The 57,671-nt window shown below is 64.5% G+C and carries 47 protein-coding genes (2 of these 47 only partly in view); 26 read left to right on the top strand and 21 right to left on the bottom strand.

Translation table 11 applies throughout. From position 1 onward, the window contains the following. On the top strand, window positions 1-410 hold the 3' end of the coding sequence (locus AABE10_RS23040) for a dienelactone hydrolase family protein (protein WP_342935542.1). Its footprint begins 874 nt before the window's first position; only the last 410 of its 1,284 coding nucleotides appear in the window; its start codon lies beyond the left edge, outside the window; it ends in the stop codon at window positions 408-410. Between the two features lie 56 nt (window positions 411-466). On the opposite strand, the gene AABE10_RS23035 is transcribed toward AABE10_RS23040, so the two are convergent. Together AABE10_RS23035 and AABE10_RS23030 are read right to left on the bottom strand one after the other, a co-directional pair. After that, a complete protein-coding gene (locus AABE10_RS23035; protein WP_342935541.1) occupies window positions 467-2,329 on the bottom strand; it encodes an alpha/beta hydrolase family protein in 1,863 nt (620 codons plus the stop codon). Between the two features lie 45 nt (window positions 2,330-2,374). After that, window positions 2,375-2,647, bottom strand: a complete 273-nt coding sequence (locus tag AABE10_RS23030; protein ID WP_342935540.1) for an acyl carrier protein — start codon at window positions 2,645-2,647, stop codon at window positions 2,375-2,377. Window positions 2,648-3,010: 363 nt separating this feature from the next. On the opposite strand from AABE10_RS23030, the gene AABE10_RS23025 reads away from it, so the two are divergent. The 6 genes from AABE10_RS23025 (at window position 3,011) to AABE10_RS23000 (ending at window position 8,586) form a co-directional block, all read left to right on the top strand. Continuing rightward, complete coding sequence (locus AABE10_RS23025; protein ID WP_342935539.1) at window positions 3,011-3,235, top strand: hypothetical protein; 225 nt, start codon at window positions 3,011-3,013, stop codon at window positions 3,233-3,235. A 355-nt stretch (window positions 3,236-3,590) separates the two neighbouring features. After that, entirely contained in the window at window positions 3,591-4,937 is a 1,347-nt protein-coding gene (bioA, locus tag AABE10_RS23020) for an adenosylmethionine--8-amino-7-oxononanoate transaminase (RefSeq protein ID WP_342935538.1), read from the top strand. Continuing rightward, on the top strand, window positions 4,937-6,121 hold the full coding sequence (gene bioF / locus AABE10_RS23015; protein ID WP_342935537.1) for an 8-amino-7-oxononanoate synthase: 1,185 nt from the start codon (window positions 4,937-4,939) through the stop codon (window positions 6,119-6,121). Before bioA ends, bioF begins: the two co-directional genes overlap by 1 nt. After that, complete coding sequence (gene bioD / locus AABE10_RS23010; RefSeq protein ID WP_342935536.1) at window positions 6,118-6,837, top strand: dethiobiotin synthase; 720 nt, start codon at window positions 6,118-6,120, stop codon at window positions 6,835-6,837. The genes bioF and bioD overlap by 4 nt, the downstream gene beginning before the upstream one ends. 35 nt (window positions 6,838-6,872) lie before the next feature. Next, window positions 6,873-7,931: a biotin synthase BioB gene (gene bioB, locus AABE10_RS23005; RefSeq protein ID WP_342935535.1), complete on the top strand. Its 1,059-nt coding sequence runs from the start codon at window positions 6,873-6,875 to the stop codon at window positions 7,929-7,931. Window positions 7,932-8,355: 424 nt separating this feature from the next. Continuing rightward, entirely contained in the window at window positions 8,356-8,586 is a 231-nt protein-coding gene (locus tag AABE10_RS23000; protein ID WP_342935534.1) for a hypothetical protein, read from the top strand. A gap of 45 nt (window positions 8,587-8,631) precedes the next feature. On the opposite strand, the gene AABE10_RS22995 is transcribed toward AABE10_RS23000, so the two are convergent. Further along, window positions 8,632-9,234, bottom strand: coding sequence for an alpha/beta hydrolase (locus AABE10_RS22995; protein WP_342935533.1), 603 nt, complete (start codon window positions 9,232-9,234; stop codon window positions 8,632-8,634). A 202-nt stretch (window positions 9,235-9,436) separates the two neighbouring features. Here AABE10_RS22995 and AABE10_RS22990 point away from each other — a divergent pair, with 202 nt between their 5' ends. The 7 genes from AABE10_RS22990 to AABE10_RS22960 all read left to right on the top strand — a co-directional run bounded on the left by AABE10_RS22990 (window position 9,437) and on the right by AABE10_RS22960 (window position 14,292). Further along, complete coding sequence (locus AABE10_RS22990; protein ID WP_342935532.1) at window positions 9,437-9,883, top strand: VOC family protein; 447 nt, start codon at window positions 9,437-9,439, stop codon at window positions 9,881-9,883. 23 nt (window positions 9,884-9,906) lie between these two features. Next, window positions 9,907-10,848, top strand: coding sequence for a glyoxylate/hydroxypyruvate reductase A (locus AABE10_RS22985; protein WP_342935531.1), 942 nt, complete (start codon window positions 9,907-9,909; stop codon window positions 10,846-10,848). A 319-nt stretch (window positions 10,849-11,167) separates the two neighbouring features. Continuing rightward, the gene (locus tag AABE10_RS22980; protein WP_342935530.1) at window positions 11,168-12,094 is read left to right on the top strand and encodes a hydroxymethylglutaryl-CoA lyase; all 927 of its coding nucleotides are present in this window, start codon (window positions 11,168-11,170) and stop codon (window positions 12,092-12,094) included. 20 nt (window positions 12,095-12,114) lie between these two features. Beyond that, complete coding sequence (locus AABE10_RS22975) at window positions 12,115-12,645, top strand: YbaK/EbsC family protein (protein WP_342935529.1); 531 nt, start codon at window positions 12,115-12,117, stop codon at window positions 12,643-12,645. Beyond that, a complete protein-coding gene (locus AABE10_RS22970; RefSeq protein WP_342935528.1) occupies window positions 12,642-12,890 on the top strand; it encodes a DUF1289 domain-containing protein in 249 nt (82 codons plus the stop codon). The genes AABE10_RS22975 and AABE10_RS22970 overlap by 4 nt, the downstream gene beginning before the upstream one ends. Continuing rightward, window positions 12,887-13,375 carry a MaoC family dehydratase gene (locus AABE10_RS22965; RefSeq protein WP_342935527.1) on the top strand — a complete coding sequence of 163 codons (489 nt, stop codon included), beginning with the start codon at window positions 12,887-12,889 and terminating at the stop codon, window positions 13,373-13,375. Before AABE10_RS22970 ends, AABE10_RS22965 begins: the two co-directional genes overlap by 4 nt. After that, the gene (locus AABE10_RS22960) at window positions 13,372-14,292 is read left to right on the top strand and encodes an MBL fold metallo-hydrolase (RefSeq protein ID WP_342935526.1); all 921 of its coding nucleotides are present in this window, start codon (window positions 13,372-13,374) and stop codon (window positions 14,290-14,292) included. Before AABE10_RS22965 ends, AABE10_RS22960 begins: the two co-directional genes overlap by 4 nt. 241 nt (window positions 14,293-14,533) lie before the next feature. Here AABE10_RS22960 and AABE10_RS22955 read toward each other — a convergent pair whose 3' ends face one another. After that, window positions 14,534-15,433 (bottom strand): DMT family transporter, encoded by a 900-nt coding sequence (locus AABE10_RS22955; RefSeq protein WP_342935525.1) that lies wholly within the window; start codon window positions 15,431-15,433, stop codon window positions 14,534-14,536. Between the two features lie 113 nt (window positions 15,434-15,546). On the opposite strand from AABE10_RS22955, the gene AABE10_RS22950 reads away from it, so the two are divergent. Beyond that, a complete protein-coding gene (locus AABE10_RS22950) occupies window positions 15,547-16,032 on the top strand; it encodes an Lrp/AsnC family transcriptional regulator (RefSeq protein ID WP_342935524.1) in 486 nt (161 codons plus the stop codon). Window positions 16,033-16,069: 37 nt separating this feature from the next. Here the strand turns inward: AABE10_RS22950 and AABE10_RS22945 are convergent, their stop codons facing one another. Next, the gene (locus AABE10_RS22945; protein WP_342935523.1) at window positions 16,070-16,960 is read right to left on the bottom strand and encodes an alpha/beta hydrolase; all 891 of its coding nucleotides are present in this window, start codon (window positions 16,958-16,960) and stop codon (window positions 16,070-16,072) included. Window positions 16,961-17,248: 288 nt separating this feature from the next. Between AABE10_RS22945 and AABE10_RS22940 the strand changes: the two genes are divergently transcribed. After that, window positions 17,249-18,217: a nitronate monooxygenase family protein gene (locus AABE10_RS22940; protein ID WP_342935522.1), complete on the top strand. Its 969-nt coding sequence runs from the start codon at window positions 17,249-17,251 to the stop codon at window positions 18,215-18,217. Window positions 18,218-18,270: 53 nt separating this feature from the next. Here the strand turns inward: AABE10_RS22940 and icmF are convergent, their stop codons facing one another. The 4 genes from icmF to AABE10_RS22920 all read right to left on the bottom strand — a co-directional run bounded on the left by icmF (window position 18,271) and on the right by AABE10_RS22920 (window position 24,761). After that, window positions 18,271-21,645 (bottom strand): fused isobutyryl-CoA mutase/GTPase IcmF, encoded by a 3,375-nt coding sequence (gene icmF, locus AABE10_RS22935; protein ID WP_342935521.1) that lies wholly within the window; start codon window positions 21,643-21,645, stop codon window positions 18,271-18,273. Between the two features lie 141 nt (window positions 21,646-21,786). Then, window positions 21,787-22,725 carry a LysR family transcriptional regulator gene (locus AABE10_RS22930; RefSeq protein WP_342935520.1) on the bottom strand — a complete coding sequence of 313 codons (939 nt, stop codon included), beginning with the start codon at window positions 22,723-22,725 and terminating at the stop codon, window positions 21,787-21,789. 181 nt (window positions 22,726-22,906) lie between these two features. Next, window positions 22,907-23,986, bottom strand: coding sequence for a porin (locus tag AABE10_RS22925; protein ID WP_342935519.1), 1,080 nt, complete (start codon window positions 23,984-23,986; stop codon window positions 22,907-22,909). A gap of 511 nt (window positions 23,987-24,497) precedes the next feature. After that, entirely contained in the window at window positions 24,498-24,761 is a 264-nt protein-coding gene (locus AABE10_RS22920) for a hypothetical protein (RefSeq protein ID WP_342935518.1), read from the bottom strand. A gap of 867 nt (window positions 24,762-25,628) precedes the next feature. On the opposite strand from AABE10_RS22920, the gene AABE10_RS22915 reads away from it, so the two are divergent. The 8 genes from AABE10_RS22915 to AABE10_RS22880 all read left to right on the top strand — a co-directional run bounded on the left by AABE10_RS22915 (window position 25,629) and on the right by AABE10_RS22880 (window position 34,410). Further along, window positions 25,629-26,651, top strand: coding sequence for a bile acid:sodium symporter family protein (locus AABE10_RS22915; protein ID WP_342935517.1), 1,023 nt, complete (start codon window positions 25,629-25,631; stop codon window positions 26,649-26,651). Window positions 26,652-26,967: 316 nt separating this feature from the next. Further along, the gene (locus tag AABE10_RS22910; protein ID WP_342935516.1) at window positions 26,968-28,806 is read left to right on the top strand and encodes a phosphodiesterase; all 1,839 of its coding nucleotides are present in this window, start codon (window positions 26,968-26,970) and stop codon (window positions 28,804-28,806) included. Between the two features lie 422 nt (window positions 28,807-29,228). Next, entirely contained in the window at window positions 29,229-30,215 is a 987-nt protein-coding gene (locus AABE10_RS22905) for a LacI family DNA-binding transcriptional regulator (RefSeq protein WP_342935515.1), read from the top strand. Beyond that, on the top strand, window positions 30,212-31,486 hold the full coding sequence (locus tag AABE10_RS22900; RefSeq protein WP_342935514.1) for an AGE family epimerase/isomerase: 1,275 nt from the start codon (window positions 30,212-30,214) through the stop codon (window positions 31,484-31,486). Before AABE10_RS22905 ends, AABE10_RS22900 begins: the two co-directional genes overlap by 4 nt. Window positions 31,487-31,504: 18 nt before the next feature. Next, entirely contained in the window at window positions 31,505-32,431 is a 927-nt protein-coding gene (locus tag AABE10_RS22895; protein ID WP_342935513.1) for a carbohydrate kinase, read from the top strand. A gap of 175 nt (window positions 32,432-32,606) precedes the next feature. Next, window positions 32,607-32,828, top strand: a complete 222-nt coding sequence (locus AABE10_RS22890; RefSeq protein WP_342935512.1) for a hypothetical protein — start codon at window positions 32,607-32,609, stop codon at window positions 32,826-32,828. Between the two features lie 116 nt (window positions 32,829-32,944). Then, window positions 32,945-33,190 (top strand): hypothetical protein, encoded by a 246-nt coding sequence (locus AABE10_RS22885; RefSeq protein WP_342935511.1) that lies wholly within the window; start codon window positions 32,945-32,947, stop codon window positions 33,188-33,190. A 281-nt stretch (window positions 33,191-33,471) separates the two neighbouring features. Further along, on the top strand, window positions 33,472-34,410 hold the full coding sequence (locus AABE10_RS22880; protein ID WP_342935510.1) for an ion channel: 939 nt from the start codon (window positions 33,472-33,474) through the stop codon (window positions 34,408-34,410). 50 nt (window positions 34,411-34,460) lie between these two features. Here the strand turns inward: AABE10_RS22880 and AABE10_RS22875 are convergent, their stop codons facing one another. Continuing rightward, window positions 34,461-35,078, bottom strand: a complete 618-nt coding sequence (locus AABE10_RS22875; protein ID WP_342935509.1) for a glutathione S-transferase — start codon at window positions 35,076-35,078, stop codon at window positions 34,461-34,463. A gap of 338 nt (window positions 35,079-35,416) precedes the next feature. Here AABE10_RS22875 and AABE10_RS22870 point away from each other — a divergent pair, with 338 nt between their 5' ends. After that, complete coding sequence (locus AABE10_RS22870) at window positions 35,417-39,007, top strand: indolepyruvate ferredoxin oxidoreductase family protein (RefSeq protein ID WP_342935508.1); 3,591 nt, start codon at window positions 35,417-35,419, stop codon at window positions 39,005-39,007. Between the two features lie 64 nt (window positions 39,008-39,071). On the opposite strand, the gene AABE10_RS22865 is transcribed toward AABE10_RS22870, so the two are convergent. Together AABE10_RS22865 and AABE10_RS22860 are read right to left on the bottom strand one after the other, a co-directional pair. After that, the gene (locus tag AABE10_RS22865) at window positions 39,072-39,776 is read right to left on the bottom strand and encodes a copper homeostasis protein CutC (RefSeq protein ID WP_342935507.1); all 705 of its coding nucleotides are present in this window, start codon (window positions 39,774-39,776) and stop codon (window positions 39,072-39,074) included. A 36-nt stretch (window positions 39,777-39,812) separates the two neighbouring features. Then, window positions 39,813-41,087 (bottom strand): EAL domain-containing protein, encoded by a 1,275-nt coding sequence (locus AABE10_RS22860; protein WP_342935506.1) that lies wholly within the window; start codon window positions 41,085-41,087, stop codon window positions 39,813-39,815. Between the two features lie 431 nt (window positions 41,088-41,518). Here AABE10_RS22860 and AABE10_RS22855 point away from each other — a divergent pair, with 431 nt between their 5' ends. Beyond that, entirely contained in the window at window positions 41,519-43,183 is a 1,665-nt protein-coding gene (locus tag AABE10_RS22855) for a Na+/H+ antiporter (protein WP_342935505.1), read from the top strand. A gap of 74 nt (window positions 43,184-43,257) precedes the next feature. On the opposite strand, the gene AABE10_RS22850 is transcribed toward AABE10_RS22855, so the two are convergent. The 9 genes from AABE10_RS22850 to AABE10_RS22810 all read right to left on the bottom strand — a co-directional run. Then, entirely contained in the window at window positions 43,258-44,565 is a 1,308-nt protein-coding gene (locus tag AABE10_RS22850) for a solute carrier family 23 protein (RefSeq protein ID WP_342935504.1), read from the bottom strand. 522 nt (window positions 44,566-45,087) lie between these two features. Continuing rightward, window positions 45,088-49,995: a response regulator gene (locus tag AABE10_RS22845; RefSeq protein WP_342935503.1), complete on the bottom strand. Its 4,908-nt coding sequence runs from the start codon at window positions 49,993-49,995 to the stop codon at window positions 45,088-45,090. Between the two features lie 209 nt (window positions 49,996-50,204). Beyond that, window positions 50,205-51,824 carry a response regulator gene (locus AABE10_RS22840; protein WP_342935502.1) on the bottom strand — a complete coding sequence of 540 codons (1,620 nt, stop codon included), beginning with the start codon at window positions 51,822-51,824 and terminating at the stop codon, window positions 50,205-50,207. Next, entirely contained in the window at window positions 51,821-53,266 is a 1,446-nt protein-coding gene (locus tag AABE10_RS22835; RefSeq protein WP_342935501.1) for an ATP-binding protein, read from the bottom strand. Before AABE10_RS22835 ends, AABE10_RS22840 begins: the two co-directional genes overlap by 4 nt. A gap of 207 nt (window positions 53,267-53,473) precedes the next feature. Next, window positions 53,474-54,631, bottom strand: a complete 1,158-nt coding sequence (locus AABE10_RS22830; protein ID WP_342935500.1) for an ATP-binding protein — start codon at window positions 54,629-54,631, stop codon at window positions 53,474-53,476. Further along, entirely contained in the window at window positions 54,616-55,041 is a 426-nt protein-coding gene (locus AABE10_RS22825; protein ID WP_342935499.1) for an anti-sigma regulatory factor, read from the bottom strand. The genes AABE10_RS22830 and AABE10_RS22825 overlap by 16 nt, the downstream gene beginning before the upstream one ends. 19 nt (window positions 55,042-55,060) lie before the next feature. After that, window positions 55,061-55,417 (bottom strand): STAS domain-containing protein, encoded by a 357-nt coding sequence (locus AABE10_RS22820; RefSeq protein ID WP_342935498.1) that lies wholly within the window; start codon window positions 55,415-55,417, stop codon window positions 55,061-55,063. Between the two features lie 9 nt (window positions 55,418-55,426). Continuing rightward, window positions 55,427-56,290, bottom strand: coding sequence for an STAS domain-containing protein (locus AABE10_RS22815; RefSeq protein ID WP_342935497.1), 864 nt, complete (start codon window positions 56,288-56,290; stop codon window positions 55,427-55,429). Between the two features lie 252 nt (window positions 56,291-56,542). Further along, window positions 56,543-57,671, bottom strand: the 3' portion of a protein-coding gene (locus AABE10_RS22810) for a tannase/feruloyl esterase family alpha/beta hydrolase (protein ID WP_342935496.1). Its footprint extends 587 nt past the window's final position; the window shows 1,129 of its 1,716 coding nt (coding positions 588-1,716); its start codon lies beyond the right edge, outside the window; it ends in the stop codon at window positions 56,543-56,545.

Here is a 57,671-nt window from a genome sequence, read left to right as displayed (position 1 = left end):
GGTGGCCGTCCGTCGAGGCGTTCCTCGCACGCGTCGGCATGCCGACGGGCGTCCAGTATCGCGTCGCCGAGCCGACGCAGCCGAAAGCCACGCACTTCGCGTCGATCGATTCCGTCGACGCCGTACCTTACGTCGACGACGCCGGCCGCGCCGGATATCGCAACTTCCTGCACCAGTATCCGAGCCGCGCGTTCGCAGTGTCGAATTCGGGCGCGTGGTCGTGGGCGGAAGGCGGCGACGATCCGATGTCGGTCGCGGTCTCGAACTGCCAGAAGCAGAGTTCGGACCCGTGCCATCTCTACGCGGTGAACGACAACGTCGTCTGGAAAGATCCGTCGACTCAAACGGCCGACGCCGACAACGAGTCCGCACCGAAGGACGGCGGCAAGCCGGCTCTCGCCAGCCGTTGATTCCGTTCCGCTGCGCGCGTCAATGCCTGTCCCTGCGCATCGCGCGCCAGCGTCAATCATCCGACCTGCTCCGTTTTCCCGATGCGCGCCGTCACGGCGTCCGATGTGCGCGTCTCCCCATGCAGCGACATAGGCATCGGCGCCAGAATCCGCTCGCGCAGGAATTGCTCGAAGAGGTTCATCGCCGCATCGCGCGCCGCAGTGGAAAAGAGCGCGTGATCGAGCCTGTCGATGATCGACACGCTGGTTCGGGCGCGCTTCGTCAGCTCGCTGCCGCGTGGGCCGAAATGCAGCGCAAGCTCGTCGAGCCCCGCATCCATCGCGCCGTATGCGAGCGCCGTCTGCACGTCCTTGCGCGCGAGCCCGTCGGCCAGCCGTCGCACTTGGGCCGCCTGCGTCCGTAGCCCGAACACGCGCTCGAACGGCGCAGCGAGCGCCACGGCAAGCCGCTGACCGATGCGGCCCGCGACGTGGCTCGCGATGTGGTTCGCTATGGTCCCCGCGTCGCTTTTGCCCGTCAGCAGCCGCCGCCATTTCGCGAGGCTGCGCATCGAGCGCGAGTACGCGCGCATCGGCGTATGGCGCACGCGCGAATCCGAGCGCGTCTTCGGCCACAGAAAATACGGCAGATTCACGCCCATGCAGCCAACGACGTTCCGATGCCCGAGCGCCGTCTGGAGCGAAACATAGGCTCCCGTGCATACGCCGAACACCACGACGCGCGAATGACCTTGCTCGACGAGCCAGTCGACGGCCGCGAGCGTGTCATCGACGGCGTGATGCGTGTAGATTTCGTCGAACGTCAGCGAAGGATCGCGCACGCGGCTGTCGCCCAGCCCGCCGATATCGATGCGCAACGTAGACACACCCATGCTCGCGAGACGCAGCGCAAGCAGCACCGAAAGCCGTCCATCGCCGACGTGATGCACGCCGCCCGTGTTGAGCAGCAGCACGGCGGGCGCATCGTCGAGCACGCGGCGCGGACGGCACGACATGCCGAACAATCCGTCGCCGAAAACGACGGGCGTGCCGTGACCGTCGGCGAACGGAAGCTGCAAAGGCGCGCGCGCCGGCAATACGTCGCCCGGAGCAGCAGGCAGCGGCGTGGCAAGAGACTGCGCGCCGAGCCACGTCAGCACGCTGTCGAACGCGTCGCGCGGCGTCGTGCTGAAGCGCGGATCGACGAGCAGCCGGTCGTACGACGCGAACGTCTGCACGTCGACGTGCGCGCCCAACTGACGATAGTGCGCAGCGAGCCGCTCGACGCGCGGATTGTCGTACACGTCCTGCAACAGGATGCGCGGCGCGGGCGCGCGTTCGCCGCCCAGTGCGAGGTCCAGCGCGCGCAGCCGTTCGAGCGTATCGCCGTAAAGGCGAAAGCCATAGGCGCCGATCGAGCCGTCGTCGGACTCGCGCACGCTGTCCATGCCGTCAGGCGTGGTCAGCCAGGTCTGATGCTGCAGTTCGAGTTCGCGGATATACGCGCGTCCCGATATGACGGGCGCGATCATCACGATCTGCTCGACGCCTCCGATGCGCTGCGCCGCCAGCGCGGCCAGCGCCGCGCCCAGCCGCAGTCCGCACAGCACGAGCCGCTGGACGCCCGTCGCCTCGCGCAGACGCGCCGCCGCTGCTTCGATGCTTCCGAGCCACGCGCCGATGCGGTCAGGGTCCTGCTCGACGCCGATTGAATCGCCGGTGCCGGGGTAATCGAAGCGCACGACGGGCATTCCGCACAGCGCGAGCGCTTCGGCGAGCTCACGCCAGCCGCGATGCACGCACAGTGCGTCGTAACCGAACGGACTGCACAGCACGACGCCGACCCGCGCCGTCTGACGCGCGCGCGCATCGGCGGATTCGTGCAGCCAGCCGAAGCACCCGTCGAACACCACGGGCTGCATGCTGTGCGGGCGCGTCATCGCGGGCATGCCGTCCGGCGCGAGCGAAGAAGGGGAACGTCTGCGTCAGCGCCCATGAACGTCCGCCTGCTCGCGCGAAGTTTTCGGCAACAGGCGGCCGAGTTCGTCGGCCAGCGAGCCGATGCTCTGGAACAGTTCGCGCGAGATCGCTTGCGCGGGTATCTGAACGCCGAACGCCTCTTCGACTTCCAGCATCAACCGCACGGCTCCCATCGACGACAGCCCCGCATCGTAGAGGTCGTCATCATCGCCGAGCGTTTCGACGGACACATCGAGGCATCCCGTTCGCGCAAGGATGCGGCGCAAAGTTGTCTTCATCGGTGCTCCCAATATTGCGACATCATCTGCACGCACGGTGCGTCGAGGCATCGGCGAGTATTTCGAGCGGAACCGCTCCCCCGTGGTCGTCGGCGGCCAGATCACCCCTGCGTATTGGTCGCGCAACGGCTCGCGTTGCGCGCACGAGGCTCCGATCGCAGCACCGCGAACCGTTAGCCTGCTTACGACGACGTAAGCAAAATGATAGGTATCGCTTCCAGCCGCTTATGTGCGTTATCCCTCGCAAGAATTCAGGTGCTGATTAATTTCATACGATATTCATCGACGCGCGAAAGAGCGCCCTGGCGCTGTAGTCCATAAAAGCGCCGATAGGACAAAAGCAGCCGATGATCAGGATTCCAAATGCTGTTCTGCGCCCCGGGGCAATCGCCGCTGCACGGCCCGACGCGAAAGCCGTACATTAACCCGCTCGCGGAGCTTTATCTCGCCCGGCACAAGGCGGTTAACGTGCCCGGCCTCGCCCGTATTCCGCAGCCCGGCAAAAAATGCGTGGACGCAGCCTGGATTTTTTCGCAGGAGCCCCATGACTTTGCCGTCGCGATCTACGGTCATCTGCGCGCTTCATGACGGAACGGCCTCAAGCTGCCGCCAACCACGGAAAAACCCGCGCAGGCCCTTGAAAACGCGGTGTTTTCCGATAGTGCATCGCAGCGGATATCGCGCTAATCTCACTCCCGCTGTCGCAAGACGCGCACCCCCGAGGCAACCGGGAACAGGTCGCCACGCGTCGCGGCGACGGCATATCCGGCGTACCAAGGACGCCCGCGACCGTCGAGCGCCGACGATGCCGCGGCACGTTCCCGTCGCCGGATTCAAGGTGGACGTTCACCGTCCCGATTCGCCAGCAGCATTTGCATGACCGACACGCGAGACGCGCCGCGCCCGACGCCCGCGCCTTGCCCGGTTCATGGTCGGAGTTGTTTTGAATACACAAGTAACGGAAGACTGGGTCGCCCGCAGCCTGCGCGCCGTGTGGCATCCCTGCACGCAGATGAAACATCACGAGCGCTATCCGCTCGTGCCCGTTTCGCGTGGCGCGGGCGCGTGGCTTTACGATCGCGCCGGACGTCGCTATCTCGACGCGATCAGTTCGTGGTGGGTCAACCTGTTCGGCCACGCGAACCCGCGCATCAACGCCGCGCTGAAAGACCAGCTCGACACGCTCGAGCACGCGATGCTCGCCGGCTGCACGCACGAGCCTGCGATCGCGCTCGCCGAACATCTAGGCGCGCTGACGCAGAACACGCTCGGTCATGCGTTCTTCGCATCCGACGGCGCGTCGGCCGTCGAGATCGCGCTGAAAATGAGCTTCCACGCGTGGCGCAATCGCGGCTACGACTACAAGCGCGAGTTCGTCTGCGTCGCGAACAGCTATCACGGCGAGACGATCGGCGCGCTCGGCGTCACCGATGTCGCGCTCTTCAAGGATGCGTATGATCCGCTGATCCGCAACGCGCATGTCGTCGCGTCGCCGGATGCGCGTTTTGTACGCGAAGGTGAAACGGCCGCGGACGTCGCGCAGCGAGCGCTAGACGACGTGCGCTCGCTGTTCGAGGCGCGCGCGAACAACATCGCCGCTTTGATCGTCGAACCGCTCGTGCAGTGCGCGGCAGGCATGGCGATGCACGACCCGTCGTACATCGCGGGCTTGCGCGCGCTGTGCGACCACTATGGCGTGCACCTGATCGCCGATGAAATCGCCGTCGGCTGCGGGCGCACGGGCACCTTCTTCGCGTGCGAACAGGCGGACGTGTGGCCTGATTTCCTGTGCCTGTCGAAGGGAATCAGCGGCGGCTATCTGCCGTTGTCGATCGTGCTGTCGCGCGACGAAATCTTCGCGGCCTTCTACGACGACGACACGACGCGCGGCTTCCTGCATTCGCATTCGTACACGGGCAATCCGCTCGCGTGTCGCGCGGCGCTCGCAACGCTCGATCTGTTCGTCGCCGACAACGTGCTCGCCGCGAACGCATCGAAATCGGCCGCGCTGCGTGCCGCGCTCGAACCGCTCGCGCAGCATGCACAGGTGCGCAATCTGCGTCAGCGCGGCACGATCATCGCGTTCGATGCCGAAATCGAAGACGCGCACGCCGCGAAGACCTTCTCGCGCCGCTTCTTCGAAAATGCGCTCAAGCGGGAACTGCTGCTCCGCCCGATCGGCACGACGGTGTATCTGATGCCGCCGTACATCCTCGACGAAGAAGAAATCGCGCTGTTGGGCGAACGCACGCGCGCGGCCTTCGAAGCGACCCTGACGGAGGCCCGCTGATGCAGTTGCTCGAAACGCTCGAACAAGGGCTGAAGGATATCGACGCGCTCGGCCTGCGCCGTCGCCGCCGCACCATCGACTCGCCGTGCTCGGCGCACATGACCGTAGACGGCCGCGCGATGATCGGCTTCGCGAGCAACGACTATCTCGGGCTCGCCGCGCATCCGCTGCTCGTCGCCGCGATGACGGAAGGCGCGCGCCGCTATGGCGCGGGCAGTGGCGGGTCGCATCTGCTCGGCGGCCACTCGCGTGCGCACGCGCAAGTCGAAGACGATCTCGCGGCCTTCGCGGGCGGCTTCGTCGACAATCCGCGCGCGCTGTACTTCAGCACCGGCTATATGGCGAATCTCGCGACGCTCACCGCGCTCGCGGGACGCGGCACGGCACTGTTCTCCGATGCGCTCAACCACGCGTCGCTGATCGACGGCGCCCGGCTCTCGCGCGCTGAAATCCAGATCTATCCTCACGCCGACGCCGAAGCATTGAGCGCGATGCTCGACGCGTCGGATGCCGCCGTGAAGCTGATCGTCACCGATACCGTGTTCAGCATGGACGGCGACGTTGCACCGCTCGCCCGTCTGCTAGCACTCGCGGAAAAGCATGGCGCGTGGCTCGTCGTCGACGACGCGCACGGCTTCGGCGTGCTGGGTCCGCAAGGACGTGGCGCCGTCGCCGAGGCCGCGCTGCGCTCGCCGCATCTGATCTCGATCGGCACGCTCGGCAAGGCGGCGGGCGTGTCGGGCGCGTTCGTCGTCGCGCACGAAACGGTGATCGAATGGCTCGTGCAGCGCGCGCGGCCGTACATCTTCACGACGGCGTCGGTGCCCGCTGCCGCGCATGCCGTGTCCGCGAGCCTGCGCATCATCGAAGGCATCGAGGGCGATCATCGCCGCGCGCATCTGCACTCGCTGATCGAACGCACGCGCGAGATGCTCAAGCGCACGCCGTGGCTTCCCGTCGATTCACAGACGGCCGTGCAGCCGCTCGTCATCGGCGCGAACGAGGCGACGCTCGATGTGGCCGCGTCGCTCGATCGCGCGAATCTCTGGGTGCCCGCGATCCGTCCGCCGACGGTGCCCGAAGGCACGTCGCGACTGCGCATTTCGCTGTCGGCGGCGCATTCGCACAGCGATCTCGATCAGCTTGAACACGCGTTGATGAAGACGGCGGAGACGCTCGCATGAGCCGCGCGCTGTCTCTCTTCGTGACGGGCACCGATACGGAAATCGGCAAGACGCTGGTGTCGGCGGCGCTGCTGCGCGGCTTCGCGCGCGACGGCTTGCGCGCCGCCGCGATGAAGCCGGTTGCGGCGGGCGCGTCGATGCTAGACGGCGTGCTTCACAACGAAGACGCCGATCAGCTCGACGCCGCCGCGAACGTGCTGCTGCCGCCCGACATCCGCACGCCGTTCATGCTGAAGGAACCGGCCGCGCCGCACATCGCCGCCGCGCACGAAAGCGTCACGCTCGACATGACGCGCATCGTCGACGCGCACCGCACAGCGGCACAGATGGCCGATGTTGTCGTCGTGGAAGGCGTCGGCGGCTTTCGCGTGCCGCTCACCGATGCGCACGATACCGCCGATCTCGCCGTCGCGTTGAATCTGCCCGTGGTGCTCGTCGTCGGCATGCGGCTCGGCTGCATCAGTCATGCGCTGCTGACGGCGGAAGCGATCGTCGCGCGCGGACTCCCGATCGCGGGCTGGGTCGCGAACCGCGTCGATCCCGCAATGCGATTCGCCGACGAGAACATCGCCGCGATCCGCGAGCGGCTCGACCGCCAATATCGCGCGCCGCTGCTCGGCAACGTGCCGCATCTGAGCCCTGCGTTGCCGGACATTGCCGCGACGCATCTCGACACCGCCCGACTGTTGCAAACGCTGCGTGCTGCGCAGCGTTGAATCTTCGAATAAACGAATCATCAAGGATGGACCCCATGAGCCATATCAACACTGCCCCTCTGCCCGTCACGCCGTCCCAGGCAGCGGCCGCCGCCGACGCAGCCGCGGCGCGCTGGCGCGTCGCGGATGTCGTCGCGCTGTACGAACTGCCGTTCAACGATCTGCTGTTCCGCGCGCAGCAGGTGCATCGCGAGCACTTCGATGCAAACACCGTGCAGTTGTCCACGCTGCTGTCGATCAAGACGGGCGGCTGCGAAGAAGATTGCGCGTACTGTCCGCAATCCGTGCATCACGATACGGGGCTGCAGGCCGAAAAGCTGATGGACGTCGAAGACGTGCTGGCGGCTGCGCGCGTCGCGAAGGAAAACGGCGCGACGCGCTTCTGCATGGGCGCCGCATGGCGCAATCCGAAGGACCGCCACCTCGAACCGATCAAGGACATGATTCGCGGCGTAAAGTCGATGGGCCTCGAAACCTGCGTGACCCTCGGCATGCTCGAAACGCATCAGGCGCAAAGTCTGCGCGAGGCGGGGCTCGACTACTACAACCATAATCTCGACACGTCGCCGGAGTTCTACGGCCAGATCATCTCGACGCGCACGTATCAGGATCGTCTGGAGACGCTGGAGCGCGTGCGTGACGCGGGCATCAACGTGTGCTGCGGCGGAATCGTCGGCATGGGCGAATCGCGCCGCGAACGCGCGGGCCTGATCGCGCAGCTCGCGAACATGGAGCCCTATCCGGAATCGGTGCCGATCAACAATCTCGTGCAGGTCGAGGGCACGCCGCTCACGGGCACGGAAGCGCTCGATCCGTTTGAGTTCGTGCGCACGATCGCCATCGCGCGCATCACGATGCCGCGCGCGATGGTACGCCTGTCCGCAGGCCGCGAGCAGATGGACGAAGCACTGCAGGCCATGTGCTTTCTCGCCGGTGCAAACTCGATCTTCTACGGCGATCAGTTGCTGACGACCAGCAACCCGCAGGCAGAAGCCGACCGCAAGCTGCTGGAACGGCTCGGCATTCGCGCAGAAGCCGCGCAGCAGATGCCGCTCGAACGCAGCGGATGCGAGCATGGTTGCGACGGGCATTGAACGTCGCGTCTGCGTCCTCGCATCTGTGTCCGTTAACTGTCGCGATTGAACTGCATCGCTCTTGAAAGGCCGCTTCGATTGTCCGAAGCGGCCTTTTTTCGTTGTGTTCTCGCGTTCGAGAAAAGCAGCGACCTTGCACACGATTCCAAGACATACCGAGAGCGATTCCTACGCCTTCTGGCCAGGTTTTCCGACATGTCGATTGCACGTACGATCGGTTCACAGAGCGGCTCGTGAATCGTGGATCGCCACGCTGCGGCGCAATTTTCACTCGTTGGTCTGTCGAGTGTCTGATCAAACAAAACCCTGCGTAGGAAGGAATTTGCTTACGATGATGCGAATGGAAACGACGGATAAACCTGTCGCGAAGCGCCACTTCCACGCGCTTCGCCTGGTTCACGGCGGTATCAACATGGAGACACGAATGACTCGGGCCGAAACGACGATCGAACACATTCTTCAGGACCTCGAAGACCTCAAGCGTGAAGTGCGCGAGTTGAAAGTCTATGTGGATGAACGCTTCCGCCTCTTCGAAGCGAAGATGGATGCGCGCTTCAGCGCGCTGGAATCCTCCATGCGCACCGAGTTCCGCCTGTTGTGGGCCGCGAACTTCGCGCTTGTCGGCATCCTCGCGAAGGGCTTCCACTGGATCTGAGCGCGGCGGCGCCGCGTCGCCGCGCTCACGCGTGTTCCCTTGCGCTCAGTTCAATGCCTGCAAGTCCGGCTCCGGCGCTTCGTCGCGAAACCGCAGCGGCGCGGCGCAATGGCCGAGCGTATCCACGAAGTACTTCGCGCGCGGCCATGGTCCAAAACCCGCCGCTGTGTTGATGTGGCCCGCGTCGCCCAGATTGACGAACGCACTGCCCAGATGCCGCGCCATCTCACGCGCATCGGCAACGGGCATCCACGGGTCCGTCTCGCTGCCGATCAGAATCGACGGCACGCCAAGGCGCCGAGCGTCGAACGCACCCGCGAACTCGAACTTCTTTGGGCTGGCCGGCGCAACGAACAGCACACCCGCGATATCGGCCGCGTGCACGCCTTGCAACAACGCATGCGCAGTCGCAAGACACCCGAAGCTATGCGCGGCGAGCACGAACGGTCCGCGCTCGCTCGCGAGCAGGTCGCGCACGGCCTTGGCCCATTGGGCGAAGTTCGGCGCGTCCCAATCCGCCTGCTCGACGCGCAATGAGCGGGGAAACTGGCGCTCCAGCCAGCTCTGCCAATGCGCGCCTTCGCTGCCATGCAGGCCCGGCACGGTCACGAGCCGTGGCGGCCAGATCGATCGGGTGCACGAAAACATGATTCTTTCCTCGTTGCCGGAATCCTGGAAATCATTGTCGCGTGAGCAACGAACCGCTTGAACCAATTTTTCGTGCTTTGCATATCCACACGCCGCTGCACCGGCCCGCGCCCGGATGCTGGCCTCGCTTCACGCCCGCCGGAACGCGCGCGAATGGCGGCGAAAAAGTAGAATGAAGCCTATCCATAAGAGGAGTGGCCCCATGTCGCAGAGTTCGTCCGCAACGCCACGTGCGCTGCAGCCCTTTCATCTGGCATTTCCCGTCACCAGCCTCGAGAACGCACGCGCGTTCTATGGCGAGCTGCTCGGCTGCCCGGAAGGCCGCAGTTCGCCGGAATGGGTCGACTTCGATTTCTTCGGCCATCAACTGGTCGCGCATCTTTCGCCGGAAGAAGCGGGCCATAAGAGCGTCAATCAAGTGGACGGCGACAATGTTCCCGTGCGTCACTTCGGCGTCGTGCTGACCATGGACGACTGGCACGCGCTCGCGGAAAAGCTTCGCGCGGCGGGCACGAAGTTCATCATCGAGCCGCATATCCGCTTCAAGGGCGAAGTCGGCGAGCAGGCAACGATGTTCTTTCTCGACCCGTGCGGCAATGCGCTCGAGTTCAAGGCTTTCGCCGACATCAGCCGGCTGTTCGCCAAGTGACGGCAACGCTCACCCGCTCACGCATGAAAGTCCTGTTCTACACGCCGCAATCCGATACCGCCGCCTGGCTGCACGACCTGTCGCGCGCGCTGCCCGATGTCGATCTGCGCGAGTGGCAACCCGGCGACGATGCGCCTGCCGATGTCGCCGTCGTCTGGCGGCCGCCGCGTGAAATGCTCGCGGGCCGCAACGATCTGCGCGCGATCTTCAACATGGGCGCCGGCGTCGATGCGATTCTGGCGCTCGAACGCGCGTATCCCGGCACGTTGCCGAAAGGCGCGCAACTCGTGCGTCTCGAAGATACGGGCATGGCGCAGCAGATGGCGGAATACGTGACGCACGCGGTGCTGCGCTACATGCGCCGTTTCGACGAGTACGATCTGCTTCAGAAACAGCAGCGCTGGCATGTGCTCGACCCGCATCCCCGCGAGACGTTCACGATCGGCGTGCTCGGTCTGGGCGTGCTCGGCTCGCATGTCGCGCAAGCGCTGGTGTCGCTCGGATTTCCGGTGCGCGGCTTCAGCCGCGGCGCGCGGCAGATCGACGGCGTGGAGACGTTCGCGGGCGATGCGGAGTTCGATGCGTTCCTCGACGGGGTCAAGGTGCTCGTCAACCTGCTGCCGCACACGCCCGAAACGCACGGCGTGCTGAACAAGACCAGCCTGTCGAAGCTTGCGCGCGGCGCCTATCTCGTCAACATCGCGCGCGGCGCGCATCTCGTCGAACGTGATCTGCTCGACGCGCTCGATGAAGGCCAGATCGCGGCCGCGACGCTCGATGTGTTCGCGGAGGAACCTCTGCCGGCGCATCATCCGTTCTGGACACATCCGCGCATCGCGATCACGCCGCATATCTCGGCGTTGACGCTGCGCGAAGAAAGCGTCATGCAGATTGCGCAGAAAATCGGCGCGTTGATGCGCGGCGAGGCGATCGGTGGAATCGTCGACATCGCGCGCGGGTATTGAATTCGCCGAAATCAAAGGCAGAACAGCCGCTTCATGCGGGAACAATCGGCTTGCATGAAGCGGAGTGAGCGTGAGACGGAAGTAAGGTGCTTTGCATGGCGCTGGAGTGCGTGCTAAAGCACTAACTCCGGCCGATAGCTAAAGCGTTAACTCTCGTCGACCGCTTTGCATGGGGCCGGAGTAAGCGCTGAAGCGCTAACCAGGCCGATCGCTTTGCATGGGGCTGGCGTAAGCGCTGAAGCGCTAACCAGGCCGACCGCTTTGCATGGGGCTGGAGTAAGCGCTAAAGCGCTAACTCCGGCCGACAAAGGAGACAGACATGGCAGTGCGACAAGCAGTAAAGATCGTCGAAGTCGGTCCGCGCGATGGACTGCAAAACGAGAAGGAATTCGTGCCGACCGCGGTCAAGATCGAGCTGATCAACCGGCTGTCGGCGGCCGGGTTCAGGAATGTCGAGTCGGCTTCGTTCGTCTCGCCGAAATGGGTGCCGCAAATGGCCGACGCCGCCGACGTGATGACGGGCATCGAGCGCCGCCCAGGCACGATCTACTCGGTGCTGACGCCGAACATGCGCGGCCTCGAAGGCGCCATCGCCGCGCATGCCGACGAGATCGTGATCTTCGGCGCCGCGAGTGAAGCGTTCTCGCAGAAGAATATCAATTGCAGCATCGCGGAAAGCATCGAACGCTTCGTGCCCGTCGCGCAAGCCGCGAAAGAAAAAGGCTTGCGCGTGCGCGGCAGCTTGTCGTGCGCGCTCGGCTGTCCGTATCAGGGCGAAGTGCCCGTGGCGTCCGTGGTCGACGTGGTCGAGCGCTTCGCGGCGCTCGGCTGCGACGAGATCGATATCGCCGATACGATCGGCGTCGGCACGCCAAAGCGCACGCGAGAAGTGCTCGCGGCCGTCACGCGGGTGTTTCCGCGTGAACGTCTGTCGGGCCATTTCCACGATACCTACGGCCAGGCGCTCGCGAACATCTACGCCGCGCTGCAGGAAGGCATCGAGATCTTTCACGCGTCGGTGGCGGGCCTCGGCGGCTGTCCATATGCGAAGGGCGCGACGGGCAACGTCGCCACGGAAGACGTGCTGTATCTGATGAACGGCCTCGGCATCGACACGGGCATCGATCTCGCGCAAGTCGTCGAGATCGGCGATTTCATTTCGACTTCGATCGGCAAGCCGAATGCGTCGCGCGCGGGCAAGGCGCTGCTGGCGAAAGCGCGCAGCGAAAAAGCCACCTGCGTGTGACGCATCAAAGGAACAAAAACATGACGGACGATGCAACAGTTCAAACGCCCCAAGCGACGCCTTTCGATTCGCTGCCTGATTCGGCGCGCCGCGTCTCGCTGCTCTTGCGCGAGCGCGGACATGCCGGGCAAATCGTAATGCTGCCGGAAACGGGCAAGACGTCGGCGGAAGCGGCGGCGGGGCTCGGCTGCTCGATCGCGCAAATCGCCAAGTCGATTCTGTTTCGTCGCCGCGAAGACGACGCGCCCGTGCTGATCGTCGCGAGCGGCGCGAATCGCGTCGATGAGAAGAAGGTCGCTGCGCAGGTCGGCGACATCGCGCGCGCCGACGCGAAGTTCGTCCGCGAAAAGACGGGCTATGCGATCGGCGGCGTGTGCCCGATCGGCCATGCGACGACGCCAGTCACGCTGATCGACGCCGATCTGTTCATGCTCGACAGCCTGTGGGCCGCCGCCGGTCATCCGCATGCGGTGTTCAATCTCACGCCGCAGGAGCTCGCTGCGCTGACGGGCGCGCCCGTCGTCGATGTGGCGCTGCGTGAGACGGCATGACGGCCGATACGGTTCGCACTCGCGACACGGCGCAAAGCATCGCGCCTGTCCCTTCGCCCTGCATCAACGTGTGCCGGATGGACCCGGCCAATGGCCTGTGCGAAGGCTGTCTGCGCACGATCGACGAAATCGCGAACTGGTCTTCGTTCGAGGATGCCGCCAAACGCGCTGTCTGGGACGAGATCGAACGGCGTCATGCCGATCTGATGGCAAAGCAACGACAGCGGCGCGAGGCAGGCGAATGAACATACCGCCGCGCGTCGTCACGATCGGCGATACGTTCAGCGCGACGCTGAACGTATCGGCTGATTCGATCAAGTCGTTCGCGACGATCGTCAATGATTTGAACCCGCTGCATCACGATGATGCGTACGCCGCGCAGAGTCGCTTCGGCGGCCTGATTGCGTCGGGCACGCAGCCTACCGCGCACTTCATGGCGCTGCTCGCCACGCATTTCTCGACGTACGCGCAGCCGCTCGGACTCGAATTTGACATGAAGCTAAAAAAAGCCGTCCATAGCGACGACACACTGACGATGACATGGCGCATCGTCGGCGCGTTCTGGAAGGCGAGCGTCAATGGCGACTTGACGCAACTCGAAGGCAACGTCGTCAATCAGCGCGGCGAGACGGTCCTGATCGGCAAGTCGACCATACTCGTGATGCCGAAGCCGAAGCCGCAGCCGAAGCCACAGACGCCGTCCAACGTCGACGGGAACAACGAGAGATGATCGCGCTGCCACGCACGGTACGCGTATTCGAACGCGGCTGGCTGTCGTCGAACAACGTGCTGTTGATCGACGATGTGTGCGCGGCGCTCGTCGACACCGGCTACGCGTCGCATGCCGATCAGACTGTGGCGCTGGTTCGGCATGCGCTCGGAGCGAGACCGCTCGATCTGATCGTCAACACGCATCTGCATTCGGATCACTGCGGCGGCAACGCGCGGCTGCAAGCAACGTGGCCGTGCCGCACGCTGATTCCATCGACGGAAGCCGACGCCGTGCGCGCATGGGACGAGACACGCCTGACATTTCGCGCGACGGGCCAATTTTGTGAGCGTTTCGCATTTTCCGGCACGATGACGCCGGGCGCACGGTTCACGCTGGGCGCGCTCGATTGGGAAGTGCTCGGCGCGCCGGGACACGATCCGCATTCGCTGATGCTCTACTGCGCCGAGCGGCGGTTGCTGATCAGCGCAGACGCGCTGTGGGAAAACGGCTTCGGCGTGATCTTTCCGGAACTCGAAGGCGAAAGCGGCTTCGCGGAACAGCAAGCGGTGCTCGAACTGATCGGCACGCTCGACGTGAAGACAGTAATACCTGGCCACGGCGCGCCCTTTTCCGATGTGCGGGCTGCGCTCGATCGCGCGTTGTCGCGAGTCGCGTGGCTGCGTGCCGATCCCGCGCGCAACGCGAAAAACGCGCTGAAGGTCTTGATCGTGTTCAAGCTGCTCGACGCGCGCACGCTGTCGTTCGACGCGTTGTTGCGCATGCTCGACGACGCGAGCGCGATGCGCGCCGCCGCGTCGATGCTGAAGCCGCGCAGCGCATGGCCGGCGCTGCTGCGCGAACTGATCGAGGGTATGGCAGATGACAACGGACCGCTGCGCTTCGACGGCGCGCAAATCAGTGCGCGCGCGGCATGATTGGCTGAAGCATGGGACCGCCGTCGAAAGACAACGGCGATTGGCGCGAACGAGCGTACAAAAAGAAAGCCGCTCGGCTTTCAGTTCGAGCGGCGCAATTATTGTCGACGTGATCAGCGTCGACAAGATGATACCTGCGCGAAGCTTTCGGACGCATCGGTGATTTCCCTACAGAATCATGACGTCCGACGAATCCGACCGCACGCTTATTCGGAATCCGTACTATCGGCATGAACTGTCGTCATATCGAATAGCGGCGCGTCGGCACGATGCGCCAGCCAAGATTCACGCCGGCTGCCGCGAGCAGAATCAGCACTGCGCCAAGCACCTGAATCCACGCAAGCTTCTGCCCGAACGCCACGCGGTCGACGATGATCGCCACGACGGGATAGATGAACGACAGCGCGCCTGTCATCGCCGTCGGCAGCTTTTGGATCGCGCCGTATAGAAGCACGTACATGATCCCCGTGTTGACGACGCCGAGCGTGACCAGTTGCAGCCAATGCGTGCCAGTCGAAGGCAGCGCGTCGTACTGCACGAATGGCGCGAGCACGATCACGCCCGTCATCACGGTGATCAGCGCGATAAGGTGCGGCGGCGTCTTCTTCAAGTGCTTTGTGATGATCGACGAGACCGCGTACAGAAACGCCGCGCCCACGGCGTACGCGACGCCTTGCAGATACTGTCCCGGCATCGCGAGCACGGCCGGCTCGACTTTCACGACGAATACGAGCCCGACGAACGCGATCAGCATCCACATGATCGTCGACGCCGTGATGCGTTCGCGGAACACCAGTGCGCCGAGCGCGACAAGCATGAACGGCTGCGTGCTGTAGACGGTCGTCGCCATCGAGATCGACGCGCGCGAGTAGGCGGCGAATAGCAGCACCCAGTTCACGACGATGGCGGCACTGCTGAGCGTCGCAAGCAGGATCATCCTCCATGAGAACAGCGTGCGTTTGAGCAACCCGAGCGCCGCGCAGATCAGAAGCAGCGTCGCGCCGCCGAACAGACATCGGAAGAACGCGACGTTCAGCGCCGATTGCTGCGACGAGACGACCAGCCAGCCGATCGTTCCCGACGTCAGCATCGCAAGCGTCATCTCGACCGCGCCGCGCCGTACTTCGTGAGTGGAAGTCATTTGAAACGCTCCGGAAGAATCACATCTTGCGAGCAGTGTAATTAATCAGAAGCGCGGGCTACATCTCTAAAATGAGGCAATCAACGAAATCGACTTAAGAAGCGAAGGCCAAAATGACGAGGCGCCTTACTCCTGTTTCGAAGCAGATGCCAGCGCCCGCAACGCTCGACGATACCGATCGCCTGCTGCTCGCCGCGCTCGCCGACGATGCGCGTCAGCCCGCCAGCGAACTCGCGCGCAACGTCGGCCTGTCGGCGCCCGCGACGGCGGATCGCTTGCGCCGTCTCGATGCGCTGGGCGTGATCGAGCGATTCACGGTGCAGATCGATCCGCGCGCGCTGGGCTACACGCTGCAGGCGATCGTGCGCGTGAAGCCGTTACCCGGCCAGTTGCATCTGGTGGAAGACGTAATACGCCGCATTCCCGAGTTCGTCGAATGCGACAAGGTGACGGGCGACGATTGCTTTATCTGTCGGCTGTATTTGCGCACGATCGATCAGCTTGACGAGATTCTGTCGAAAGTGACCGAGCGTGCCGAAACGAGCACGGCCATTGTCAAGTCGACGCCCGTGCCGCGTCGCTTGCCGCCGCTCGCCTGAACCTGCGAGCGGCGCGTGCCCTTTAATCGGTCAGGATTCAAAGCTCGACGGCTTCGAAAAACGCCAGCATTTCCGCGACGAGTTCGGCGGGCGCTTCTTCGGGAATGTAGTGGCCGCACGGCAGCGAGCGTCCGCTGACATCGCGCGCGACCTTGCGCCATTCGGCAATCGGCTCGAAGCACGTCTCGATCACGCCCTCCGCGCCCCACAGCACGCGCAACGGACAGCCGATCTTGTGACCGCGCTCGATATCGGCGCGGTCGTGATCGAGATCGATCGTCGCCGATGCACGGTAGTCTTCGCACATCGCGTGCACGGCGCCCGGCTGACGCAGCGCGTCGCGATATTCGGCGAGCACTTCCGGCGCAAACGGCGCAAGGCCCGCGTGGCGGCTGCCCATCACGCGGTCGACGTAGACGTCCGGATTGCCTTCGATCAGCGTTTCGGGCAGCGGCTGGGGTTGAATCAGAAAGAACCAGTGGAAATAGCGGGTTGCGAAGGTGCGGTCGGTGGCTTCGTACATCGCGAGCGTCGGCGCGATATCGAGCAGCATCAGACGTTCGACGGCGCCGGGAAAATCGAGCGCCATCCGGTGCGCGACGCGCGCGCCGCGATCATGCGCACAGACGAGAAACCGCTCGTAGCCGAAGTGACGCATCACGGCGACCTGGTCGGCGGCCATCGCGCGTTTCGAATACGGCGCGTGCGTCGCATCGCTCGGCGGTTTCGCCGATGCGCCATAGCCGCGCAGATCAGTGGCGATCACGGTGAAATGCGCGGCAAGCTCGGACGCGCAGCGATGCCAGATCAGATGGCTCTGCGGATGACCGTGCAGCAGCAGCAAGGGCGGCCCGGCTCCGCCCTTGACTCCATGAATATCGACGTCACCGGCCTTGACGCGAAAAGGTGTGAAGTCCTTGAAGGGCATGTCGGTCTCTCGCTGTCGTTGTGGGTCTGGGCATTGTAGAAGGCTGGTGCGAGCGCGCGAGTGGGATAGCCCACGCTTTCGTAGAACCTGAACACTCCTTCGAACGTCGCGGCGCGAGCAGTGCGCGCGAGACTCGCCTATAATCGAACGACCGTTCTTAAATCAGCTCAACGGTTGTCGCGAACGGCGCGGCACTACGGACATCCCGCGCAAAGCGCAGGCCGCAGCCGCTACACTCATATCGCCGGACGCCGATGGCGCCGGCAAGTCGATCAGGAGACTCGCACCATGGCATTGCCCGCCGTCCTGCAGCACCTCGCGCTGCCCGTCGTCGCTTCGCCGATGTTCATCGTCAGCTATCCGGAGCTCGTGCTTGCGCAGTGCAAGGCGGGGATCGTCGGATCGTTTCCCGCGCTCAATGCGCGCCCGGCCGAACTGCTCGACGAATGGCTGACGCAGATCCAGGCGTCGCTCGCCGAGCACAGGGCGGCCAATCCGGATGCCATCGTCGGGCCGATTGCCGTCAATCAGATCGTTCATCATTCGAACCCGCGGCTCGAGCACGACATTCGCGTGTGCGTCGAGCACAAGGTGCCGATTTTCATTACGAGCCTGCGCGCGCCCGCGAAGGAGATCGTCGATGCCGTGCACAGTTACGGCGGCATCGTGCTGCACGACGTGATCAATCTGCGTCACGCGGAAAAGGCGCTCGACGCGGGCGTCGACGGGCTGATTCTCGTTGCCGCAGGCGCGGGCGGCCATGCGGGCACGACGTCGCCATTTGCGCTCGTCGGAGAAGTGCGGCGCATTTTTGACGGACCGATCGTGCTGTCGGGCTCGATCGCCAACGGCGGCTCGATTCTCGCCGCGCAGGCCATGGGCGCCGATCTCGCGTACATGGGCACGCGCTTCATCGCGACGAAAGAAGCGCATGCCGTCGAAGGCTACAAGCAGGCGATCATCAACGCTAATTCCGCCGATATCGTCTACACCAATCTGTTCACCGGCGTGCACGGCAACTACATTCGCGAGAGCATCGTAAGCGCGGGTCTCGATCCCGATGCATTGCCCGAGTCCGACAAGTCGAAGATGAATTTCGGCAGCGACAAGGCGAAGGCATGGAAGGACATCTGGGGCGCGGGCCAGGGCGTCGGGCTGATGCACGATGTGCCGAGCGTCGCTGAACTTGTCGCGCGTTTGAAGCAGGAGTACGACGTGGCCAAGGCGCGTCTCGCCATCGGCCGCCAAGGCTGTTGATGCCGCGCGTCGGGCGGCCGCGCGCGCTGACGTGCGGCCTTCGCATCAACGCATCACATATTCCGCCGATACTGTCCGCCTACTTCGAACAGCGCGTGCGTGATCTGTGCGAGCGAACAGACGCGCACCGCATCCACCAGCACGGCAAACACGTTTTCATCGTCGATGACGGCCCGCTTCAGGCGTTCGAGCATCGCAGGCGCTTCTTCTCGATGCCGTGACTGGAACGCGCGCAGTCGCTTCAGTTGTCCCTGCTTTTCTTCTTCCGTCGAGCGCGCGAGCGCAATCGGCGGCGGCGCATCGTGCGCATGCGCGCCGAGGAACGTATTCACGCCGACAATCGGATACGAACCATCATGCTTGCGATGCTCGTACAGCATCGACTCGTCCTGAATGCGTCCACGCTGATACCCCGTTTCCATTGCGCCGAGCACGCCGCCGCGCTCCGTCAAGCGGTCGAACTCCGCGAGCACGGCCGCTTCGACGAGATCAGTCAGTTCGTCGATGACGAAGCTGCCCTGGTTCGGATTCTGGTTCTTCGCGAGTCCCCACTCGCGATTGATGATCAACTGGATCGCGACCGCTCGGCGCACCGAGTCTTCCGTCGGCGTCGTGATCGCTTCGTCGAACGCGTTCGTGTGCAGCGAGTTGCAATTGTCGTAGATCGCGATCAGCGCCTGCAACGTCGTGCGGATATCGTTGAAGTCGATTTCCTGCGCGTGCAGGCTGCGCCCCGACGTCTGCACGTGGTACTTCAACTTCTGGCTGCGCTCGTTCGCGCCATAGCGGTCGCGCATCGCGACTGCCCAGATGCGCCGCGCGACGCGGCCGAGCACCGTGTATTCCGGGTCCATGCCGTTCGAGAAGAAGAACGACAGGTTTGGCGCAAAGTCGTCGATGGCCATGCCGCGCGCGAGATATGCCTCGACATATGTGAAGCCGTTCGCGAGCGTGTACGCAAGTTGCGAGATCGGATTCGCGCCCGCCTCGGCGATGTGATAGCCGGAGATCGACACCGAATAGAAATTGCGCACGGCGTGCTCGACGAAGTACGCCTGAATGTCGCCCATCACCTTCAGGCTGAATTCCGTGGAGAAGATGCAGGTGTTCTGGCCTTGATCCTCCTTCAGGATGTCGGCCTGGACCGTGCCGCGCACGTTCTCCAGCGCAAAGCGGCGCGCGTCGTCGAGTTCCTGTTGCGACGGCTCGCGTCCTTCCTGTTGCGCCTTCGCGCGCGCGAGCGCGATCTGCTGATCGATCGCGACGTTGAAGAACATCGCGAGTATCGTCGGCGCGGGACCGTTGATCGTCATCGACACCGACGTTTCGGGCGCGCACAGATCGAAGCCGTCGTAGAGCGCGTGCATGTCGTCGAGCGTCGCGACGGACACGCCCGAATTGCCGACCTTGCCGTAGATGTCGGGCCGTTCGTCCGGCTCTTCGCCGTATAGCGTGACGGAGTCGAACGCCGTCGACAGGCGCTTCGCGGGCATGCCTTCCGACAGCAGTTTGAAGCGCCGATTGGTGCGGAACGGATCGCCTTCGCCGGCGAACATGCGTGTCGGGTCTTCGTTTTCGCGGCGGAAAGGAAACACGCCGGCCGTGAATGGGAAATAGCCGGGCAGATTGTCGAGCATCAGCCAGCGCAAGATTTCGCCGGGGTCCTTGAACGCGGGCAGCGCGACCTTGCGGATCTTTGAGCCCGACAAGGTTTCGACGGTGAGCGCCGTGCGGATTTCCTTGTCGCGAATCTTCACGATATGTTCGTCGCCGGAATAGGCGGCGACCGTCCGAGGCCACGAATCGAGCAGCGCCTTTTCGCGCTCGCCCATTTGCAACGTGCGCGCATCGATCAGCGCATCGAATGCGCCGGCGCTTCGCGCGCCGCCATCGGGTTCATCGAGCATGCGCCGCGCTTCTTCGAGATGCCAACGCTCGCGCGCAAGCTGCGACTGCGCTTCGACGCGCTCGCGATAACCGCGCACCGTCAGCGCCACATCCGACAAGTACCGCACGCGCGCCGGCGGCACGATCGCGTTGCGGCCCGTCGAGTGGCGCACATCTTCCATGCGGGGCAGCCGCCCGTCGCTCTCGCGCAACCCGTATTCGCGCAGCGCGCTTGCGATATGTTGGTACACCGCTGTCACGCCATCGTCGTTGAAGCGCGACGCTATCGTACCGAATACGGGCATCTCGTCGACTTTCGATGCGAATTTTTGATGGTTACGCTGCACCTGTTTCGCGACGTCGCGCAGCGCATCGGCGGCGCCCTTGCGGTCGAACTTGTTGATCGCGACGAAATCCGCGAAATCGAGCATGTCGATCTTTTCGAGCTGGCTCGCCGCGCCGAACTCGGGCGTCATCACGTACAGCGACTTGTCGGCGTGCGGCACGATCGCGGCATCGCCCTGGCCGATTCCCGATGTTTCGATCACGATCAGATCGAAGCCCGCCAGCTTGCACGCTGCAATCGCGTCGGGCAGCGCATCGGAAATCTCGCTCGACGCCTCGCGCGTCGCCAGCGATCGCATAAAGACCCGCGCCCCGCTGCCCCACTCGCCCGTCGCATTCATGCGAATCCGGTCGCCCAGCAGCGCGCCGCCGGACTTGCGGCGCGAAGGATCGATCGCGATCACCGCGATGGTCAGCGAGTCGCCATAGTCGAGGCGAAAGCGCCGGATTAGCTCGTCCGTCAGCGACGACTTGCCCGCGCCGCCCGTCCCCGTGATGCCGAGCACGGGGACGTTCGCCTGTTCGGCTTGCTGATTGAGCTGCGCGCGGGTCGAGTCGTCGAGTTCGCCCGTTTCGAGCGCCGTGATCAGTTGCGCGAGCGTGCGGAATGCGGCGACGTGGCTTGCGTCTTGATGAAGCGCGCCCGCGAGGTCGCGGGCCAGTTGCGCCGGGGATGCATCGGATCGCGCGGCGCTGCGGCAGCGCGCGATCATGTCGTCGATCATGCCCTGCAGCCCGAGCCGCTGCCCATCATGCGGCGAGTAGATGCGTTGGACGCCATAGCGCTCCAGTTCCGCGATCTCATCGGGGACGATCACGCCGCCGCCGCCGCCGAACACCTTGATCCGCTCGCCGCCCCGCTCGCGAAGCAGGTCGACCAGATAGCGGAAGTATTCGACATGGCCGCCCTGGTAGCTCGATACCGCGACGCCATCCGCGTCTTCCTGCAACGCGGCCGTCGCGACTTCTTCGACTGAGCGGTTGTGGCCGAGATGGATCACTTCGACGCCGCTCGCCTGGAGGATGCGCCGCATGATGTTGATCGACGCATCGTGGCCGTCGAACAGCGCGGCAGCCGTGACGAAGCGCAAGCGTCTTGACGACTGCGCGTCCGATGGGCGTTGCACGGAAGGCTGTGATGCCTGCTCCGAAGGCGCGTCGTCGCCGATGCGCCGCGGCGTGGAAAGATCGGTCATGTCTCCCCCGGATCGAATCGTCAGGTTCGTTCGTCCCTACTTCGCGGGTACTGCCTGCAACCAGTATAACGATACGACCCGATCGCCCGGGTGGCGTTCAGCAAAGCCTGATGCGTCGCCGCTCCGCCCGCACTCGAGGACTCACCGCACCGCCAGCGCACGAATCTGATCGAGCGTCGGCCAGAGCGTCTCGCTGGCGAAGCGCTCGGCGATGAAATCGACGAACGAACGCACCTTCGCCGACAGATGCCGGCGGCTCGCGTACACGACATGAATGGGCAGCTCGCGCGGCGGCAGTTCGTCGACGAGTAGCGGCACGAGACGGCCCTCGGCCAGATCGTCGCCGATCACTTCCGTGCCGAGCAGCGCGAGCGCCGCGCCCTGCAACACGACGACGCGCTGCGCTTCCAGATGATTGACGATCAGATTGCCCGACGCCTTCACGCGCGCATTGCCCACGTTCGCGCCCGCCACCAGTTCCAGCGCGGACACGCCCGCGTACTCGATGAAATTGTGCGCTGCGAGATCGGCGACACGCTTCGGCGCGCCGTGCCGCTCGATGTATTCCGGCGATGCGCACAGCACGAGGTGCGCAGTCGCCACCTGCCGCGCGATCAGCGACGAGGACTTGAGCCCCGACGGCGACGCACGGATCGCCACGTCGAAGCCTTCGTCGATCAGTTCCACCACGCGATCCGACAGCGTGATATCGACGGTGACTTGCGGATGTTGGGTCGCGTAGTCGGCGACGGCGCTCATCACGTGACGCAAGCCGAACGCCGATAGCGACGACACGCGCAGCCGCCCTTGCGGCACGACGCTCGCCGCGCCCACCGCCTGCTCAGCTTCGTCCAGTTCGGTCAGCACCTGGCTCAGCCGCTCGTAGTATTCGCGCCCGGCTTCCGTCGGCGCGACGCGGCGCGTGGTCCGGTTCAGGAGCCGCGCGCCGAGCTGCTGTTCGAGATGCATTACGTGCTTGCTCGCCATCGCCGCGGACATGTCCATTTTCTCCGCCGCGCCGACAAAGCTGCCGACCTCGACGACGTGGCGAAACACTTTCATGCTGACGAGGGTATCCATGGCGATCGCTCGGGACAGGAATGAATCGGGCTGATTCCCGGGACTTTATCAAGGAGCCGTCGACAATGCGCGGCCACGCGGCCTCGCTCACAAAAAAGCCCCGCCTTCCGTGAAGTAGACAGGGCCTTGCGGACAGACGGCTCAAAGGCGTCGTCGTGGATCTAGACGAGTAATCGGCCGATCAGAACTTCGCGCGGATGCCGACGCCGGCCGTATAACCCGACGACTGGCTGGTGTACTTGTCGTAGAGGTAGGCTGCGTACACGTCGGTGCGCTTGGACAGCGGGTAGTCGTAGCCGAGCGCCGCCGACTGATGCATCTGGTCCAGGCCGCCCGCATCGCGCGAGTATGCGTACGACGCCATCACGGTACCCGTGCCCAGCGGCACCGACACGCCGCCTTGCGCCGTGTTCACGTGCCAGCTGCCGACTTCCTGGTCGTTCTTCGTGTACATGTACTGGCCATAGAACTTCACGAACTTCAGGTCGTACGACAGGCCGAGTTGCGCAACCGACTGGCTCTTCAGGCCCGCGACCAGCGAGCCCAGGTCGGCTGGCGCGCTGTTGAAGTTGACGTACTGATAGACGCCCGTCGCTGCGAACGGACCATGGAAGTACAAGAACTGCGCACTGTACTTCTTCGAGCTGTTCTGGCCGGCCGTATTGCCGAACGCGTACATCGCGCTACCTGACAGGCCGTTGAAGTTCGGCGTCGAGTACTGGACCGCGTTGTTCCAGCCGGAATCGCCGACCACGCCCATGTCCGTCGTGTAGGTCGGGAACGTGCCTAGGCCGAGGAACACGTGGTAGACCATCGGCGAGAAGACGTACGAGTCGATGAACGGGTTGAACAAAATCGTCGACACGAACAGTTGCGTGGTCAGACGGCCCGCCGTCACCGTGCCGAACGGCGACTCGACGCCGACATACGCGTTACGGCCGAAGAAAGTATCGCCGTCGAAGCGGCCGAACTTGCCGTTCTGCGCGCGGAAGAAGTCTTCCAGCGTGAAGATCGCCTTGTAGCCGTTGCCCAGATCTTCCGAACCCTTGAGGCCCCAGTACGACGTCGACATGCCGCCGCCCGACACGTTCCTCGCCGTCTGGCTGCCCGGGAACTTCGTTGCGCCGACCCACTCGTCGACCTGGCCATAAAGCTGCACGCTCGACTGCGCGAACGACGAAGCCGACGCGGCGGCCAGCAATGCGCCGACGGCGCCCGCCTTCAAGGTTGTTCTCAGCGCACGGCTGACGGATGTTTTCATGGGTTCTCCTGTCTTTGTCAAAAGGGTGTGGCTGTGCGGCGGGGCGCTCGCGGTCCGTTTCTGTTATCCGTCTGAATCGTCGAGCCAATCTGGGCTGGATAAATCTTTGCGGACCATTTTTGCGGACAAAAATAGCTGTACTTATTGCCGGTATATCGGACTGGATAGTTTGGTCGACTTTCGGCCTGATACTCGTTGCCCACGCATCTTGTTTCCGCGATGCGGCAAACCGGCGCCGCCCGCCTTGAGGCGCGCGGATTCCGCAGTACCGGGGGTGATGCGACGCGCATCGATCGCCCGATGACGCACTGCCGCAACGAAGACGAGATTTGATGACGAAACGGTGGACGCTGACGAGCGATTTCAAAAATGTGTGGCGTGCTTACGTCACATCAGCGCGAATGATTCGCTCGGGATGAGGGAGCTCGAGGCGGCAATGAGCGAGAACAAAGGTTTGATCCAGCCTTACGAACAAGGCCGACGCGCGACAAAACTGGCGGGGAAGAAAAGCTCAGTTGCGATACGGCGACGGCGCCGGGATGCGGGAGTCGGCGGGAGGACGCGGAATCTGGCGCGAGACGCCGCGCTCTTCGTTGTAGCGCGCAACGTCGTCGCGAATGGACCCGACGTGCGTCGATTGCGCATTGGCCGGTGGCCGCGGCGCGGGACGCGAATCGGTGCTGATCGGTGTGATCGCGCCGGCGTATTGCGTCCCGACGTATTGCGCCGATGGACGACCGCGGTAGACGTCGTACGGAAGCGTCATGCGTTGCATAGTGTCACGGCTCGCGCTGCCGCCGATGTGGCCGGCATACGCGTCGCTCGCGTCCGATCGGCTGGTCGCGTTGACGCGCATGCGCTGCGCGTCGTTTCTCGCATAGTGGCTACTGTGAGCCCCGTCAGGCGAAACGTTTGCGCGCGGCAACTGGTTTCCGTGTACAGGGCCGTCAAACGATGAGACACGATGAGCCGCGCCGCCGAAGAAGCCATGCCCTCCGTGCGACGGGAACGGTGGCTTTGCGTAAGCGAGCGAAGTCAGCGCAACGACCAGCGCGCTCGTCCCCCACCATTTGATCCTCGACAGCCCTACATGCACCATGTTTCACCTGCCCGACGATCCACCTGAAAGCCCGCCGTTCGAGCTGCGGCCGGGCTTGTTCCGGGACTGGCGCGGCGGCGCGGCAATACTTGCCACGCGCGATGTCCCAACGGCCTTCGAACAGTAATTTATTGGCCCCCCCAAGGGGTGTCGAGCCAAAAAATGTTAGGTCTGCGGCACTCTTGTAACGCATTGTTACTGCGACGCTTTTTCACCACAAATCGCTTGCGGAACCCTCCGAAAAGGCGCTGAAAAAGAAGTTGTTCGAACACCTGAATTCGTCTGAACAGTGACGCGCCAAAGGCATCCGAAACGGCTAGGCGAGACGATCTCGCCGATACCGAAATCGACGTTCTTGCCGGGCATCGCGATGTGCGCGAACTGATTCCTGCACGGCGCCCGTTTAATGCGCTCAGGTAATTAATCGATTCGGCAAATGAATTTGCTTTTTTAATCGCTTTGCGTTGACAATAGCCCTTTGGCGTTCGCCTGCCTGCCAAACGGCAAGGCAACCGCCTGATCAGTATCGAGATTTTGAAAGAGATGGCCCGTCCGAAATTCCTCCCCGACAATTTCACGCTCTGCCTCATCGGCACCGTGATTCTCGCCAGTCTGTTGCCCGTTCACGGTCAGGCGGCGAAGGCGTTCAACTGGGTCACGGACATCGCGGTCGGGCTGCTGTTCTTCCTGCACGGCGCAAAGCTGTCGCGCGAGGCAATCGTTGCCGGCGCGACGCACTGGCGGCTACACATCGTCGTGCTGCTAAGCACGTTCGCGCTGTTTCCGATACTCGGGCTCGTACTCAAACCGCTTCTTTCGCCGCTCGTCACGCCCGCGCTCTACGCCGGCATCCTCTTCCTCTGCACGCTGCCGTCGACGGTTCAGTCTTCGATCGCGTTCACGTCGATTGCGAAGGGCAACGTGCCCGCGGCCGTATGCAGCGCGTCGGCCTCCAGCCTGCTCGGCATCTTCATCACACCCGCCCTCGTCAGCATGATCGTGACGAGCCAGGCGGCGAGCGGCGGTTCGCCGTGGCATACGGTGTGGAATATCGTGCTGCAACTGCTGGTGCCGTTCGTCGCCGGGCAGTTGCTGCGACCGATGATCGGCGGATGGATCGAGCGCAACCGCGCCGTGCTGAAGTTCGTCGACCAGGGCTCGATCCTGCTGGTCGTGTATGCCGCGTTCAGCGAGGCGGTCAACGAAGGGCTGTGGCATCAGATTCCGCTCGCCGCGCTGGGCGGGCTGCTGGTCGTGTGCGCAGTGCTGCTGGCGCTCGCGCTCCTCGCGACGATGATCGTCAGCAAGCGTCTGGGCTTCAGCCGCGCCGACCAGATCACAATCATTTTCTGCGGCTCGAAGAAAAGTCTCGCGTCCGGCGTGCCGATGGCCAAGGTCATTTTCGCGACGCACGCGGTCGGCGCCGTCGTTTTGCCGCTGATGCTGTTCCATCAGATCCAGCTGATGGTGTGCGCCGCGCTCGCGCAGCGTTGGGGCGCGCGCGACACCAGCGCCGAAAAGCGCGCTGCGAAAAAAGGCGCGACAGCCTCTGTTGCGCGCCGCTAGGCCCGCGTGCGATCCATACAAGATGTGATTCATAAGCGCTCTCCCTGAGTGCATGTCGTGAAGGCCGCCTACGGGCGGCTTTTTCGTCGGCGTTTCGCTATTTCAGCGCGCCGCCCACATCCTGTCGCGTCGGCCAAATGTCGTAGGACAAAAGCACGGAATCGCTAGCCTTTTGCTCCCGTTTCGCTCCCTCTTTTCGGATCGTGGAAGCGCTTCCGCCGCTCGCGGCACGGTGCATCGACTGTCACTAAAAATTCACTTAATTCCGTATGAATAATGCCGATATGCCGACGGTCGAATGCTCCGGTCGTTTGTCATGTCCCAACGCTCGTCTTCCCCAACCGTAGCGCAGCGCATCGAAGACCTGATCGCGCAGCGCGATCTGTCTGCCGTCTTCCAGCCCATCGTCGATTTCGACGACGGCGCCATTCTCGGCTATGAGGGCCTGATTCGCGGACCGGTCGGCACGCCGCTCGAAACGCCGTACGCACTGTTCGCTCAAGCCGAAGCCGAAGGCAGCGTGATCGCGCTGGAACGCGCGGCCGCGCGCACCTGCATCGAGGCGTTCGCGCAGCTCGCGTACGAAGGCAAGCTGTTCCTGAATTTCAGCGCGGGCGCGATCCGCCAACTGGCCGACGACCGCGACGGCACGTTCGTGATGTTGCGAAAGATGGGCGTCGAAGCCCAGCGCATCGTGATCGAGCTGACCGAGCAGAGCGCAATCCCCGACGTCGCGAGTTTTCTGCCCGCAATCTCCATGTTGCGCATGGCGGGCGCGCAGTTCGCGCTGGACGACTACGGCACGGCGAACGCGAGCATGAACCTGTGGGTGCGCCTGCAGCCGGACGTCGTGAAAATCGACCGCTTCTTCATCCACGACATCGCAAGCGACCCGCTCAAGTTCGAGGCCGTCAAGGCGATGCAGCATTTCGCCGCGGCGAGCGGCGCGCGGCTCGTGGCCGAGGGCATCGAAAAAGAAGCGGATCTGATCGTCGTGCGCGACATGGGCATCGGCTGCGGGCAGGGCTATTTCTTCGGCAAGCCACATGCGCGCCCGCCGCGCGCCGTCGCCGACGACGCCCGCGAAGCGCTACGCGCCGGCCACATTGCCGTCTTTCCCGAAGCGACGCGCGCGGTCAGCGCATCGCCTTCGGGCGGCATGGCGTCCGCGAAAATGATCGTGCACGCGCCCGCGCTGCCGCGCCACGCGACGAACAACGATGTCCTCGAACTCTTCAACCGGCTGCCGAACCTGCACGCCGTCGCCGTCGTCGAGCAGAACGAGCCTGTCGCGCTGATCAATCGCCGCGCGTTCATGGACCGCTACGCGCTGCCGTATCACCGCGAGCTGTTCGGCAAGCGGCCGTGCATGCTGTTCGCGAACGCGTCGCCCGTCGTGATCGAAAAGTCGATGACGGTCGAGGACATGGCGAAGCTGCTCGCCAGCGACGACCAGCGCTACCTCGCGGACGGCTTCGTGATCACCGATCAGGGCCGCTATGTCGGGCTCGGCACGGGCGAAAGCCTCGTGCGCGCAGTGACGGAAGTGCGCATCGAGGCGGCCCGCTACGCGAATCCGCTCACCTTCCTGCCGGGCAACATCCCCATCAGCTCGCACATCAGGCGCCTGCTCGGCAACGACTCGGGCTTTTACGCGTGCTATGTGGACCTGAATCACTTCAAGCCCTTCAACGACCAGTACGGCTACTGGCAAGGCGACGAAGTGCTGAAGTTCGCCGCGCACGTGCTGGCGGAGGTGTGCGATCCGACGCGCGACTTTCTCGGGCATGTAGGCGGCGACGACTTCCTGATCCTGTTCCAGAGCGACGACTGGCGCGAGCGCGCGCAACGCGCGATCCACGTGTTCAACGAAGGCGCGCAGCGCTTCTACGCGCCTGCGGACCGGCTCGCGGGCGGCATCCACGGCGAGGACCGCCGCGGCAATCCGACGTTTTTCGGCTTCGTCACGATGGCGATCGGCTGCGTGCACGTCGAGCCGCAAACCGGCCAACAGCTTCATAGCAGCGAGGACATCGCGTCGGTCGCGGCGCTCGCCAAACGCCGCGCGAAGAGCGAGGCTTCCGGTCTGGTGCTGATTGGATTCGAGGAAAGCCAGGCGCTGCTGCGAGGACGGACGGCGGCCGCCGTCGACTGACCTTCGAGCCGGCTGACTTTTCGCGTCAAAGCGTCACCGCGGCAGCAGCCCGCACCTGACGCGATGGCCTATTGGGTCGACACCCAACGGGCCGACATCCCCCTGTCATCACGAGCAGTCACCTTCGAGCCAAGGGCCGACTGCCCGTGCCCCCAGTCCCATCTCGCATCGAGCCACCTGCAAGCTCGATCCATCGCGCGCGCCCGCTGGCGTCGAAATATTCGGCAGACCACGTCAATCGGCGATTCAGCGATTCGTTTATCGAATTTTACTAAACAAACAATTAGCCTCCGGCAAGCCTGTCTACGGGTATCTACGCGTATCTAAAGCCAGCTGACAGGGGTTTCTGCGCAGCGTTTTACTATACAATCGGCCGAATCTGAACTTCGCTGCGGCGCGTCTGCGCGCGGCCGCTTCTCTCGATGGCTACAACGATCCGCGACGTCGCCCGCGCCGCCAGCGTGTCGATCGGCACCGTCTCGCGAGCGCTGAAGAATCAGCCGGGCCTGTCGGAATCGACGCGCGAGCGCATCGTCGAAACGGCGCGCCGGCTCGGCTACGACTCCGCGCAATTGCGCCCGCGCATTCGCCGGCTCACGTTCCTGCTGCATCGGCATCACAACAACTTCGCGGTCAGCCCGTTCTTCTCGCATGTGCTGCACGGCGTCGAAGACGCTTGCCGCGAACGCGGCATCGTCCCGTCCGTGCTGACCGCGGGTCCGACCGAAGACGTCGTCCAGCAGATGCGCCTGCACGCGCCGGATGCGATCGCTGTCGCGGGCTTCGTCGAGCCGGAAACGCTCGCGACGCTCGCCGCGATGCAGCGCCCGCTCGTGCTGATCGATCTGTGGGCGCCGAATCTGCGCTCGGTGAATCTCGACAACCAGGCGGGCGCCGCGCTCGCGATGCAGCATCTGTTCGCGCAGAAGCGCACGCGTGTCGCGTTCATCGGCGGCTCGCTCGCGCACTACAGCATCGCGCAGCGCGCGCTCGGCTACCGGCGCGCGTTCTTCGAAGCGGGGCTGCTGTTCGATCCGTCGCTCGAAGTGACGATCGACGCGGGACTCGATCCCGACGCAGGCGCCGCGCTCGCGATGGAGCGACTGCTCGACCGGCCCGGCCCGCGCCCCGACGCCGTCTTCGCGTACAACGACCTCGCCGCGCTCGCGGCACTGCGCGTGTGTCTCGCGCGCGGCCTGCGCGTGCCCGAAGACATCGCGATCGTCGGCTTCGACGACATTCCCGCCGCCGCGCATGCGCGTCCGCCGCTCACGACGATCGCCGTCGACAAGGAAGCGCTCGGACGTCGCGGCGTCGAACTCCTGCTCGAAGATGCACCGTCCGCACCCGATATCCGCGTACCCGTCCAACTCGTTGTCCGTGCCAGCACTTCGGTGAATACGCCATGAAACAACCCGACACGACTCTTTCGAACGACAACGCCGACCACAAGGCGCCGCCCGTCGCGAGCTTCCGCGACAGCGCTTTTCTGCTGTCGCACATCAACGACACGCTGCGCTTCTACGCGCCGAACGTGCTCGACCCGAGCGGCGGCTTTTTCCACTTCTTCCGCGACGACGGCTCGATCTACAACCGCGCGACGCGCCATCTGGTCAGCAGTTGCCGCTACGTCTTCAACTATGCGATGGCGTACCGGCAGTTCGGCGATCCGCAACATCTGGAATACGCGCAGCACGGCCTGAAGTTCCTGCGCGACGGCCACTGGGACCCGCATCATCAGGGCTACGACTGGGAGATAGACTGGCGCGACGGGCACAGGCGCACGCTCGACGCGACGCGCCACTGCTACGGCCTCGCGTTCGTGCTGCTCGCGTATTCGCACGCGGCGATGACGGGCATCGAAGAAGCCAAGCCGATGATCGCCGCGACGTTCGAGCTGATGGAGCACCGCTTCTGGGACGCGGCGACGGGTCTCTACGCCGACGAAGCCACAGCCGACTGGCGCGTGAGTTCCTATCGCGGACAGAACGCGAACATGCACACGACGGAGGCGCTGCTCGCCGCCTACGAAGCGACTGGCCATCTCGTGTACCTCGACCGCGCGGAGCGCGTCGCGACCAATATCACGTTGCGCCAGGCGAAGCTCTCGCAAGGGCTCGTGTGGGAGCACTTTCATGCGGACTGGTCGGTGGACTGGCACTACAACGAGGAAGACAGCTCGAACATCTTCCGTCCGTGGGGCTTCCAGCCCGGCCACCAGACGGAGTGGGCAAAGCTGCTGCTGATTCTCGAACGTCATCGTCCGTTGCCGTGGCTGCTGCCGCGCGCAATCGAACTGTTCGACGCCGCGATGACGCACGCGTGGGACCACGATCACGGCGGCCTCTACTACGGCTTCGGCCCGGACCGCACGGTCTGCGATCACGACAAGTATTTCTGGGTGCAGGCCGAAACGTTCGCGACGGCGGCGCTGCTCGGCAAGCGCACGGGCAACGAGCGCTTCTGGGACTGGTACGACGAGATCTGGCGTTATAGCTGGACGCACTTCGTCGATCATCGCTATGGCGCGTGGTATCGCATCCTCACGTGCGACAACCGCAAGTACAGCGACGAAAAGAGCCCGGCCGGCAAGACCGACTATCACACGATGGGCGCATGCTACGAAGTGCTGCATCATGCGTTGCACTCGGCGTCGCAGCCCTCCGGCAAGTCCGAATAACCCTGTACGGTGAGCATCATGAGCGCAAGCCCCGAATTTCCCGCTGATTTTCCCGAATTCGTATCCGCCGGCGACATCCTCACCGATCTCGTCCGCACGGGCCCTTCAACGTGGCTGTCGGTGCCCGGCGGCGCGGGCTGGAACGTCGCGCGCGCCGTCGCGCGGCTCGGCCTGCCGACGGCGTGCGCCGGCTCGCTCGGCGTCGACAATTTCTCCGACGATCTGTGGAACGCCAGCGTCGCCGCCGGTCTCGACATGCGCTTCATGCAGCGCGTCGAGCACGCGCCGCTTTTGGCCATCGTGCATCAGACGCATCCGCCCGCGTACTTCTTCATGGGCGACAACAGCGCGGACCTCGCGTTCGATCCGTCGAAGCTGCCGGAAGGCTGGATGTCGCATGTGAAGTGGGCGCACTTCGGCTGCATCAGCCTCGTGCGCCAGCCGATCGGCGCCACGCTCGCGAAGCTAGCGGCCGAGCTGCGCGCGCGCGGTGTGAAGATCAGCTTCGATCCGAACTACCGCAATCTGATGGAGCACGGCTACGAGCCGACGCTGCGCCACATCGCGTCGCTTGCCGATCTGATCAAGGTGTCGGACGAAGACCTGCGCCTGCTGTTCAAGACCGATGACGAAGCGTCCGCCCTCGCGCAACTGCGCGCGATGAACCCGAAGGCGATCGTGCTCGTCACGCGCGGCTCGGAGAAGGCGACACTGATCGACGGCGAGCGCATCGTCGAAGCGCAGCCGCCACGCGTGGCCGTCGCCGACACCGTCGGCGCGGGCGACGCGTCGATCGGCGGCCTGCTGTTCAGCCTGATGACGGCGCCGCAACGCAAGTGGGAAGAGCATCTGGCGTTCTCGCTCGCGGCGGGCGCGGCGGCGTGCCGCCATTCGGGCGCGCATTCGCCGACGCTCGACGAAGTGGTATCGCTGCTGCAGGATTGATCGGGAAGAAGTTGCCGCAAGAGGCCGTCGGAACGCGTGCCGAAGCTGCAACTTCACCCGTCTGCGCAACGGCGCTCGACGGCGCGCCAAAGCCGCAAGCGTGCCCCGAAGCACCGACATGTGAGCGTCGAAATCGCGTGCTACGATGGAATCTCCCCCTTGCAGGAGATGCATCATGGAGGACGTCACCTACACCAAAGGTCTGTACACGGCGACGGCGACGACCCGCCCGTTGGACGGCGGGAAGTATCAGGGCGTGGTTTCGCTCTCGCGCGACGAAGGCGAAGAGACAGAGGACACGGTCTACGAAGTCGAAGCCACCTCGGCTACCGCCGACGAAGCGCTCGAAGAAGCGAAGGCACTGGCCCACAGAATCCTCGGCGAAATCGAACTATAAGCATCGGGCTTGTGCGCCGGGTTGTATGCACCGGGTTGCATGCATCGAGGCAGACGTGGCGCGTCCGCCGCGCGCCGCGCCGATGACCTTTATGACTTGAACAGGCTGAGGCGATCATGGCAGAACCGCTCTTTCTTTACGGCGTGTATGCGATACACGTTCGTCCGCTCGAACTTCAAGGCGCGCGCTGGGACGCGGAGTACGAAATCCGGCATCGCGATCATCCCGTGCAGCGCTGGACCACGGTAGGTGGCGACGCGGGCTTTGCAACCGAAGCCGAAGCGATCGAATCGGCGCATCAGCAAGCCGTCGCCGATATCGAACACGGCGCGGGCGTGCCGAAGCCGCGGACATTTCCCTGATACGACGCCCGCGTGTCGACGGCCGGCGCGGGATGAACAGACCGCGCATCACGGCGATCGACCTGCGGTCGTCTGCGTGCTCCCGTCCCGGCGCACGCAGTTCTTCTCCGACGCGCCTACGCACTGAGCCTGGCTGCAGCGCTCGACGCACCGCGCGGCTGCGCCAGCGTGACGGCAACGCTACGTGTATCGAACGGATTCACGCGCTACACTACGCGCGACAGCGGGTGCCGCGCGCGTGCGCCGTGACGCTGCAGAACACCCAGGTCAGCAGAACAAGAATGAGCGCGCCCCCGCCCGATTCCAAAGATCATCCGCAACGCAAAGGCCGAATCCTCGATCGGAAGATTCGCATGCGCTCGCACGTCGTCGTCGCGCACGGTCTGCCGCTGCGCGTTTGGCAGGACCTCTACCATCGCGCGCTGACGATCAGCTGGCCCGTCTTCTTCGTGTCGCTCGCCGTCCTCTTCCTGCTGCTGAACTCGTTTTTCGGATCTCTGTACGAACTCGGCAGCGCGTCGATTGCGAACCAGAACCCTAAAGGCTTCGCGGGCGCGTTCTTCTTCAGCGTCGAAACGCTCGCGACGGTCGGCTATGGCGACATGCATCCGCAGACGCTCTACGCTCACCTCATTGCGACGCTCGAAATCTTCGTCGGCATGTCGGGCATCGCGCTCGCCACGGGTCTGATCTTCGCGCGATTCTCGCGCCCGCGCGCCAAGATCATGTTCTCGCGTTTCGCGATCGTGCGCCCCATCGACGGACGCACCACGCTGATGGTGCGCACGGCGAACGCGAGACAGAACGTGATCGTCGAGGCTCGCGCGCGGCTTCGGCTGATGCGCGTCGAGCGGTCGTCGGAAGGCTATGTGCTGCGCAGGATCTACGACCTCGGCCTCGTGCGCGACCAGCAGCCCATGTTCTACCTCGGCTGGAACCTGATGCATGTGATCGACGAAGCGAGTCCACTGTATGGCGAAACGCCGGAGAGCCTCGCCGAACAGGACGCGTCGCTGCTGATCACAATAGAAGGCTCCGACGAAAACACCGCGCAGACGATGCAGGCGCGCTTCTCGTGGCCCAGCGACGACATCCGCTGGCACCACCGTTTCGTCGATCTGATCCGCGAAGAAAACGGCGTGAGCCATATCGACTACACGCATTTCGACGATGTCGTGCCGCTCGCGGCGCACGAGATCCAGCAACAGCCGACGGGCTGACCGTTCGGCGCGAACCGCGCGAACGGCGCGGCCCGATCAGCGCGCGGATTTCAATGATGCAGTTTCAGCGCGTCGATTTCCCGCTGCTCGACGGCCATCGCCCGCGCGTGCGCGTCGCGCGCCATTGCCCGCTCGACGTATTCGCCGATGCGCCCCGACGCTTCGAGCAGTTTCGCGACGAACGCGATCTGCAACGTGCTGGCCAGCAGCAGATCGGCGGCCGTAAAGCGCTCGCCGAGCAGCCATTCGCCTTCGTCGAGCGCCGTGTCGATCGCCAGTTTCACGCGCTCCAGATTGCCCCAGCCGAAGCTGAACGAATTGCCCGAAGCGCCCGTCAGCTTTTCGGCCATCGCCGGTTCGAGGCAGCCCGGCGTGAAGAAAAGCCATTGCAAAAGACGCCCGCGCAGCGGATCGCCGATGGGCGCGCCGAGCCTCGATTCGGGAAAGCGATCGGCGAGATACAGCAGCACCGCGCCCGATTCGGCGACCTGCACGCCGCCGTCGTCCAGCGCGGGCAGCTTGCACATCGGGTTGACGTGATGGAAATCGGTCGTGTCCTGCTCGCCCGCGCGAAGGTTCACGCGCGCCAGTTCATACGGCGCGCCGATCTCCTCGAGCATCCACAGCGCGCGGAACGCCCGCGTCTTCGGCCAGTAATACAGCTTCATCGCCCCTCCCTGTGCCTTCGGTGCATATCGGTCGGCATAGCGTAACCCATCGGCGGGCCGCGCGAACCTCATCCGAATGGCCAGGCATCCCGACAAAAACGGCCCCGCCAGCCCGCCGCGAGACATCGAAAAAGGCCGCTTTCGCCGAAGCGGTGGATCTATCTCAAAACCGACTGGAATGCCAGGAATCCTCTCGCCCGCGACTTATCAATCTCAAAAAGTAGCAAGAATTCTCTCTAATTGACGCGAAAGAATGGAGTCTCTTTCGCGGCGATGGCAACGAGGACGATTTGCATCCGGCGAAACGCATAACAGCAAACAGCAACGGAGACTCCACGATGACCGCTCGTCTGCCCATCGACGGCACCCCGGCACTCGCCGACTACCGCCTCTCGGACAACCTCACCGCCACGCGTGGCCGCATCTTCCTGACGGGCACGCAGGCGCTCGTGCGCCTCGCGCTGATGCAGCGCCAGCTCGACAAGACGAGCGGCCTGAACACGGCCGGCTTCATCAGCGGCTATCGAGGCTCGCCGCTCGGCATGGTCGACCAGCAGTTGTGGAAGGCGAAAAAGTTGCTCGACGCGAACGACGTGCGCTTTCTGCCCGCGATCAACGAGGAACTGGGCGGCACGGCGGTGCTCGGCACGCAGCGCGTCGAAGCGGACCCGGAGCGCACCGTCGATGGCGTGTACGCGATGTGGTACGGCAAGGGCCCGGGCGTCGACCGCGCCGGCGATGCGCTCAAGCACGGCAACGCTTACGGCTCGTCTCAGCATGGCGGCGTGCTGGTCGTGGCGGGCGACGATCACGGGTGCGTGTCGTCGTCGATGCCGCATCAGAGCGACTTCGCGATGATCGCGTGGCACATGCCCGTCGTGAATCCGTCGAACGTCGCGGACATGCTCGAATTCGGCCTGTACGGCTGGGCGCTGTCGCGCTACTCGGGCGCGTGGGTCGGCTTCAAGGCGATTTCGGAGACGGTCGAATCGGGCTCGACGGTCGATCTCGACGCGCTGCAGACGCAATGGGCGACGCCCGATGGCTTTCAGGCGCCCGCAGGCGGCCTGCACAACCGCTGGCCCGATCTGCCGAGCCTCACGATCGAACAGCGTCTGCACGCGAAGCTCGACGCCGTACGCCATTTCGCGCGCGTCAACAGCATCGACAAATGGATTGCGCCGAGCCCGCACGCGAACATCGGCATCGTGACGTGCGGCAAGGCGCATCTCGACCTGATGGAAGCGCTGCGCCGGCTCGATCTCACCGTCGCCGATCTGGAGAAGGCGGGCGTGCGCATCTACAAGGTGGGCCTGTCGTTCCCGCTCGAAATGACGCGCATCGACGCGTTCGTGTCCGGTCTTTCCGAAGTGCTCGTGATCGAGGAGAAAGGCCCCGTCATCGAGCAGCAGATCAAGGACTATCTGTACAACCGCAAGGAAGGCGCGCGGCCCGTGATCGTCGGCAAGCATGCGGAAGACGGCTCGATGCTGCTGTCGTCGCTCGGCGAACTGCGCCCGTCGCGCATCCTGCCCGTGTTCGCGAACTGGCTCGCGAAGCACAAGCCCGCGCTCGATCGCCGCGAGCGCGTCGTCGATCTCGTCGCGCCGCAAATCCTCTCGAATGCCGCCGATGCCGTGAAGCGCACGCCGTATTTCTGCTCGGGCTGTCCGCACAACACGTCGACGAAAGTGCCGGAAGGATCGATTGCGCAGGCAGGCATCGGTTGTCACTTCATGGCTTCGTGGATGGAGCGCGACACGACGGGCCTGATCCAGATGGGCGGCGAAGGCGTCGACTGGGCCGCACATTCGATGTTCACGAAGACGCGCCACGTGTTCCAGAATCTCGGCGACGGCACGTACTTCCACTCGGGCATTCTCGCGATCCGCCAGGCCGTCGCGGCCAAAGCGACGATCACCTACAAGATCCTCTATAACGACGCCGTCGCGATGACGGGCGGCCAGCCCGTCGACGGCAGCATTTCCGTGCCGCAGATCGCACGTCAGGTGGAAGCGGAAGGCGTGTCGCATTTCGTCGTGGTCAGCGACGAGCCGGAGAAATATGACGGCCATCATGGCCTTTTCCCGAAGGGCACGACGTTCCATCACCGCAGCGAACTCGACAAGGTGCAGCGCGAGCTGCGCGACATCGACGGCGTGACGGTCCTGATCTATGACCAGACGTGCGCGGCTGAAAAGCGTCGCCGCCGCAAGAAAGGCGAGTTTCCCGATCCCGACAAGCGCCTCTTCATCAACGAAGAAGTGTGCGAAGGCTGCGGCGATTGCGGCGTGCAATCGAACTGTCTTTCCGTCGAACCGGTGGAAACGCCGCTTGGCCGCAAGCGCCGCATCGATCAGTCGTCGTGCAACAAGGACTATTCGTGCGTGAACGGCTTTTGCCCGAGCTTCGTGACGGTCGAAGGCGGCAAGCTGAAGAAGGCCGCAGGCGTCGCATTCGATGCAGCCGCGTTGACCGCGCGCGTCGATGCATTGCCGTTGCCCGCGACGCAGCTCGACGCCGCGCCGTACGACATTCTGGTAACGGGCGTCGGCGGCACGGGTGTCGTGACGGTCGGCGCGTTGATCAGCATGGCCGCGCATCTGGAAGGCAAGAGCGCGTCGGTGCTCGATTTCATGGGCTTCGCGCAGAAAGGCGGCTCGGTGCTGTCGTTCGTGCGCTTCGCCGCGCGCGACGAATGGCTGAACCAGGTGCGCATCGACACGCAACAGGCCGACGTGCTGCTCGCCTGCGACATGGTCGTCGGCGCGAGCGCCGATGCGTTGCAGACCGTGCGTCATGGCCGCACGCGCATCGTCGTGAATACGCATGCGATTCCGAACGCGTCGTTCGTGCAGAACCCGGACGCGAATCTCCACGCGGATGCGCTGCTCGACAAGATGCGTCACGCAGCGGGCGAGGAGCGCATGTCGTCGTGCGATGCGCAATCGCTCGCGACGCGCTTCCTCGGCGACACGATCGGCGCGAACATCCTGATGCTCGGCTTCGCGTGGCAGCTCGGGCTCGTGCCCGTTTCGTTCGCCGCGATGATGCGCGCGATTGAACTGAACAACGTCGCCGTGCAGATGAATCAGCTTGCGTTTTCGATTGGCCGCATGGCCGCCGCAGATCCCGCCGGACTCGAAGCGCTGTGGTCGCAGTGTCATGCTGCGCAGCCCGCCGCTTCTCTAGAAGCGCTCGATGCGTTGATCGCGGACCGCGAAGCGCGGCTGCTCGCCTATGGCGGCGCGGCTTACGTGAAGCGTTATCGCGCGCTGGTCGACGCGGCGCGTCAGGCGGAGCGCAAGCTCGACGGCACGCATGACGAACGCTTGAGCCGCGCCGTCGCGACGACGTTCTATCGGCTGCTCGCGGTGAAGGACGAATACGAAGTCGCGCGCCTGCACAGCGACCCCGCTTTCCGCGCGGCATTGGAAGCGCAGTTCGAAGGCATTGCAGGCAAGGACTTTGGCGTGAAGTTCAATCTCGCGCCGCCGACGCTCTCACGCGCAAGACACGGCGCGAAGCCGAAGAAGAAGACGTTCGGCCAATGGATGTGGCCCGTGTTCGGCATGATGTCGAAGTGGCGCGGGCTGCGCGGCACGATGCTCGATCCGTTTGGCCGCACCGTCGAACGGCGGATGGAACGCGAGCTTTCCATCGACTACGAAACGACGATGCAGCGTGCGTTCGTAATGCTCAACAACGTCACCGCCGACGATATCGTCAAGCTCGCGGATCTGCATGCGCGAGTGCGCGGCTATGGTCACGTGAAGCTCGCGAATCTCGCGGCCGTGAAACGCAGCGAGCGCGAACTGGCCGCGCGTCTGCATATCGAAGCGGCCACGGGCGCGGCCGTCAACGCAGCGCTCGAAGAAGCGAAGGGCGCGGGTACGTTGCGTGGCATTCCCGTGGTCGTCGCGAAGTGATGTGATGGTCGAACGCGTGTGCCGCGCTCAGGTGTTTGAGCGCGGCGCGCGCTGACGGCGCAGATCACAGGCTGTCGAGCGACGTCCTCGCGTGCCGCACCTTTTCTTCGTCGACGGGCGCGAGGCCCTTGCCGTCGACACGCACGCCCGAGCCGAAGTGAACGGCTGTCACCTGCGTCGCGCGCACGAAGTCCGCGACGCGATCGGCGCTCAAGCCCGCACCTGCCAACACCGTGCAATGCGTCCCGTCGGCGCGCCGCACGAGCGAGCCGATCTCCGTCGTCGCATCGAGCGCGGAAGGCTTGCCGCCCGACGTCAGCACGTTCGTGACGGCATCGAAGCCGAGCAGCACGTCGAATGCTTCGTGCAGATCGCGTGCTTCGTCGAATGCGCGATGAAATGTGATCGGCATGCCATCGGCGGCTTCCACGACGCGCGCCAGGCCCTCGCGATCCACTTCGCGCGACGCTGTTAGCATCCCGATCACAACGGCGTTCGCGCCCGCCAACTTCGCCGCGCGCACGTCGCGCAGCATCACGGCGAAATCGCCGGCATCGTAGATGAACGACCGGCTATGCGGCCGCACGATCACGTTCACGGGAATCGGCACGGCAGCCACCACGGCCTCGATCAAACCGATGCTCGGCGTCAGCCCGCCCTCGCCCATGGCGGTGACGAGTTCGAGACGATCCGCGCCGCCGCGCGCAGCGGCTTTCGCATCGGCGAGCGTCGTCGCGATCACTTCGAGCAGCACACGTTCGCTGGCCATATCAAAGAGTCATGTCGTGATGAAAGTGACATGATCTCAGAAGCGCGGCTCCTCGAACCAGTCGATGTCGCCGCACAGCACGCAGGTACGGTTGCCGATCTGCGTCGCCACCGACAGCGTCACGCACGGCACCGCTTCGTTGATCGACAGATACGGCCGCGTCACGTGCACGCGGTCGGGCGCGTCGATCGCCGTGCGGAAATATGGACGGCGCAGCCAGTTCGCGCCCTGCGCATCGGATAGCGGGAGAAAGCGCGTTTCGTGCGTCGCGCGGTCCGCCCGCAGCACCACGTTGCGCCCGGCCTGCCGCCCTTTGTCGTCGAGCAGATAGCAGCGCGCCGCATGATCGAGCGCGAGAAAATTCCAGCACACTTCGTCGAGCGGTTCGCCGGCTGCGAGGCGTTCCGCCGCGCGCTCGAATGCGCGAATGTACGGCGCGAGCCGCGACGCGTTGCGCCGCTCGCGCTGCTCCGCTTCCGACTGGCAACGCTCGGTCAGCTCGCCGATGCACGCCGCCGCATGCACCGCGTCGGCGAGCCCCGGATGCGGACGCGCGAAGTAAAAGCCCTGCACGAAATCGACGTTGCAGGCGAGCGCCATATGCGCTTCGTGCTCCGTCTCGACGCCCTCGATCAGCACCAGCTTGCCCGCCTCGTGCAGCAGCGCGACGAGGCCCGGCAGGATCGACGCCATGTCCGCGCGATGCGCGGCTTGCGACAGCATGATGCGGTCGAGCTTCACGATATCGGGATTCAGTTGCCAGATGCGCTCGATGTTCGAATGGCCCGCGCCGAAATCGTCGAGCGCGATGAGGAAGCCGCGCTCGCGAAACTGGCGCACGGCATCGGCGAGCCGCTCGATATCCTGCGCGCTTTGCTCCAGCACTTCGAGCACGATGCGCCGCGGCGACAGGTTCAGCCGGCGCAGATTCGCGAGCAGCGCCGCTGAATGATACGAGTCGATCAGCACGCCCGGATGGACGTTGAGAAAGAGCCACTCGCGCTCGGCGCCGAGCACGTTGAAGTTCTCGAGATGCAGCGACTGCGCGAGCCTGTCGACGTGCAGCACCTCGCCGACGCGCGCGGCCTCGCCGAATACGTCGACGGGCGACACCACGCGATCGAATGGGTCGTGCGCGCGAAGCAGGCCTTCGTAGCCCACGGCACGCATGTGCGAGAGGCTGAATATCGGCTGAAAGACGCTCGTGAGCGTCAGGTCGCCGTGTTGTACCGAATAGCGCTGCAGGCCCGAGGTCACGCTGAGCTCGAATCCGTGCGGCACCGCTGTTCTTTCCTGTTGCGCAATGGTCATGCAGTCCTCTCACGCAAGAGTCCGGTACGCGCGTCGCGAATGCGAAAGCGCGGCATACGTCCTCAAAATGTGCGTCATCGGCTCCTGATAAGCAAGCTCCATGCGCACGGTGGCGCACGCATCATCGAAAGTCGCATCTGGCGCTGCACCGCGCGCAATGCGCATGCGTCGCGCGAGGGCGTGCGATGCACCGTCGCGGTGCGCAAGGCTTTCGGTCATCTTGCGAGGTTCGCGGCGGGAATTCATACGATCGGGCTACACTTCGGGCTGATCGAAACGCTGGACGGCAGCGTCCAGAGCTTGCGCTTCATGCCGCTACGAAGCGCCGCTGCGACGCGCAGCAGCAAAGGGCGCTTCTGCCGCTCCGAAACATCGCCTCGCAGCTTCGCCGCTGCTTCGCGCTTCCGCCTGTTGTCCACATCCCGCTTCCGATGGAAATCGTCTTTACCGTTCTGATCCTGCTGCTCGCCGTTGCCGCTTCGGGCATCGTCGTGCGGCTGGTGCCGTTCAGGCTGCCGCTGCCACTGGTGCAAATCGCGTTCGGCGCGCTGCTCGCGTGGCCGCGTCTCGGCTTGCATGTGACGTTCGATCCCGAACTGTTCATGATGCTGTTCATTCCGCCGCTGCTGTTCGCGGACGGCTGGCGCATACCCAAGCGCGAGTTCTTCATGCAGCGCCGCGCGATCCTGATGCTCGCGCTCGGCCTCGTGTTCATGACGGTCGTCGCCGTCGGCTATTTCGTTCACGCGATGGTGCCGTCGATGCCGCTGCCCGTCGCCTTCGCGCTCGCCGCCGTGCTCTCGCCGACGGACGCCGTCGCGTTGTCGGGCATCGCGGGCCGCAACCGGTTGCCCGAGCATCTGATGCACATCCTCGAAGGCGAAGCGCTGATGAACGACGCGTCGGGCCTCGTCGCGTTGAAGTTCGCGGTGGCCGCCGCGCTGACGGGCGTGTTCTCGCTGCGCGATGCCTCGGTGAGCTTCGTGATCATCGCGCTCGGCGGACTGGCGACGGGCGCAGCCGTCAGTTGGCTCTTCAGCTACGCGTCGACGCGCATTCTCAATCTCACGGAAGAAGGCGACCCCGCGCCCGGCGTCGTGATGACGATGCTGATTCCGTTCGCCGCATATCTGTTCGCCGAGCACTTCGACTTCTCGGGCATTCTCGCCGCCGTCGCGGCGGGCATGACGATGAATTACTCGACGTTCGCCAGCAGGAGCCCGGCATCGGCGCGCGTGCGGGCGAGCGTCACGTGGACGATGATCGAGTTCATCTTCAACGGCATGGTCTTCATTCTGCTCGGGTTGCAGCTGCCGCATATCATCGGCCGCGCGCTGCTCGATGCGCATGCGGTCGAGAGCGGCTCCGAACTGCGACTGATCCTCTACGTCGCGGCCGTTTCAATCGCGCTCTACGCGCTGCGTTTCGTGTGGGTGTGGCTGCTGCGCTGGTTCGCGAGCCGCGGCGCGGCGAAACACGGCGTCGCGAACGCGGTGCCGGGGCTGCGCACCGTGTCGATGACGACTATCGCGGGCGTGCGCGGCGCGGTGACGCTTGCGGGCGTCCTGTCGTTGCCCGTCGCGCTGTCGAACGGAGAGCCGCTGCCTGGACGCGATCTCGCGATCTTCATCGCGTCGGGCGTGATTCTCGTGTCGCTCGTCGTGGCCGTGGCCGGCTTGCCGTTGCTGATGAACGGCGCGCGGCGCCGCGCCGATCCGCATGCTGCCGAGGAGCGCGCGGCGCGCATTCAGGCCGCGCAGGCGGCGATTCGCGCGATCGACGAACTGCACGAAACGTTGACGGCCGATCTCGACGAAGCGTCATCGGCCCATGCCGCCGATGTGACGGCGCGCGTGATGGGCATCTACCGCAGGCGGCTCGCGACGCTCGACGACGACATCGGTCCCGCCGACAAGGCGCGGCGCACCGAAGAACTGGAGTTTCAGATGAAGCTCGCGGCGATGCGCGCCGAACGCGCGACGCTGCTCGACATGCGCAGCAAGCTGCGGATCAACGACGACACGATGAACAAGCTGATGCGCGAAGTGGATCTGTCGGAGACGGCACTGCTCACGCGCGGAAAAGAGAAGGACTGAGACGACGCAGATCAGAACGGCGCCTCATGAGCCAAGGGACTCAGGGGCGCCGTTTTTTGGTCATTCAGGAAACGTCAGACGGCCGGCTCTTGCGGACCTTTGCGACGCAGCAGCGCGTACAGAATGATCGCGCCGAACGTCGCCGTGCCGATGCCGCCCAGCGCGAAGCCGCCGAACTTCAGCGAGAAGTCGCCGGCGCCGAGCACGAGCGTCACGGCCGCGACGATCAGGTTGCGGTTGTCGGAGAAGTCGACCTTGTTGACGACCCAGATGCGCGCGCCCGTCACCGCGATCAGCCCGAACACGACGATCGACACGCCGCCCAGCACCGGGCCCGGAATCGTCTGGATCACGGCGCCGAATTTCGGCGAGAAGCCGAGCACCAGCGCGATCACCGCGGCGATCACGAACACGAGCGTCGAGTAGATCTTCGTGACGGCCATCACGCCGATGTTTTCCGCGTACGTCGTCACGCCCGTGCCGCCCGCGAAGCCCGACACCACGGTCGCGAGACCGTCGCCGATGAACGCGCGGCCGATGTAGCGGTCGAGGTTCTGCCCCGTCATCGCGCTCACGGCCTTGATGTGGCCGAGGTTCTCCGCGACGAGAATCACCGCGACGGGCGCGAGCAGCATCATCGCCTGGCCGTTGAAGGCGGGCGCCATGAAATGCGGCATGCCGAACCACGCCGCGTTCGCGACGATCGAAAAGTCGATTGGCTTGCCCATCCCCATGCCGTTCGTGACGACGGCGTAAATCAAGTAGGCGATCAGCAGGCCGACGAGAATCAGCAGACGCTGCAGCATGCCGCGCGCGAACACGGCCACGGCGCCGACGCACAGCACCGTCACGAGCGCCATGTACGAATCGAAAGCGCTGCCGCTCACGCCCTTGACGGCGATCGGCGCGAGATTCAGGCCGATCACGGCGACGATCGAGCCCGTCACGACGGGCGGCATTAGCGTTTCGATCCACGCGGTGCCGATGGCCGACACGATCAGCCCGATGACGATGTAAGCGACGCCGCACGCGATGATCCCGCCGAGCGCGACGGGAATGTTCGGGTTCGGCCCTTGGCCCGTATAGCCTGTAATCGCAATCACGAGACCGATGAACGCGAAGCTCGAGCCGAGATAGCTCGGCACGCGGCCACCGACCAGCACGAAGAACAGCAGCGTGCCGATACCCGACATGAAGATGCACAGATTGGGATCGAAGCCCATCAGCAGCGGCGCGAGCACCGTCGAGCCGAACATCGCGACGACGTGCTGGACGCCCATCGCGAGCATCGACGGGCCGGGCAAACGCTCGTCGGTGTTGACGACGCGCCCTTCGACGCTCTTCGGCTGGACGCGCCAGCGCGGAAAATAGGAATCGGCCATCGCGGGGGGCTCTCCTCTATTGGCGTAGATCTTGTGTGGGGTGCATCGCCGCGTGCGCGGCGCGGTCCAGGATGGGATTCTTGAACTACGCGCGAGTGTACGGAGAGCGCCTGGCGCTGACAAGCCGCGCAAAATGCGCGGGCGCGACCGCGTTGCCCGGTGTTGTATCGAAGCGAAAACCCACCGGTTTTTAGCTTTCTGAGCGTGCTGGCGGCCTGTCGCGGCGCCTCTTTTTTGAGCAATCGCGGAATGACAGCTCGCGCGGAACGCCGCAGGCTTCCCCTATGCGCCGTTTTCCCGAATGCGCGCTTTGGGAGTTATCTGATATCAGAACGGATGCCGCGCTCTCTACACTGCAACGGCTGCGTGACCCCGATTGATTGAGTAGCGCTAGCGATGTTGTAACTCTCCGACTTTCCGCTCATGCTCCCCGGCATGAGCGGTTTTTTTTCGCCTTCAGCTTTTGCGTGTCCTTATGCAGGCCGCATCGCTTGCATCGAAGCGACGACACGAGTGAGCCAATCACCCGCCGCTGCCGCGCAACGCGTCGATCAGTTCGAGCGGATCGAACGGCTTGCGCAATTGCGCCGCTTCCTGCAATTGCAACTGCTGTTCGGCTGACAGCGGCGCATCCGAGCCCGTGACGAAGACCACGCGCATGTCCGGCTGCCGCTCCCTCGCATCGAGCGCGAGCTGGATACCCGACGCGCCCGCCAGCCCCACATCCGTCAACAGCACGTCGAACGTTCCGTCGTTCAGCATCTGCATGGCCTGTTGCGCATCCTGCGCTTCAGCGACGTCGAGCCCGAACGTGCGCAGCAGTTCAGCCGTGCTGACGCGAACCAGTTCGTCATCCTCGACGAACAGGACGCGCAGATTGCGAATCGCATCGAACGTCCCGTTATTGCCGCGATCGACCAGCCGCACGGTCTGCGAGTCTTCCGCCTGCAGCGTGACCGCGTCGTCCGGGCGCGCGTACTGTGCGCGCAACGTATGGTGCAGCTTGCGCGCGAGCGCATCTTTCGAATACGGCTTGCTGAGCAGCGCGACGCCTTCGTCGAGACGCCCCGCGTGCACGATCGCGTTATCCGCGTAGCCCGACGTGAACAGCACCGCGATGCCGGGCTGCCGCTCACGCACCTTGCGCGCCAGTTCGGTGCTGCGCATCGACCCTGGCATCACGACATCGGTGAAGAGCAGATCGATGGGCACGCCGCTCTCGACTATGGCAAGCGCACTCTGCGCATCCTTCGCCTTCAGCACGCGATAGCCCAGAGACGCCAGCATCTCGACGACCGTCGTGCGCACGTCCTCGTCGTCCTCGACGATGAGGATCGTTTCGGCGCCGCCTTTCGCCGGACCGGCGTCGACATCCGTTTCGAGGTCTTCTTCTTCGCGCACGCGCGGCAGATAGAGCCGAATCGTCGTGCCGTGTCCAAGTTCGCTATAGATCTTCACGTGGCCGCCCGACTGCTTGACGAACCCATAGACCATGCTCAGGCCTAGCCCCGTGCCCTGTCCTTCGGGCTTGGTCGTGAAGAACGGTTCGAACACGTGCTCCTGCACTTCAGCCGACATGCCCGAGCCCGTATCGGTGACGGCGACCATCACGTACTGTCCCGCCGTCACTTCGGCGTGGCGCTTCGCGTACGCATCGTCGAGCGACGCGTTGCCCGCTTCGATGGTGAGCTTGCCGTGGCCGTCCATCGCGTCGCGCGCATTGATCGCGAGATTGAGCAGCGCGTTCTCGACCTGAAACGGATCGACGAGCGTATTCCACAGGCCGCCCGAAACGATCGTCTCGATCTCGATGCCGTCGCCGAGTGCGCGGCGCAGCATGTCGTCGAGGCCGCGCACGAAGCGCCCGAGGTTCACCACTTTCGGCGCAAGCGGCTGACGCCTGCCGAACGCGAGCAGTTGCGACGCGAGCTTCGCGCCGCGCGCGACGCCCGCGAGCGCATTGCGCACGCGTTGCGCGGCCCGCTCCGAACCGGCGACATCGTCGGCGAGCAGTTGCAGATTGCCGCCGATCACCTGAAGCAGATTGTTGAAGTCGTGCGCGACGCCGCCCGTCAGGTTGCCGATCGCTTCCATCTTCTGCGCGACACGCAACGCCTCTTCCGCGTGACGCAGCGCCTCCTGCGTTTCGCGATCGCTCGTCACGTCGCGGCCGACGCCGTGAATCCGCTTCGTATCAGGATCGAGCGAGAACGTCCACGCGATCCAGCGCCACGTACCGTCGATATGACTCAGCCGGTTTTCGAAGCGCACGGACGCGCCCGTGCGGCGCAAATGGTCGAGACACTCGTTCGCCATCGAGAGATCGTCGCGATGGATCAGCGTGAAGTACGACTGATGCGCGAGCCAGCGCGTGTCGAGGCCGAGCAGGCGCGTCCACGACGGGCTCACGCGCTGCAACTCGCCGTTGAAACCCATGACCACCAGCAGCTCTTCGCTCAGATCCCACAGACGGTCGCGATCCGCGACAGCTTCAGCGACACGCGCCTCCAGCGTTTCATTCAGCTCGCGCAGCGCCTCTTCGGCTTTCGTGCGCTCGTCGATTTCGCGCTGCGCGGCCTGATACAGGCGCGCGTTGTCGATGGCCGTCGCGGCCTGCGCGGCGATGCCTTCGACAATGCGCTCGGCGCGCGCAGTGAACACGCCTGGCTTCGGATGGCCGAAGAACAGTCCGCCGAGCACCTCGCCCGTGCGCGACAACACGGGCGCGGCGAGATAGCTGCGTACTTCCAGATGCCCTTCGGGCATTCCGCGATGCGGCGGATTGTGGCCGTAGCGCGGATCGTTCGTCACGTCGTCGACGCGCACGATGCCTTCGCCTTTGAACGTCGGCGCAAAAATCCCCGTGTTGCGCGGCATCGGAAACTTCGCGAACGTGTCTTTCGGCACGCCCGAGAGCGTGTACAGCATGTAGCTGCCGCTCTTGTCGTCCTGCACATTATGGAAGAACGCGCCGAAGGCCGCGCCCGTGAGTTCCGTCGCCGCATCGACGACGACCTGCACCGCGCGGTTCAGATCGAGTTCAGCCGCGACGGCCGTGCCGATGCGATTGAGCATCTCGAGCATGCGCGACTCTTCGCGCAGGTGGTTGCCCGTCTCGCGCCTCAACTGCGCGAGCTGCAGATTGCCGGCGACGCGCGCGAGCAGTTCGCGCGCCGCGAACGGCTTGATCAGATAATCGTCGGCGCCCGATTCGAGGCCGCCCACTTTCGCCTCTTCGCCCGCGCGCGCCGACAGCAGCAGCACAGGTGTCTCGCTCAAGCCGGCATCGGCGCGCAGTTCGCGCAGCAGGCCGAAGCCGTCGAGCTTCGGCATCATCACGTCCGACACAACCAGATCGGGCTGCCAGACGCGCGCGGCCGCCAGAGCTTCTTCCCCGTCCGACGTGAGGCACACCTCGTGGCCTGCCGCCGTCAGGATGCGCCGCATGTAATCGCGCAGATCGGCGTTGTCGTCGACGACGAGCAGCTTGCCAGTGATCGCGCTGGCGTTGTCCGCCGCGGCTTGCGTGAAGTCGGCGAGCGCGCTCGTGTCGTCGTTGGCGGCGTCGGGCGCACCGGGCAGCCAGCGCAACGCGGCATCGGCGTAGCTCTGCGCCTGGAGGCTCGTCGCGGCGCGCGCGCCGTCGCTCGACGTTGCGTCCGTCGACGCGACGGGCGGCAGCACCACGGTAAAGCGCGTGCCCACGCCCAGTTTGCTTTCGACGCGTATCGCGCCGTCATGCAGGCGCACGAGTTCATGCACGAGCGCTAGCCCGATCCCGCTGCCTTCGACGGAGCGGCCCATCGCGCCTTCTACGCGATGAAACCGCTCGAAGAGCCGCGCAATCTCATGCTCGGGAATGCCGGTGCCCGTATCGGCGACGCTCATTTCGATGCCGCCGTTCTCCGCGCTCTTAACGCCGACGGTGATCGTGCCTTCGAGCGTGAACTTGAACGCATTCGACAGCAGGTTCAGCACGACCTTTTCCCACATGTCTCGATCGATCGGCACGAGATGTGGCAGCGGCTCGCATTCGACACAAAGCGTCACGCCCGCCGATTCGATCGTCGAGCGGAACAGTGACGCGAGGTCGGCGGTGAAAGCGGCAAGATCGGTCGGCTGCGGATGAAACTCCATGCGCCCCGCCTCGATGCGCGAGAAATCGAGCAGCGCATTCACCAGCTTGAGCAGCCGCAAGCCGTTGCGATGCGTGACTTCGATCAGCGGCCGGTCAGGCGCATTGGCCGCTTGCGGCCTCGCGAGCAGTTCTTCGAGCGGACCGAGCATCAACGCGAGCGGCGTACGGAACTCGTGGCTGATGTTCGAAAAGAAGGCCGTCTTGGCGCGATTGATTTCCGCGAGCGCTTCCGCGCGCCGCCGCTCTTCTTCATAGGCGCCCGCATAGCCGAGCGCCGCGCCGATCTGCCGCGCGACCAGCATCAGGAACGAGCGGTAGTTGTCGTCGACGAGCCGGTACGGATTAAGCCCGATCACCAGCACGCCGCCGCGTCCCGTTTCACCCGCTGGCTGCACGGGCAGCACGGCTGCCTGCGCCGTCGGCCGCTCCCATGCACCCGAGGGCAACGGCGCGGCGAAGCGTTCGGCCACATCCGTGACGATGGCCAGTTGCTGGCTGCGCAGCACGTCGATGAACGGCCATGCGGGATCGCGCGCGGCGTCCATCGAACGCGGCGCGGCGGGATGATCGGCGGCAATGCCGCTCGCGCCCACCAGCGACGCGACCGTGCTGCCCGGCTCGGCCTGATAGAAAAGCGCGAAGGTGACGTCGTACGGATCGCTCTTCAGCGCGAGCACGCTGTCTTCGCAGACGTCGCGCCATGAGAGCGCATCGCGCGTCGCCGCGCCTATCTCGCGCAATAGCCGCAACTGCCGTTCGCCGAGCACGCGCGCGGTTTCGTCGCTGTTCGCGCAGATGATGCCGCCCGTGCCGCCGCTGTCGTCGGGAATCGGGCTGTACGAGAACGTGTAGTACGTCTCTTCCGGATAGCCGTTGCGCTCCATGATCAGGAGCTTCTGTTCGTCGAACGTGCCTTCCGTACCCGTCAAGGCCGTTTGCAGCAGCGGACGGATATCGCTCCAGATTTCGCGCCAGACGGCCGACGTTGGCTGCCCGAGCGCAGCGGGATGCTTGCCGCCGATGATCGACTTGTACGGATCGTTGTAGAAGACGATCAGATCCTGTCCCCAGCCGATCCACATCGGCTGACGCGACGTCAGCATGATGCGGATCGCCGTCTTCAGGCTTTGCGCCCATGTTTCGGGCTCGCCGAGCGGCGTCGCGCGCCAGTCGTAGCCGCGTATCAGGCCGCCCATCTCTCCGCCGCCCGCGAGGAAGCTCGGCGCCGTGCTACCCGCGAACGCCGCATCCGCCTCAGGGTGCGCGCTCGCCATCGTATTGTCCGGTTTCATCGACGCAGCCTCACCTGTCCCGCCGTATCGCCCGCGCGCATGCATGCGGCCATTGCCAGATGCGCCGTTCGCGCGTGCATGCCGTTGTTGCCTGCTGCTTGCCACCTGCTAACTGTTCGTCAACTGCGCTGCTGTATCGCTCGTTCCCCTTGCCCGTTGTTCTTGTCTGCGGCTTCTTTCTCCCGGTTTTGAACTCGTCTTGCTCCAACTCACCCGGTCACGTCGGAACGCACCGGCGTACCGGGATTGCGCGGCGCGCCGAGCGTGCTGTCCGTCGCGATCACGCGCTCGATATCGTCGAGCGAAGCCGGCTTTACCAGGTGATGATCGAAGCCCGCATCGTGCGTGCGCTGCCGGTCGCTGTCCTGTCCGTAGCCCGTCAGCGCGATCAGCAATGCGTTCGCCGACGCTGGCTCGGCGCGCAACGCGCGCGCGACGTGATAGCCGTCGATGCCCGGCAAGCCGATATCGAGCAGCACCACTTCGGGCCTGAACTCCGGCGCGGCCGCAATCGCCGCTGCGCCGTCGTACAACACGCGAACTTCGTGCCCGAGCATTTCGAGCAGGATCGACATCGACTCCGCGCCGTCGACGCTGTCGTCGACCACCATCACGCGTCGCTTCGCACCGCGTTCGCGCGCGGAAGATTGCGCGCCTTCGTCGGGCGCGTCGCCGCATTTGGGCGCGCCTTCGTCGGGCGCGTCGCCGCATTTGGGCGCGCCCTCGTCCGACTGTTGCGCGACGGGCAGCGTGACGACGAACTCCGAGCCCATGCCCGCGCCCGCCGAAAACGCTTCGATCGTGCCACCGTGCAGTTCGCTGAGCGTCTTCGCGAGCGACAGTCCGATGCCCAGCCCGCCTTCGGAACGCGCGAGCGAATCTTCGGACTGCATGAACAGATTGAACACGTCGGCCAGTTCGTTCGGCGGAATGCCGATGCCGTTGTCGCGCACGCGAATCGCGATGCTGCCGTCCGTCCCGCTTACGTCGAGTTCGATCTCGCCGCCCTCCGGCGTGTACTTCGCCGCATTCGACAAAAGATTGCCGATGACCTGCGCGACGCGAATGGCGTCGCCGCGAATCATGCACGGCTCGTCGGGCATGCTGACGCGCAACGTGTGATGCTTTCTGTCGATGAACGGCTGGTTCGTCTCCACCGCCGTCGCGACGGCCGCCGCGATATCGACGCATTCCAGCTGCAGACAAATCTTGCCGTGCGTGATACGCGACACGTCGAGCAGATCGTCGACGAGCCGGCTCAGATGCTCGACTTGCCGACGCGCGATCATGCGCGCATCGCGCAATGCGGCGTCGTTTGCGTTATGACGCGGGTCCATCAGCTCGACGGCATTGCGGATCGGCGCGAGCGGGTTGCGCAATTCGTGCGCGAGCGTCGCGAGAAACTGGTCCTTGCGGCGATCCGCGTCGCGCAGCGCTTCCTCCGCGCGATGCAGCCGCAACAGCGCGCGCACGTTGGCGACGAGTTCCGCGGGTTCGATCGGCTCGGTCAGATAGCTGTCCGCGCCGCCGTCGAGCGCGCGGACCTTGTCGAACGACTGCACGGCGGCCGCCGACGTTTGCAGGATGAGTGTGGAGCGCGTCTGCGGGTCGCACTTGAGGATCGAGCACACTTCGATGCCGCTGATGTCGGGCAGCTTCACGTCGAGCAGCACGAGCGCGGGTTTGTGCGCGCGCACCTGATCGAGCGCGCCCTGGCCCGACGCCGCCTCGATCACCTCGAAACCGGCGTGCACGAGCACGCGCGTTTTCGCATAGCGCGCGCCGTCGTTGTCGTCGACGTTGAGAACGAGGGGAGCGGCAAGCGTCATGACTCGCCTCCGTGCGCGATTGCCGCGCCGCCGGTCGTACCGCGCGGCGCGCCGTGCGCCTCCGATGCGGCGACGGTTTCTGCCTTCACCGGCAACGTCGCGTAGAAGGTCGAGCCGGCGCCCGGCGCGCTGTCGACGCCCGTATAGCCGCCGAGCAGCGCAGCAAGCTTGCGGCACAGCGGCAAGCCCAGACCCGTCCCCTTGACGCGCTGCTGCAGATGGTTCTGCACCTGGCCGAACTCTTCGAAGATCACTTGCTGGTGCTCCTCAGCGATACCAATGCCCGTATCGGACACGAAAAACGTCACCTGTTCGCCGCCTGGCTCCAGCCGCGCGCCCACGCGAATCTCCCCGCACTCGGTAAATTTGAGTGCGTTGGAGACGAAATTACGCAGTATCTGCGTGAGCTTGGCTTCGTCGTTGAAGATGGGTGGCAAACCGTATGTGTCCTCGAAGATCAGCTTCACGGCCGGGTTAGTCAGCAGCGGCGTGAGCATTGCGCGCAGCGCCGCAAAGAGTCCCGAAACCTTGAACCAGACCGGCGTCACATCGGTTCGGCCCGCTTCGATCTTGGCCAGATCGAGCAGATCATTGACGAGTTCGGACAAATCCTCGGCCGATTTGCGGATAAGTAGCACCTGCCGTTCCTGCTCTGCCGACAGGTCGCCATCGAGCCGGTTCAGCAGCAGATTCGACAGCGCACGGATCGAGCTGAGCGGCGTGCGCAACTCGTGGCTCATGTTGGACAGGAAGCGCGATTTCATCGCGTCGGCGCGGCGCAGTTCGTCCGCGCGCTCGTCGAGTTCCGCGTATAGCGCGACCACGCCGCGGTTCGTCGCTTCGAGTTCCTGAGTGAGACGCACGAGTTCGTCCTGGCGGTCGCGCAGTTCCGTCAGCGTCGACAGCAGTTCGCGGTTCTGTTCGTGCACTTCGTCCATCGAATGGCGCACGCCGGCCTTGCTGTCCTGCAGCGCGTTCTGCTGGACGACGCTGCGCATGATCGCGTCGAGGTCGGTCATCGCCACGTCCTGCCGGTCGTTCGGCAGGTAGCGCGCCATCGAAACCGTCGTGCCGCGCTGCGCCGACGATTCGATCGCGCAGTGATCCATCAGCCGACGGCTGCCGGCGATGCCGAGGCCCATGCCCGTCGGCGACCGGTACGTGCCGTCGAGCACCGATTCGAGATCGCGGATGCCTGGCCCCTTGTCGCGCACGTCGATCTGAAACGCCTGTGGTTTCGCCGTGTCGTTTAAGGCGAACGACACTTCGCCGCCGTGCGCGTATTCGAATGCATTGCGCGCGATCTCCGATACCGCGCTTGCGATGCGTGTCTGGTCGAGCGGCGAGAAGCCGAGGCCAGCAGCAATCGAGCGAGCCTTGCGGCGCGCTGCGACGACGTCTTCTTCGGTATCTAGCCGGATCCGCAGTATGGGGGTCGTCATGCCTGAAATTTACTCCTGTCGACCAGAGTTAGTGCTTCAGCACTTACTCTGGTCCCATGCAAAGCAGTCGACCAGAGTTAGTGCTTCAGCACTTACTCCGGTCCCATGCAAAGCAGTCGGCTGGAGTTAGTGCTTCAGCACTTACTCCAGCCCCATGCAAAGCTCTTACTCCAGCCCCATGCAGAGCGCTTGCTCCGATCCCACGTCTCAATCGGGTCCCATGCAAGTCGATTGCTGGTCCGCCTTGACGACGACCACCGTTGCGTCGTCGCGGTGGCGCGAAAAATCGCGGTACAGCACAGCGGCGATCATCACCGCGGGCTGCAGATGCAAGCCCGGATAAGCGGCCAGATCCCAGCGAGTGCCGATGCCGTCCGAATGCAGGATCAGCAGCGCGTTGCGTGTCCACGGTATTTCGAGTTCCGGCGAATCGCGCATCGTATGACCGACGATGCCGTTGCGCGATGTGAGCTGCCAGCTGTTGCGCGCGCCGCTCGTCGAAGCGTTCGCGCCGTGCCCCAACGCGCTCGTAGCGAGTCTCGCTCCGCCGCTGACGGACGCAGGCCGCGCGACATTGAAGATCGACGCGGCGACGTTGCCCGTGCCCGCGAACGCGAGCTGCGCGCGCGCCAGATCGAGCCGCGCGATGGCGACGGCCGCGCCGCGCGTCGGACGCAGCGCGCTGTGCGCGAGTTGCATCAGCGTGGCGGGCGAGCGGCCCGCGCGCCGGCGCACGACGTCGATCGCGCTCGCCGCCGCCACATACGCATCGGGACCGTGACCGAGACCATCGGCGACGGTGATCGTGACGCCATGCTGATCGGCATCGACGCCCCACGCGTCGCCGCACACGGATTCGCCCGGATAAGGCACGCAGATGCCGCCGATGTCCGTGCCCGATGCTGGGCGGCCCGCGCGAGCGTTCGCGCCGCGGCTGCGCACGACGGCGCGCAGCGCGGTCCCGAGACGCGGCTGCGAGTACACGCACAATTCGTCGGACAGACGATTGATCGCACCGAGTCCCGTGCCGGGCGAGCCCGCCGTCGAGCGTCCGTCGTGAAAGGCGTGGCGCACGTCCTGCATGCCGGGACCCTTGTCGACGGCGATGATTTCGACGCCTTCGGCGAGCTCGCCCCTCGCATCCGCAGGCAGCGCGCGCACGAGCAGTTCGCCGTGCTGCGCATGCTTGAGAATGTTGGTCGCCGCTTCCGTCACGATCAGCGCGACGCGGCCTGTGTCCGTGTCGTCGAGCGCCCCTTTCCGCGCTGCGTCATTGGCGCCGCGGCGCGCGAACGCGACGCTGCTCGCGTCAGCGATTTCAAACGACGTGTGCATCCCGCGCAGACCGCTTAGCGAAGTTTCCATTTGGTGATCGACACCATCGTGCCTTTGCCTGGTTCCGACTGAATCTCGAACTCGTCGCACAGACGGCGCGCGCCACCGAGCCCGAGACCGAGGCCCGTTCCGCTCGTGAAGCCGTCTTGCATCGCGCGATCGACATCCGCGATGCCCGCGCCCTTGTCGACGAACGTGAGCCTGAGCCCTTTGCGCGTGCCGTTGACGAGCACGTTCAACGTCGCGTCGCCGCCTCCGCCATGCAATAGCGTGTTGCGTGCCAGTTCGCTTGCGGCCGTGACGAACTTCGTCTGATCGACGAGCGAGAAGCCTTGCGCGATTGCCTGGTCGCGCACGAGCTGGCGGAGCTTGACGATCTCGCGATCCGAGCGCAGGCCGACTTCGAGCGTCGACGCCACCACCACGCCGAATGAGTTCATGTGTGAGCGCCCTGATCGATCAGCGCTGTCGCTGCTGAAGCAGCGCCATGCCTCGTTCGACGTTCAGCGCCGTACGCACGCCGCTTAGCGTGAGCCCGAGTTCGACCAGCGTGATCGCCACGGAAGGCTGCATGCCGACGACGACTGTCTGCGCATCGAGCACCGTCGCCATCGCGGCCGTGTTGCTGATCATGCGGCCGATGAACGAATCGACAATGTCGAGCGCGGAGATGTCGATCAGCACGCCCTTCGCCTTGTCCTTCACGATGCGCGCCGTCAGATCATCCTGAAGCGCGATCGCGAGACGGTCGTGCATGTCGACCTGAATCGCGACGATCAGGCAATCGCCCATCCGCAGAATTGGAATGCGGTCCATGTCGCCACCTTAGCCGGCGGTGCGCGTCGAAATGTTCGACCCGCTCTTTTGCAGCGCAACGACGAACGCGTCCGCAAGCGTCGACTTCGTGATCACGTTCGTCAAATCGACGCCCAGATGCACGATGGTCTGCGCGATCTGCGGACGAATGCCGCTGATGATGCAGTCCGCGCCCATCAGACGCGCAGCCGCCACCGTCTTGAGCAGGTGTTGCGCGACGAGCGTATCGACGGTGGGCACGCCCGTGATGTCGATGATCGCAATCGCCGCGCCCGTTTCGACGATCTTCTGCAACAGGCTTTCCATCACGACCTGGGTGCGCGCCGAATCGAGCGTGCCGATGAGCGGCAACGCGAGAATGCCTTCCCAGAGTTGCACGACGGGCGTCGACAGTTCGAGCAGTTCTTCCTGCTGGCGCGCGATGATCGCTTCGCGGCTGCGCTGGAATACTTCCGTCGTGTAAAGGCCGAGTGCGTCGAGCAACATGTTCACGGTCCAGCTCACGTCGGTGAGTTCTTCCGGTTGCGCGTCGAACTGGATGCGCAGGCGCGAATAGAGCGGCTGCTTCAGCGAGAACACGAACGTTGCCGTTTCAGCGGGCGTGAAGCCCTGGCGCGCGCGATGCGCGGACATGTCGGCGAGAAACGCGCGCACGGGTTCCCATTCGGGACGGCTCGGGTCGAGCGTCTCCGTGTTCGCGAGCGTATCGGAGAAGACGTTCAAGAAGGTGCGGAACTGCTCGTTCATCTCCGCCTCCGTCGTCAGGCCTCGGCGCAGCGCGACCGATAGATGCTGGTTCAACCAGTCGGCGAGCAGCATATCGCGATGACGCGTCAGCACCTCGACCAGGGCTGCCGTTTTCGATGCGTTCATAAGGTCTCCGGAAACAGTGCCGTAAATATTGCTGATTTGTTTGCGTGCAAACTGTTCGCGCGCATCCGACTTCCGCAAACATTACCGGATAACGAGTGAATGACGACAGCGAGCGTCGCCTTGTTGCGTGATCGATCAATACTACAGGCGCGCCATGCAACTGACGATACAAATGAGGGCGGAAATGTGCGATGCGTGACAGGCGATCCAGCGCTGCTTCGCGCTCGCATTGATGTGATGCAATCGGCGAAATCAGGGCTCGCTGCACGCGAAGTTGTTTGCGTTGTTCAGATTGCCCTTGCCCAGATAGCGCGGAAACATCGGATAGCGGCACAACGGACGCGAGCGTCCGTTAGTCGCCGCGGCAATATCGGTGGCGAGCAGCGTCTCCGGTGCGATGCCGCGCGTGACCCAGTTGTCGAGCGCGCCAAGCAGATCGACGGAAGGAATGAACACGCCGCTGCCGTGCTGGAAGCCCGGCACCATGTACAGACGCATGAATGCATTCACGCGCTCGTCGCCATACTGATCGACGAGCCGGTCGTAGTACGCGATGGTCTGGCTCGGGCTGATGACCTCATCGGCAAGGCCCTGCATCGTGATCAGCTTGCCGCCTTTTTCCATGAAGCGGCTCACGTCCGGATTCATCGCGCCGATCGTTTGCGACAGGGCGACAACCTGCTTCTGATACTTGCCGGGATGCAGCACGTCGAATTTCATCGAATCGAATGTGGCGTCCTGCGCGACGAAATAGCGGATATAGCCGTCGCCTTGCGCGAACAGATAGCCGTTGTTGCCGAATGTCGGCGATGCCTGGCGCGCGGGATCGTGGCCGAGTCCGAGCACGCCCGTGAAGCGCGTGCCCTGAAAGACGTTGTATCCGCGATAGCCGCTCACGTTGTAGGCGAGCTTGTACGGCAAGCTCAGTCCGTCGCGCAGGACGAGCAACGTCGAGAGTTGTGCATCGCTGAGACAGCCGCCTTCTTGCGCGTATGAGGTGCCGCGGTGGCAGCGCAGCGCATCGATGATTTCCGCTTCATGTCTGCGGCATTCGGCGACATCGCTGACGATGCCGTCCGATGCGCCGTCGAGCTTGTCGCAAACTTCGAGCGTCTTCTGGTACACACGCTCGAGCAGCGCAGGCGGAACGAAGCCGCCGGGCGCCGCGTATTCGGCCTGGCCGACGCGCACGCCGATGAGCCGCACGCCCGAGAAGTTGAGCGCGGGCGAATCGGCGATTACGCCGTCGTAGTCGTCGGGGAAGCGCTGCATCACCGTGTAGCCCTCGCGTCCGCCCGTCGAGCCGCCCGCGAAGTACATGCGCCCGGGCGGATGGCCGTACATGCGCACGATCACGGCGAGCGCCGCGTCGTGCGTCTTC

It is taken from the genome of Paraburkholderia diazotrophica, from assembly GCF_038900755.1.
Classification (GTDB): domain Bacteria; phylum Pseudomonadota; class Gammaproteobacteria; order Burkholderiales; family Burkholderiaceae; genus Paraburkholderia; species Paraburkholderia diazotrophica_A.
Note: the sequence above shows the minus strand (reverse complement) of the source record. Positions and strands in the feature narration are given on the sequence as shown.

Bases quoted from the DNA above. Each gene is read 5' to 3' on its own strand.
- AABE10_RS23035 (WP_342935541.1), bottom strand. From the start codon at position 2,329: ATGACGCGCCCGCACAGCATGCAGCCCGTGGTGTTCGACGGGTGCTTC.
- AABE10_RS23030 (WP_342935540.1), bottom strand. From the start codon at position 2,647: ATGAAGACAACTTTGCGCCGCATCCTTGCGCGAACGGGATGCCTCGAT.
- AABE10_RS23025 (WP_342935539.1), top strand. From the start codon at position 3,011: ATGCTGTTCTGCGCCCCGGGGCAATCGCCGCTGCACGGCCCGACGCGA.
- bioF (WP_342935537.1), top strand. From the start codon at position 4,937: ATGCAGTTGCTCGAAACGCTCGAACAAGGGCTGAAGGATATCGACGCG.
- bioD (WP_342935536.1), top strand. From the start codon at position 6,118: ATGAGCCGCGCGCTGTCTCTCTTCGTGACGGGCACCGATACGGAAATC.
- bioB (WP_342935535.1), top strand. From the start codon at position 6,873: ATGAGCCATATCAACACTGCCCCTCTGCCCGTCACGCCGTCCCAGGCA.
- AABE10_RS23000 (WP_342935534.1), top strand. From the start codon at position 8,356: ATGACTCGGGCCGAAACGACGATCGAACACATTCTTCAGGACCTCGAA.
- AABE10_RS22995 (WP_342935533.1), bottom strand. From the start codon at position 9,234: ATGTTTTCGTGCACCCGATCGATCTGGCCGCCACGGCTCGTGACCGTG.
- AABE10_RS22990 (WP_342935532.1), top strand. From the start codon at position 9,437: ATGTCGCAGAGTTCGTCCGCAACGCCACGTGCGCTGCAGCCCTTTCAT.
- AABE10_RS22985 (WP_342935531.1), top strand. From the start codon at position 9,907: ATGAAAGTCCTGTTCTACACGCCGCAATCCGATACCGCCGCCTGGCTG.
- AABE10_RS22980 (WP_342935530.1), top strand. From the start codon at position 11,168: ATGGCAGTGCGACAAGCAGTAAAGATCGTCGAAGTCGGTCCGCGCGAT.
- AABE10_RS22975 (WP_342935529.1), top strand. From the start codon at position 12,115: ATGACGGACGATGCAACAGTTCAAACGCCCCAAGCGACGCCTTTCGAT.
- AABE10_RS22970 (WP_342935528.1), top strand. From the start codon at position 12,642: ATGACGGCCGATACGGTTCGCACTCGCGACACGGCGCAAAGCATCGCG.
- AABE10_RS22965 (WP_342935527.1), top strand. From the start codon at position 12,887: ATGAACATACCGCCGCGCGTCGTCACGATCGGCGATACGTTCAGCGCG.
- AABE10_RS22960 (WP_342935526.1), top strand. From the start codon at position 13,372: ATGATCGCGCTGCCACGCACGGTACGCGTATTCGAACGCGGCTGGCTG.
- AABE10_RS22955 (WP_342935525.1), bottom strand. From the start codon at position 15,433: ATGACTTCCACTCACGAAGTACGGCGCGGCGCGGTCGAGATGACGCTT.
- AABE10_RS22950 (WP_342935524.1), top strand. From the start codon at position 15,547: ATGACGAGGCGCCTTACTCCTGTTTCGAAGCAGATGCCAGCGCCCGCA.
- AABE10_RS22945 (WP_342935523.1), bottom strand. From the start codon at position 16,960: ATGCCCTTCAAGGACTTCACACCTTTTCGCGTCAAGGCCGGTGACGTC.
- AABE10_RS22940 (WP_342935522.1), top strand. From the start codon at position 17,249: ATGGCATTGCCCGCCGTCCTGCAGCACCTCGCGCTGCCCGTCGTCGCT.
- icmF (WP_342935521.1), bottom strand. From the start codon at position 21,645: ATGACCGATCTTTCCACGCCGCGGCGCATCGGCGACGACGCGCCTTCG.
- AABE10_RS22930 (WP_342935520.1), bottom strand. From the start codon at position 22,725: ATGGATACCCTCGTCAGCATGAAAGTGTTTCGCCACGTCGTCGAGGTC.
- AABE10_RS22925 (WP_342935519.1), bottom strand. From the start codon at position 23,986: ATGAAAACATCCGTCAGCCGTGCGCTGAGAACAACCTTGAAGGCGGGC.
- AABE10_RS22920 (WP_342935518.1), bottom strand. From the start codon at position 24,761: ATGCAACGCATGACGCTTCCGTACGACGTCTACCGCGGTCGTCCATCG.
- AABE10_RS22915 (WP_342935517.1), top strand. From the start codon at position 25,629: ATGGCCCGTCCGAAATTCCTCCCCGACAATTTCACGCTCTGCCTCATC.
- AABE10_RS22910 (WP_342935516.1), top strand. From the start codon at position 26,968: ATGTCCCAACGCTCGTCTTCCCCAACCGTAGCGCAGCGCATCGAAGAC.
- AABE10_RS22905 (WP_342935515.1), top strand. From the start codon at position 29,229: ATGGCTACAACGATCCGCGACGTCGCCCGCGCCGCCAGCGTGTCGATC.
- AABE10_RS22900 (WP_342935514.1), top strand. From the start codon at position 30,212: ATGAAACAACCCGACACGACTCTTTCGAACGACAACGCCGACCACAAG.
- AABE10_RS22895 (WP_342935513.1), top strand. From the start codon at position 31,505: ATGAGCGCAAGCCCCGAATTTCCCGCTGATTTTCCCGAATTCGTATCC.
- AABE10_RS22890 (WP_342935512.1), top strand. From the start codon at position 32,607: ATGGAGGACGTCACCTACACCAAAGGTCTGTACACGGCGACGGCGACG.
- AABE10_RS22885 (WP_342935511.1), top strand. From the start codon at position 32,945: ATGGCAGAACCGCTCTTTCTTTACGGCGTGTATGCGATACACGTTCGT.
- AABE10_RS22880 (WP_342935510.1), top strand. From the start codon at position 33,472: ATGAGCGCGCCCCCGCCCGATTCCAAAGATCATCCGCAACGCAAAGGC.
- AABE10_RS22875 (WP_342935509.1), bottom strand. From the start codon at position 35,078: ATGAAGCTGTATTACTGGCCGAAGACGCGGGCGTTCCGCGCGCTGTGG.
- AABE10_RS22870 (WP_342935508.1), top strand. From the start codon at position 35,417: ATGACCGCTCGTCTGCCCATCGACGGCACCCCGGCACTCGCCGACTAC.
- AABE10_RS22865 (WP_342935507.1), bottom strand. From the start codon at position 39,776: ATGGCCAGCGAACGTGTGCTGCTCGAAGTGATCGCGACGACGCTCGCC.
- AABE10_RS22860 (WP_342935506.1), bottom strand. From the start codon at position 41,087: ATGACCATTGCGCAACAGGAAAGAACAGCGGTGCCGCACGGATTCGAG.
- AABE10_RS22855 (WP_342935505.1), top strand. From the start codon at position 41,519: ATGGAAATCGTCTTTACCGTTCTGATCCTGCTGCTCGCCGTTGCCGCT.
- AABE10_RS22850 (WP_342935504.1), bottom strand. From the start codon at position 44,565: ATGGCCGATTCCTATTTTCCGCGCTGGCGCGTCCAGCCGAAGAGCGTC.
- AABE10_RS22845 (WP_342935503.1), bottom strand. From the start codon at position 49,995: ATGAAACCGGACAATACGATGGCGAGCGCGCACCCTGAGGCGGATGCG.
- AABE10_RS22840 (WP_342935502.1), bottom strand. From the start codon at position 51,824: ATGACGCTTGCCGCTCCCCTCGTTCTCAACGTCGACGACAACGACGGC.
- AABE10_RS22835 (WP_342935501.1), bottom strand. From the start codon at position 53,266: ATGACGACCCCCATACTGCGGATCCGGCTAGATACCGAAGAAGACGTC.
- AABE10_RS22830 (WP_342935500.1), bottom strand. From the start codon at position 54,631: ATGGAAACTTCGCTAAGCGGTCTGCGCGGGATGCACACGTCGTTTGAA.
- AABE10_RS22825 (WP_342935499.1), bottom strand. From the start codon at position 55,041: ATGAACTCATTCGGCGTGGTGGTGGCGTCGACGCTCGAAGTCGGCCTG.
- AABE10_RS22820 (WP_342935498.1), bottom strand. From the start codon at position 55,417: ATGGACCGCATTCCAATTCTGCGGATGGGCGATTGCCTGATCGTCGCG.
- AABE10_RS22815 (WP_342935497.1), bottom strand. From the start codon at position 56,290: ATGAACGCATCGAAAACGGCAGCCCTGGTCGAGGTGCTGACGCGTCAT.